General features: G+C 34.1%; 54 protein-coding genes (1 of these 54 only partly in view). 36 read left to right on the top strand and 18 right to left on the bottom strand.

The window, feature by feature from the left end; all coding sequences use genetic code 11:
- The 7 genes from VB776_RS15315 to VB776_RS15285 form a co-directional block, all read left to right on the top strand.
- Nucleotide 1, top strand: partial view of an Rpn family recombination-promoting nuclease/putative transposase gene (locus VB776_RS15315; RefSeq protein WP_323697620.1) — a 1-nt sliver only. Its footprint begins 893 nt before the window's first position; just 1 of its 894 coding nucleotides falls inside the window; its start codon lies off the left edge, out of view; the stop codon is cut by the window's left edge — 1 of its three bases falls inside, at nucleotide 1.
- Nucleotides 2-264: 263 nt separating this feature from the next.
- The gene (locus VB776_RS15310) at nucleotides 265-1,242 is read left to right on the top strand and encodes a FecR family protein (RefSeq protein WP_323697618.1); all 978 of its coding nucleotides are present in this window, start codon (nucleotides 265-267) and stop codon (nucleotides 1,240-1,242) included.
- 108 nt (nucleotides 1,243-1,350) lie between these two features.
- A complete protein-coding gene (locus VB776_RS15305; RefSeq protein ID WP_323697617.1) occupies nucleotides 1,351-4,389 on the top strand; it encodes a TonB-dependent receptor in 3,039 nt (1,012 codons plus the stop codon).
- A 57-nt stretch (nucleotides 4,390-4,446) separates the two neighbouring features.
- Nucleotides 4,447-5,358 (top strand): AEC family transporter, encoded by a 912-nt coding sequence (locus tag VB776_RS15300; protein WP_323697616.1) that lies wholly within the window; start codon nucleotides 4,447-4,449, stop codon nucleotides 5,356-5,358.
- Nucleotides 5,359-5,432: 74 nt separating this feature from the next.
- Nucleotides 5,433-6,695 carry a cation:dicarboxylate symporter family transporter gene (locus VB776_RS15295; protein WP_323697615.1) on the top strand — a complete coding sequence of 421 codons (1,263 nt, stop codon included), beginning with the start codon at nucleotides 5,433-5,435 and terminating at the stop codon, nucleotides 6,693-6,695.
- 216 nt (nucleotides 6,696-6,911) lie between these two features.
- The gene (locus VB776_RS15290) at nucleotides 6,912-7,778 is read left to right on the top strand and encodes an aldose 1-epimerase family protein (RefSeq protein WP_323697614.1); all 867 of its coding nucleotides are present in this window, start codon (nucleotides 6,912-6,914) and stop codon (nucleotides 7,776-7,778) included.
- A gap of 163 nt (nucleotides 7,779-7,941) precedes the next feature.
- Entirely contained in the window at nucleotides 7,942-10,215 is a 2,274-nt protein-coding gene (locus VB776_RS15285; protein WP_323697612.1) for an NADP-dependent malic enzyme, read from the top strand.
- A 1,198-nt stretch (nucleotides 10,216-11,413) separates the two neighbouring features.
- On the opposite strand, the gene VB776_RS15280 is transcribed toward VB776_RS15285, so the two are convergent.
- Nucleotides 11,414-12,160, bottom strand: a complete 747-nt coding sequence (locus VB776_RS15280) for a hypothetical protein (protein WP_323697611.1) — start codon at nucleotides 12,158-12,160, stop codon at nucleotides 11,414-11,416.
- Between the two features lie 352 nt (nucleotides 12,161-12,512).
- Here VB776_RS15280 and VB776_RS15275 point away from each other — a divergent pair, with 352 nt between their 5' ends.
- The 7 genes from VB776_RS15275 to VB776_RS15250 all read left to right on the top strand — a co-directional run bounded on the left by VB776_RS15275 (nucleotide 12,513) and on the right by VB776_RS15250 (nucleotide 16,680).
- Nucleotides 12,513-13,883: a hypothetical protein gene (locus VB776_RS15275; RefSeq protein ID WP_323697610.1), complete on the top strand. Its 1,371-nt coding sequence runs from the start codon at nucleotides 12,513-12,515 to the stop codon at nucleotides 13,881-13,883.
- Nucleotides 13,884-13,894: 11 nt separating this feature from the next.
- Nucleotides 13,895-14,275, top strand: a complete 381-nt coding sequence (locus tag VB776_RS15270; RefSeq protein WP_323697609.1) for a hypothetical protein — start codon at nucleotides 13,895-13,897, stop codon at nucleotides 14,273-14,275.
- 1 nt (nucleotide 14,276) lies between these two features.
- Nucleotides 14,277-14,639 carry a hypothetical protein gene (locus tag VB776_RS15265; RefSeq protein WP_323697608.1) on the top strand — a complete coding sequence of 121 codons (363 nt, stop codon included), beginning with the start codon at nucleotides 14,277-14,279 and terminating at the stop codon, nucleotides 14,637-14,639.
- 250 nt (nucleotides 14,640-14,889) lie between these two features.
- Nucleotides 14,890-15,375: an SMI1/KNR4 family protein gene (locus VB776_RS15260; protein ID WP_323697606.1), complete on the top strand. Its 486-nt coding sequence runs from the start codon at nucleotides 14,890-14,892 to the stop codon at nucleotides 15,373-15,375.
- A gap of 150 nt (nucleotides 15,376-15,525) precedes the next feature.
- Entirely contained in the window at nucleotides 15,526-16,032 is a 507-nt protein-coding gene (locus VB776_RS15255; protein WP_323697605.1) for a hypothetical protein, read from the top strand.
- A complete protein-coding gene (locus VB776_RS24585; RefSeq protein WP_407653835.1) occupies nucleotides 15,999-16,268 on the top strand; it encodes a winged helix-turn-helix transcriptional regulator in 270 nt (89 codons plus the stop codon). The genes VB776_RS15255 and VB776_RS24585 overlap by 34 nt, the downstream gene beginning before the upstream one ends.
- Before the next feature lie 139 nt (nucleotides 16,269-16,407).
- Nucleotides 16,408-16,680, top strand: a complete 273-nt coding sequence (locus tag VB776_RS15250) for a hypothetical protein (RefSeq protein ID WP_323697604.1) — start codon at nucleotides 16,408-16,410, stop codon at nucleotides 16,678-16,680.
- A gap of 65 nt (nucleotides 16,681-16,745) precedes the next feature.
- Here VB776_RS15250 and VB776_RS15245 read toward each other — a convergent pair whose 3' ends face one another.
- Nucleotides 16,746-17,756: a helix-turn-helix transcriptional regulator gene (locus VB776_RS15245; RefSeq protein ID WP_323697603.1), complete on the bottom strand. Its 1,011-nt coding sequence runs from the start codon at nucleotides 17,754-17,756 to the stop codon at nucleotides 16,746-16,748.
- Nucleotides 17,757-18,108: 352 nt separating this feature from the next.
- Here VB776_RS15245 and VB776_RS15240 point away from each other — a divergent pair, with 352 nt between their 5' ends.
- Nucleotides 18,109-19,647, top strand: coding sequence for an RtcB family protein (locus VB776_RS15240; protein WP_323697601.1), 1,539 nt, complete (start codon nucleotides 18,109-18,111; stop codon nucleotides 19,645-19,647).
- A 283-nt stretch (nucleotides 19,648-19,930) separates the two neighbouring features.
- The gene (locus tag VB776_RS15235; protein ID WP_323697600.1) at nucleotides 19,931-20,482 is read left to right on the top strand and encodes a glycosyl-4,4'-diaponeurosporenoate acyltransferase CrtO family protein; all 552 of its coding nucleotides are present in this window, start codon (nucleotides 19,931-19,933) and stop codon (nucleotides 20,480-20,482) included.
- A gap of 7 nt (nucleotides 20,483-20,489) precedes the next feature.
- Here the strand turns inward: VB776_RS15235 and VB776_RS15230 are convergent, their stop codons facing one another.
- Nucleotides 20,490-20,750, bottom strand: coding sequence for a hypothetical protein (locus VB776_RS15230; protein WP_323697599.1), 261 nt, complete (start codon nucleotides 20,748-20,750; stop codon nucleotides 20,490-20,492).
- Between the two features lie 752 nt (nucleotides 20,751-21,502).
- On the opposite strand from VB776_RS15230, the gene VB776_RS15225 reads away from it, so the two are divergent.
- The 10 genes from VB776_RS15225 (at nucleotide 21,503) to VB776_RS15180 (ending at nucleotide 31,089) form a co-directional block, all read left to right on the top strand.
- The gene (locus tag VB776_RS15225) at nucleotides 21,503-22,192 is read left to right on the top strand and encodes an aspartate/glutamate racemase family protein (RefSeq protein WP_323697598.1); all 690 of its coding nucleotides are present in this window, start codon (nucleotides 21,503-21,505) and stop codon (nucleotides 22,190-22,192) included.
- A 344-nt stretch (nucleotides 22,193-22,536) separates the two neighbouring features.
- Nucleotides 22,537-23,346: a hypothetical protein gene (locus tag VB776_RS15220; RefSeq protein WP_323697597.1), complete on the top strand. Its 810-nt coding sequence runs from the start codon at nucleotides 22,537-22,539 to the stop codon at nucleotides 23,344-23,346.
- A gap of 225 nt (nucleotides 23,347-23,571) precedes the next feature.
- Entirely contained in the window at nucleotides 23,572-24,111 is a 540-nt protein-coding gene (locus tag VB776_RS15215) for a hypothetical protein (RefSeq protein WP_323697596.1), read from the top strand.
- Between the two features lie 193 nt (nucleotides 24,112-24,304).
- Entirely contained in the window at nucleotides 24,305-24,742 is a 438-nt protein-coding gene (locus VB776_RS15210; protein WP_323697595.1) for a VOC family protein, read from the top strand.
- A 275-nt stretch (nucleotides 24,743-25,017) separates the two neighbouring features.
- The gene (locus VB776_RS15205; protein ID WP_323697594.1) at nucleotides 25,018-25,659 is read left to right on the top strand and encodes a 7-carboxy-7-deazaguanine synthase QueE; all 642 of its coding nucleotides are present in this window, start codon (nucleotides 25,018-25,020) and stop codon (nucleotides 25,657-25,659) included.
- Between the two features lie 271 nt (nucleotides 25,660-25,930).
- On the top strand, nucleotides 25,931-27,829 hold the full coding sequence (locus VB776_RS15200; protein WP_323697593.1) for an OmpA family protein: 1,899 nt from the start codon (nucleotides 25,931-25,933) through the stop codon (nucleotides 27,827-27,829).
- Nucleotide 27,830: 1 nt separating this feature from the next.
- Complete coding sequence (locus tag VB776_RS15195) at nucleotides 27,831-28,346, top strand: hypothetical protein (protein WP_323697592.1); 516 nt, start codon at nucleotides 27,831-27,833, stop codon at nucleotides 28,344-28,346.
- A 90-nt stretch (nucleotides 28,347-28,436) separates the two neighbouring features.
- Nucleotides 28,437-29,348 carry a sugar phosphate isomerase/epimerase family protein gene (locus VB776_RS15190; RefSeq protein ID WP_323697591.1) on the top strand — a complete coding sequence of 304 codons (912 nt, stop codon included), beginning with the start codon at nucleotides 28,437-28,439 and terminating at the stop codon, nucleotides 29,346-29,348.
- Nucleotides 29,349-29,872: 524 nt separating this feature from the next.
- On the top strand, nucleotides 29,873-30,736 hold the full coding sequence (locus tag VB776_RS15185; protein WP_323697590.1) for a beta-1,6-N-acetylglucosaminyltransferase: 864 nt from the start codon (nucleotides 29,873-29,875) through the stop codon (nucleotides 30,734-30,736).
- Nucleotides 30,721-31,089: a sugar 3,4-ketoisomerase gene (locus tag VB776_RS15180; protein ID WP_323697588.1), complete on the top strand. Its 369-nt coding sequence runs from the start codon at nucleotides 30,721-30,723 to the stop codon at nucleotides 31,087-31,089. Before VB776_RS15185 ends, VB776_RS15180 begins: the two co-directional genes overlap by 16 nt.
- A 58-nt stretch (nucleotides 31,090-31,147) precedes the next feature.
- Here VB776_RS15180 and VB776_RS15175 read toward each other — a convergent pair whose 3' ends face one another.
- Nucleotides 31,148-32,656 (bottom strand): hypothetical protein, encoded by a 1,509-nt coding sequence (locus VB776_RS15175; protein ID WP_323697587.1) that lies wholly within the window; start codon nucleotides 32,654-32,656, stop codon nucleotides 31,148-31,150.
- 8 nt (nucleotides 32,657-32,664) lie between these two features.
- Nucleotides 32,665-33,204 carry an RNA polymerase sigma factor gene (locus VB776_RS15170; RefSeq protein WP_323697586.1) on the bottom strand — a complete coding sequence of 180 codons (540 nt, stop codon included), beginning with the start codon at nucleotides 33,202-33,204 and terminating at the stop codon, nucleotides 32,665-32,667.
- Nucleotides 33,205-33,536: 332 nt separating this feature from the next.
- Between VB776_RS15170 and VB776_RS15165 the strand changes: the two genes are divergently transcribed.
- Nucleotides 33,537-34,517: an oxygenase MpaB family protein gene (locus VB776_RS15165; protein WP_323697585.1), complete on the top strand. Its 981-nt coding sequence runs from the start codon at nucleotides 33,537-33,539 to the stop codon at nucleotides 34,515-34,517.
- 60 nt (nucleotides 34,518-34,577) lie between these two features.
- On the opposite strand, the gene VB776_RS15160 is transcribed toward VB776_RS15165, so the two are convergent.
- Nucleotides 34,578-34,988, bottom strand: a complete 411-nt coding sequence (locus VB776_RS15160) for an SRPBCC domain-containing protein (RefSeq protein WP_323697583.1) — start codon at nucleotides 34,986-34,988, stop codon at nucleotides 34,578-34,580.
- A gap of 249 nt (nucleotides 34,989-35,237) precedes the next feature.
- Here VB776_RS15160 and VB776_RS15155 point away from each other — a divergent pair, with 249 nt between their 5' ends.
- From VB776_RS15155 to VB776_RS15145, 3 genes are all read left to right on the top strand, one after another.
- Nucleotides 35,238-36,944: a GMC family oxidoreductase gene (locus tag VB776_RS15155; protein WP_323697582.1), complete on the top strand. Its 1,707-nt coding sequence runs from the start codon at nucleotides 35,238-35,240 to the stop codon at nucleotides 36,942-36,944.
- A 17-nt stretch (nucleotides 36,945-36,961) separates the two neighbouring features.
- Entirely contained in the window at nucleotides 36,962-37,426 is a 465-nt protein-coding gene (locus tag VB776_RS15150) for a VOC family protein (RefSeq protein ID WP_323697581.1), read from the top strand.
- Between the two features lie 646 nt (nucleotides 37,427-38,072).
- Nucleotides 38,073-38,780, top strand: coding sequence for a DUF6261 family protein (locus VB776_RS15145; protein WP_323697579.1), 708 nt, complete (start codon nucleotides 38,073-38,075; stop codon nucleotides 38,778-38,780).
- Nucleotides 38,781-39,056: 276 nt separating this feature from the next.
- Here the strand turns inward: VB776_RS15145 and VB776_RS15140 are convergent, their stop codons facing one another.
- Nucleotides 39,057-39,788 carry an LOG family protein gene (locus VB776_RS15140; protein WP_323697578.1) on the bottom strand — a complete coding sequence of 244 codons (732 nt, stop codon included), beginning with the start codon at nucleotides 39,786-39,788 and terminating at the stop codon, nucleotides 39,057-39,059.
- A gap of 109 nt (nucleotides 39,789-39,897) precedes the next feature.
- Here VB776_RS15140 and rpiB point away from each other — a divergent pair, with 109 nt between their 5' ends.
- Nucleotides 39,898-40,338 carry a ribose 5-phosphate isomerase B gene (gene rpiB, locus VB776_RS15135; protein WP_323697577.1) on the top strand — a complete coding sequence of 147 codons (441 nt, stop codon included), beginning with the start codon at nucleotides 39,898-39,900 and terminating at the stop codon, nucleotides 40,336-40,338.
- Nucleotides 40,339-40,609: 271 nt separating this feature from the next.
- Here rpiB and VB776_RS15130 read toward each other — a convergent pair whose 3' ends face one another.
- Nucleotides 40,610-42,016: a hypothetical protein gene (locus VB776_RS15130; RefSeq protein WP_323697576.1), complete on the bottom strand. Its 1,407-nt coding sequence runs from the start codon at nucleotides 42,014-42,016 to the stop codon at nucleotides 40,610-40,612.
- 146 nt (nucleotides 42,017-42,162) lie between these two features.
- Here VB776_RS15130 and rbfA point away from each other — a divergent pair, with 146 nt between their 5' ends.
- Entirely contained in the window at nucleotides 42,163-42,546 is a 384-nt protein-coding gene (gene rbfA, locus VB776_RS15125; RefSeq protein ID WP_323697575.1) for a 30S ribosome-binding factor RbfA, read from the top strand.
- 171 nt (nucleotides 42,547-42,717) lie between these two features.
- Entirely contained in the window at nucleotides 42,718-43,938 is a 1,221-nt protein-coding gene (locus tag VB776_RS15120; RefSeq protein WP_323697574.1) for an ABC transporter permease, read from the top strand.
- Nucleotides 43,939-44,011: 73 nt separating this feature from the next.
- Here the strand turns inward: VB776_RS15120 and VB776_RS15115 are convergent, their stop codons facing one another.
- From VB776_RS15115 to VB776_RS15100, 4 genes are all read right to left on the bottom strand, one after another.
- On the bottom strand, nucleotides 44,012-45,244 hold the full coding sequence (locus tag VB776_RS15115) for a dicarboxylate/amino acid:cation symporter (protein ID WP_323697572.1): 1,233 nt from the start codon (nucleotides 45,242-45,244) through the stop codon (nucleotides 44,012-44,014).
- 123 nt (nucleotides 45,245-45,367) lie between these two features.
- Nucleotides 45,368-45,802 carry an SRPBCC family protein gene (locus VB776_RS15110; protein WP_323697571.1) on the bottom strand — a complete coding sequence of 145 codons (435 nt, stop codon included), beginning with the start codon at nucleotides 45,800-45,802 and terminating at the stop codon, nucleotides 45,368-45,370.
- A gap of 62 nt (nucleotides 45,803-45,864) precedes the next feature.
- Nucleotides 45,865-46,200 (bottom strand): hypothetical protein, encoded by a 336-nt coding sequence (locus VB776_RS15105; protein WP_323697570.1) that lies wholly within the window; start codon nucleotides 46,198-46,200, stop codon nucleotides 45,865-45,867.
- Nucleotides 46,201-46,313: 113 nt separating this feature from the next.
- Nucleotides 46,314-46,670, bottom strand: coding sequence for a tRNA-binding protein (locus VB776_RS15100; protein WP_323697569.1), 357 nt, complete (start codon nucleotides 46,668-46,670; stop codon nucleotides 46,314-46,316).
- A 203-nt stretch (nucleotides 46,671-46,873) separates the two neighbouring features.
- On the opposite strand from VB776_RS15100, the gene VB776_RS15095 reads away from it, so the two are divergent.
- Nucleotides 46,874-47,101 (top strand): hypothetical protein, encoded by a 228-nt coding sequence (locus VB776_RS15095; RefSeq protein WP_323697568.1) that lies wholly within the window; start codon nucleotides 46,874-46,876, stop codon nucleotides 47,099-47,101.
- Between the two features lie 142 nt (nucleotides 47,102-47,243).
- Here the strand turns inward: VB776_RS15095 and gloA2 are convergent, their stop codons facing one another.
- The 3 genes from gloA2 to VB776_RS15080 form a co-directional block, all read right to left on the bottom strand.
- Entirely contained in the window at nucleotides 47,244-47,633 is a 390-nt protein-coding gene (gene gloA2, locus VB776_RS15090) for an SMU1112c/YaeR family gloxylase I-like metalloprotein (RefSeq protein ID WP_323697567.1), read from the bottom strand.
- A gap of 183 nt (nucleotides 47,634-47,816) precedes the next feature.
- On the bottom strand, nucleotides 47,817-48,317 hold the full coding sequence (locus tag VB776_RS15085; protein WP_323697565.1) for a DinB family protein: 501 nt from the start codon (nucleotides 48,315-48,317) through the stop codon (nucleotides 47,817-47,819).
- 88 nt (nucleotides 48,318-48,405) lie between these two features.
- Complete coding sequence (locus VB776_RS15080) at nucleotides 48,406-49,095, bottom strand: helix-turn-helix transcriptional regulator (protein ID WP_323697564.1); 690 nt, start codon at nucleotides 49,093-49,095, stop codon at nucleotides 48,406-48,408.
- A gap of 390 nt (nucleotides 49,096-49,485) precedes the next feature.
- Between VB776_RS15080 and VB776_RS15075 the strand changes: the two genes are divergently transcribed.
- Nucleotides 49,486-51,147 (top strand): helix-turn-helix domain-containing protein, encoded by a 1,662-nt coding sequence (locus VB776_RS15075; protein ID WP_323697563.1) that lies wholly within the window; start codon nucleotides 49,486-49,488, stop codon nucleotides 51,145-51,147.
- A gap of 140 nt (nucleotides 51,148-51,287) precedes the next feature.
- Complete coding sequence (locus VB776_RS15070; RefSeq protein WP_323697562.1) at nucleotides 51,288-51,644, top strand: LytR/AlgR family response regulator transcription factor; 357 nt, start codon at nucleotides 51,288-51,290, stop codon at nucleotides 51,642-51,644.
- Between the two features lie 178 nt (nucleotides 51,645-51,822).
- Here the strand turns inward: VB776_RS15070 and VB776_RS15065 are convergent, their stop codons facing one another.
- The 3 genes from VB776_RS15065 to VB776_RS15055 all read right to left on the bottom strand — a co-directional run bounded on the left by VB776_RS15065 (nucleotide 51,823) and on the right by VB776_RS15055 (nucleotide 57,325).
- Nucleotides 51,823-52,398, bottom strand: coding sequence for a hypothetical protein (locus VB776_RS15065; protein ID WP_323697561.1), 576 nt, complete (start codon nucleotides 52,396-52,398; stop codon nucleotides 51,823-51,825).
- Between the two features lie 35 nt (nucleotides 52,399-52,433).
- Entirely contained in the window at nucleotides 52,434-54,071 is a 1,638-nt protein-coding gene (locus VB776_RS15060) for a SusD/RagB family nutrient-binding outer membrane lipoprotein (RefSeq protein ID WP_323697560.1), read from the bottom strand.
- A 65-nt stretch (nucleotides 54,072-54,136) separates the two neighbouring features.
- Nucleotides 54,137-57,325, bottom strand: a complete 3,189-nt coding sequence (locus tag VB776_RS15055; protein ID WP_323697558.1) for a SusC/RagA family TonB-linked outer membrane protein — start codon at nucleotides 57,323-57,325, stop codon at nucleotides 54,137-54,139.
- Nucleotides 57,326-57,671: the final 346 nt, after the last annotated feature.

Below are 57,671 nucleotides of genomic sequence, written 5' to 3'. Positions count from 1 at the left end.
AACAATATTACCATTTCATTTTTTTGATTTTTATCTATTCAATAAGTAGAATAGATTTTCAAAAAATAGGAATCCCCTCAAAGTAAGACAATCCAATTCTTCAGTAAAATATACCTAAACAAGCTCAAAAGGCTTGTTTTTTTGTTTTTCTATCACAGATACATTCCATTTTATCTGTGATAGAAAAAATATTTTTAAAAATAATTTTATCAGCGTAGGGGAAAAATACGGTTCGTTTCACTTAGTATTTGAAAGCGAAAGAAAATGAGAATAAATAAAGAAATAATTGAACGTTATCTGAACAATGAGGCTTCGGAAGGAGAGATATTCTTTGTTGAAAGATGGTATGCTTCATTCGAAAATAATCCAGATGGACTAAGTGAATTAACCCAACTGGAACGTATTGAACTTGAAAATAAAATTAAAAAATCTATCCGTGATGAAATCAAGCGTCAGGAAAGATATACTCCTCCACGTTGGGTTTGGGCAATGGCAAGTATGGCTGCCATGTTAGTAATTGTTGCTGGACTTTCATTCTATTTCCTTCCGAACAATAATGAGAATATAAGTAAAATCAAATCTGATATTCCGATTTCAGATTGGGCAAAGTATGAAAACTCATCTGCTAAAATTTTAAAAGTAGTATTGCCAGACGGAAGCGTAGTTTTACTCCAACCTAAAACCCAATTGAGTTACAATCAGTCTGACAGAATTTATAGACAAGTAAACTTAAAAGGCGAAGCTTTTTTTGATGTAAAAAGAGATGAAAGCCGACCTTTTTTGATTTACTCTGGTAAAATGACTACTACCGTTTTAGGAACAAGTTTCAATGTAAAGGCATATCCAGCGATGGAAACATTTGAAGTATCGGTCGTTACGGGTAAAGTATCGGTAAAAAATGAAACTGAAAAAGAAGTAATTCTACTACCTAAACAACAAGTTGTATTGGAAACAAAAACCGATGAAATGCAAGTAAATGCTTTGCCACTCGACAAAACATTTTATTGGGAATTATCATCTCTACAATTTGACGATAATAATATGGAAGATGTTATTCAAAGAATTGAACAAAAATTTAATGTAAGTATCGATTTATCTCCTAAACTCCGAAACTGCCGTTTGAGCGGTAATTTTGAAAATGTACACCTCTCTACAATCCTTGAAATAATTTGTAGATCCATCGAAGCCGAGTATGTAATTGATGGGCAAAATATTTCGCTGAAAGGAAACGGATGTCCTTAATCTAACAAAAACATTTCTGTAAAACTCCTACTGCTCTCAAGTCAATTTGAGAGAGATGGAAAAATATGTCTCAAATAAATTAAAAACAATACTAAATTTAATTAACCGATGAAAAAACTTCTAGCTACAAAGCATTTAATGCTTACGATTATGAAAATTACAATTAGTCAATGTCTTTTATTTGCTATTTTTTCGGTGATTGCTTTGGGTTCTCCAAGCAAAGCACAACAGATTCTCAACAGAGAAGTATCTTTAAAACTCAATAATGTGAGCTTGAAGGTGATTTTGTTAGAAATAGAGAAACAGTCAGGAGTGCGTTTTGTGTATAGTAATAATTCCATTCATCTCGATAAAGAAGTAAGTCTTGAAGTAAATCGTGAGGCTCTCAATACAGTATTGCCTAAACTTCTTTTTCCCAATCAAATTCGTTATGAAGTAGTAGAGGAACAAATTATTTTGAAAAAAAACAAAGAGCAAGCAGTCGCTTTTCCCAGTGAAAAAGAAGGTGTTATTGAAGAAGAAAAAGCATCTGGGAAAGTCAGTAGTGAAAAAGGAGAGGCCTTAATTGGAGTAAGTATTTTGGTAAAAGGAACTTCAAGAGGAACTGTCAGCGATGCTGAAGGTAAATTTAGTATTGTAGCCAAAGACGGCGAAGTACTTGTGTTTTCTTTTATTGGATTCAAAAAGCAAGAGGTAACTGTAACATTGAAAGACGTAATACAAGTTGTTTTAAAAGAAGATAATGAACAATTGGGTGAAGTTGTAGTCATTGGTTCACGTTCTACGGTGGCTCGTACCAATGTAGAAAGACCGGTTCCTGTCGATGTAATCAGTGCGAAAGAATTGCAATCGACAGGGCAAACAGAACTATCACAACAAGTACAATTTATGTCGCCTTCATTCAATTCCGCAAAAAATGGTATCAATGGCGTTGCCAATTATGCCGACCCAGCTTCATTGAAAGGACTATCGCCCGACCAAATGTTGGTACTTATCGACGGTAAAAGACACCATCAGTTTGCGGCACTCAACAACAACGTGACAGTTGGAAAAGGAACAGTCGTGACAGATTTAAACGCAGTACCTTCTTTGGCTTTGGAAAGAATGGAAATTTTACGAGACGGTGCAGCCGCACAATACGGTTCTGATGCTATTGCGGGTATTGCCAATTTGGTTTTGAAAAAATCAGTAAATAATGGTTCTGCTCAAATTCAGTACGGCGTTACTGGCAAAGGTGATGGTGGAGGCTACACTGCGGCAGTTAATTACGGATTTTCATTAGGAAAAAAGGCTTCATTGAATATTACAGGAAGCTATCAAGATGTAAAAGGTACCGACCGTTCAGACCCTTATAATCCTCAGCCTGTAGCTGGTGGTACATATACTGGGATTTATACAAATGTTAAAGCAACAGATGTAGCTGCTTTAAAATCAAGAGGATATTGGGGCGATGGTACTTATGGCTCGTTCCGTCCAACGGCTTACGGAAGTAATGCTATGAAATCAGGACAAGTATTTTATAACCTAGATGTTCCACTAAAAATTGACTGGACTTTATATTCATTTGGTGGATTTTCTCAAAAAGATGTGTTTGCACGTGCTTTTCTTCGCACAGCTTTGCCGACTAGTGCTACCTCAAATGTAGATTTATACCCAGATGGTTATGTGCCAGAATTACCCGGTACTTCTGTCGATTACTCTTCTTTTGTGGGAATTAAACGTAAAACTTTTACGGGTTGGAATTGGGATTTTAGTACTGGTTATGGTAGAAACTACCTTGACCAGTCTGCCAAAAATTCATCCAATGCTTCAATGGGTGCATCTTCTCCAAAAGATTTTTATATTGGTAGAATCTCCTTTGGACAAAGTTTAACAGAAATAAATGCTTCAAAAACTATACTCGGCTTGTGGAATACAAAATCTGTAAACTTTGCTTTCGGAACACAATATCGTGTAGATAATTTTGCTTTAAGTGCTGGTGACGAAGCATCGTATTTGATTGGACCTTTGGCGGCTTCAAAAAATAAAACGCCTGGTTCGCAAGGAAGAGTTGGTATTGATAAAGCCGATGTGAAAAGTGTTAATCGTTCCAACATTGGTATTTATGCAGATGTAGAAAGCGATATTACCAATAGATTATTGATAGCAGCAGCTTTACGCTACGAAAACTACAGTGATTTTGGTAGTAATATTTCAGGTAAGTTGGCTTCAAGAATAAAAATCACTGAAGATTTTTCTATCAGAGGATCAATCAATAAAGGTTTTAGAGCACCTTTACTTCAACAAATTGCCAATGCCGCAACAACCTCAACAGTACAAAATGGGATTATTAGAAGTACCAAACAATTGCCATCTGATGAACCGAGATTGAAACAAATCGGTATAGAAGACCCAAAACCAGAAACCTCTTGGAATTATAATTTAGGGATTACGGCAAAAGTAGGCAATAATCTTTTACTAACGGTTGATGCCTATCAGATTGATATTACTGACAGAATTATCATCACTGAAAACTTGAATGTTAATAACATAACCGCTTTAAAAAACTTATTCCCTAATTTTCAAGAGATTACCTTTTTTACAAATGCTATTAATACTGGTACAAAAGGGATAGATGTAGTGGCATCATATAAAAATTCAATTAGTCCTAAAAGTAAATTTACAGCCAGCGTTGCGTTGACAGTAAATAAAACAGAAATTACTAAGATAAAAGCAACACCTGCTGCTTTACAACAAGATACTAAAACGCCAGTAGTTTTGATTGATACTGTAAGTAGAGCCCTGATTGAAACCAGTCAGCCACATACTAAAGTTTTGGTATCTTTAGGTTATCAAGTAGGTAAGTTAAGTGTCAATTTCAGAAGTTCATACTTTGGTGAAGTAACTGCTTGGGAAAAACCATCGGGACAAAATCATCGTAGTCAAACATTTGGAGGAAAAAATCTATTTGATGTTTCGGTAGTCTATAACATCAATAAATCGTTGAGTATTACTTTAGGCGGAAATAATATTACAAATGTATATCCCGACAAAGTACTGAGTAATTATGCTTCATATTCAAACGGACAAGTGCCTTATACTAGAAATGCCAATCAGTTTGGCTTCAATGGCGCATATTATTATGGTAGTCTAACGATTAGACTTTAAAAAAGTACCGATTTTTCATAATTTACTTACTGAGTACAACTAATAAATCTTTAAAATTTGACCAATTTATTATTATTGCTTATTTGCCTAGCCATTGGTGTATTCCTCAGAAAACTGAAAGGTTTTTCTGAGGATGCCCCAACAGTTTTAAACACCATTATTATTTATGTATGCTTGCCTGCCATCACACTGTTAAATACTACCGAAATACATTTTAGCCGTAATTTATTATTGCCGATTTTAATGCCTTACATCATTTATGTAGGTTCTTTTATATTTTTCAATTTGATAGCACCATTGATAAACATTGATGCAAATACCAAAGGAGCTTTGATTTTAACAGCAGGAATCAGTAGTGTTTCATTTGTGGGTTTCCCAATTTTTGAAGTACTTTTTGGCAAAGAAGGTTTACAAACTGGCATTTTGATGAGTCAAGCAGGTTCGTTCGTAGTTTGTGGAACGCTGGGGATTTTCACGGCATCTTATTACTCTTCGGCTGATTTTTCAATGAAAAATGTAGTGTTGAATATTTTTAAATTTCCTCCTTTTTTGACTTTTTGTGTAGCATTAATCTTAAATATTTCAAATTGGCATTTCCCTTTATGGAGTCAACAGATTTTAGATAAAATCGGGAGTCCTTTTAGTTTTCTAGCTTTACTTTCTATTGGTTTACAAATTAACTTTAGTAAGAGTCCGTTAGATTTTAAAGCACTTTGCTATGGTTTGTTTTATAAATTATTAATAGCACCGCTTTTAATTTTTATCATTTATATACTCATATTAGGCGAATATTCAGCTTTAGGTAAACTTTGTGTAATCGGGGCAACATTGGGTTCGATGAATACCGCCACAATTGTTGCCATTACTTACAAGCTAAATCCGAACTTAGCGACCCAAATGGTCAGTATAAGTATTCCCTTATCTTTATTGAATGTTGCTATTTGGTATGGACTAATGCTATATTTTTAATATCATTAACAAATTTTCTCAATGCTTGATTAAGTGTTTTACTTAGAAATCATTGCTAAACAATTCATAATTTCATGAAAAAACTATTTAGAAATTTAACTTTCTGGGTACTTACAGCCATTACTGCGGGCGTATTGTTAGGTCACTTCGCACCAGAGATTGCTTTGCAACCTATTTTAGAAAAATCCATAAAATTCAGTTTGTACCTTTCTGAATTTGAGATAAAAACCAGTTTTAGCGAATTCCTGAGCAGTATTTTTATCAGTATTGTAAAAATATTTATTTGTCCAATCATTTTTATTACGATTATGTTGGGCATTATTTCGATGGGCGATTTGAAAAAGGTGGGTAAAGTCGGTGCTAAATCATTGTTGTACTTCGAAGTCGTTACTACGCTCGCACTTTTTATCGGAATCATCATGGCAAATATCATTCGTCCAGGCGATGGTGTAGTTACTTCTGAAATAAAAGGTGGTGATATTTCTAAATATACAAAATCTGCGGAGGCATTTAGTTGGTTGAAATTTTTAATGGATAATGCTACGCTTCAAGTACTTATCTTGGCAATTATTTTAGGAGTAGTATTGAGTAATTATTCCAAACGAAACGAAATTGTAGCTTTCCTTCAACCTGTTTCCAAAAAAATATTTTGGGCTTTGCATAAAGTAATGCTTTTTGCTCCTGTGGGTGCTTTTGGAGGAATGGCTTTTACGATTGCCAAATACGGTGTTCACACACTTTTACCTTTGGGGAAATTGATGGTAACGGTGTATTGCACGATGGCAATTTTTATTTTTGTCGTGCTATATTTTATTTTGAGAATGTATAAAATCAATCTCTGGAAATTTTTAAAGTATATTCGTGAAGAACTTTTGATTGTACTTGGCACTTCATCGTCTGAGGCAGCTTTGCCTTCTTTGATGGAAAAACTTGAGAAAATGGGTTGTTCAAAATCGGTTGTTGGATTGGTTGTTCCTGCGGGATATTCTTTTAATTTAGACGGCACTACCATTTATTTATCAATGGCGGTGCTTTTTTTAGCACAAGTATTCAATGTTCATTTAGATTTGCAACAAATTCTGACAGTCATCGGAATTTTAATGGTTACTTCAAAAGGTGCGGCTGGTGTAACGGGAAGTGGTTTTATCGTACTAGCTTCTACTTTGACGGCGATAAAAGTAATACCAGTTGAGGGTTTGGCTTTGTTGTTGGGTGTTGATAGATTTATGTCGGAAGCAAGAGCCATTACCAATTTTATCGGAAATGGCGTGGCAACAATCTGGTTGGCGAACAATGAAGGAGAGTTCGACCGTGAACAAATGGAAAGAGTGCTTTGAGTGTTGAGTTTAGAATTTTGAGTGTTGAGTTTTCTAAGTGAGGAGTTGGGAGTTTTGAATGTGGAGTTTTTATAAAAACGTAGCGGCAATCCCTTGCGGTTGCCGATTCAGAGAATAATAAAATTACAGAACGGCAACCGCAAGGGATTGCTACTACGAAATATTTATTTTTAAGAAAATGAAATTATTAACTGACACAAAATATATTTTAAAATTATGCAAACTATTGAAAATCAATTTTTAAGAGTAAGTATTAATCCGCTTGGGGCAGAGTTGGTTAGTCTTTTTAACAAAGAAAATAATGCAGAATATATGTGGAATGCCGACCCTGCTTTTTGGGGTAAAAGTTCACCTGTACTCTTTCCAATTATTGGAGCTTTGAAGAATAATCAGTATTGCTATCAAGGAAAAACTTATACGCTTCCTCGACATGGCTTTGCTCGTGAAAGAGTATTTTCAGTAGAAACTCAAAGCGAATTAAGTATTACTCTTCTTCAAAAAGAAGATGAGGCGACTTTAAAAGTATTTCCTTTTGCTTTCGAGTTTCGTTTGATTTACACTTTAAATGAAAAAACACTTTCTGTTTCATATTCTGTAAAAAATACTGGAAACAATGAAATGTACTTTTCAGTAGGTGGACATCCCGCTTTTGCAGTGCCACTTTCAGATGATACTGTTTATGAAGATTATTATTTGGAATTCAATCAAACCGAAGATTTTCCCCGTTGGGAATTGGCGGATGGCGGTTTAATCAAGAACGAAGCCACAACATTCTTAGAAAATACCAATCGCTTGCCTTTGACCAAAGAATTATTTTATCAAGATGCTCTTGTTTTTAAACATCAAAAATCAACAGCTATCGTTTTAAAAAGTGATAAAGTATCCTCACAATTGACTTTTACTTTTGAAAATTTCCCTTTTTTAGGTATCTGGGCAGCCCCTAATGCTAATTTTGTTTGTCTTGAACCATGGTGTGGCATTGCCGATAGCGAAAATCATACACAAGAGTTAACAGAAAAAGAAGGTATTGAAGTTTTAGCTTCAGACCAAATATTCTTGCGTACTTGGTCTGTATCGCTTTAATAATATTTTATGTTGAAATATTTCGACGATGGTTTTTCGATTCGGAGAACCATCTTTGTTTTTTGGTCAGTGCCTAATCCTTCACGATTTCCTTAGCTTATCAAATACTCGTAGCGTATTTTTGCTCACAGTTTTGAAAATAAACATTATTGTACCAATCATTATGAGTCAATCTTCGATTAGAAAACAAGATGCTTTAGATTATCATTCTAAAGGTCGTCCGGGCAAAATTGCCGTAATTCCCACCAAAGAAACAGAAACGCAAAGAGACCTTTCTCTCGCATATTCTCCGGGCGTAGCAGAACCATGTTTAGCCATTGCTGCCAACCGTGAAGACGTTTATAAATATACGGCAAAAGGTAATTTAGTAGCCGTAATTTCAAATGGAACGGCTGTTTTAGGGCTTGGGAATATTGGTGCGGAGGCTTCAAAACCTGTAATGGAAGGAAAAGGCGTTTTGTTTAAAATATTCGCTGACATTGATGTTTTTGATATTGAATTAAATACCGAAGACCCCGAAGAAATTATTCGTACTGTCAAGATTTTAGAACCAACTTTTGGAGGTGTAAACCTTGAAGATATTAAATCGCCAGAGTGTTTTGAAATTGAGGAAAGATTAAGAAAAGACCTTAATATTCCCATCATGCACGATGATCAACATGGAACTGCCATCATTTCGGCAGCGGCTTTGTTGAATGCTTTGGAAATTGTAGGAAAACGCATCGAAGAATGTAAATTCACGATTTCAGGTGCGGGTGCTGCGGCTCTTTCTTGTGCGAAATTATACTTAGGTTTAGGAGCGAAAGTAGAGAATATATTGATGTTCGATAAAGACGGTTTAGTTTCAAAACAACGTACAGACCTCAATAAATATGTTCAGCCATTTGCTACTGAACGCACAGATATTCATAACCTAAGCGAAGCAATGGTTGGAGCAGATGTATTTCTTGGTTTATCGGTTGGTAATATTGTTTCTCAACAAATGATAAAATCAATGGCAAAAGATGCTATTGTTTTTGCGATGGCAAATCCAACGCCTGAGATTTCTTATGAAGATGCCGTTGCAGCTCGTGAAGATATTATCATGGCGACTGGTCGCTCGGATTATCCCAACCAAGTAAATAATGTATTGGGTTTTCCGTATATTTTCAGAGGAGCATTGGATGTGCGTGCTACTGAAATTGACGAAACCATGAAATTGGCTGCCGCTAAAGCTTTAGCAAACTTAGCCAAAAAACCAGTGCCAGACATTGTAAACTTGGCTTATAACGAAAAGAATCTTTCTTTCGGAAGAAACTATATTATTCCTAAACCAGTTGACCCACGTTTAATTACTACCGTAGCTCCAGCAGTGGCACGTGCGGCAATGGAAGCAGGTTTGGCACAAAAACCTATTACCGATTGGGACGCTTATGAATTAGAACTAAGCAAACGTTTGGGCTTGGATAATCAATTGATGAAGTATATTTTCAACAAAGCAAAACGCTCACCTAAGCGTGTGGTATTTGCTGATGCTGAAAATCTGAAAGTATTAAAATCTGTTCAGCAGTCGAAAGATGAAGGTATTTGTGTGCCGATATTGTTGGGAGATAAAGATAAAATCAGAAGAATTATTCGAGAGAATAATCTGGATTTGCACGAAGTTCAAATCATTGATACACGTGCTCCAGAAACAATTGAGCGATTGAAAGAATATGGTGACATTTTCTTCAACAAAAGAAAACGTAAAGGTTATAACCAGTATGAAGCCCACAAACAAATGCAAGTACGCAGTTACTTCGCTTCGATGATGGTTGAAACGGGCGATGCTGACTGTGTGATTTCTGGTCTTACTCGTAATTATCCAGATGCAATTCGTCCAGCTTTGCAGATTATTGGTCGTGAAGATGGTGTGAAGAAAGTAGCGGGTATGTACATACTTCTTACTAAAAAAGGTCCAGTGTTTTTCTCAGATACAACGGTGAATTTCAACCCAAGCGTTGAAGACATTGTTGAAATCACAGAACTAACCGCCAAAGCCGTTGAACGTTTCAACTTGAAACCAAGAATTGCTTTGTTGACCTACTCAAACTTTGGCACTGCCAACGGAGAAGATGCCGTAAAAATGCGTGAAGCGACGGCTATTTTACAGAAAAAGCATCCAGAAATGATTGTAGAAGGGGAGATGCAAGCACACTTAGCCTTTGATAATGAATTGATTAAAGAAAATTATCCATTCTCTAAATTAGCTGAAGAAGGAGCAAATACTTTAATTTTCCCTAACCTTTCTGCTGCCAATATTGCCTATAACTTATTGAAAGAAACGAGTGATATTGAGTACATCGGTCCAATCCTTTTAGGATTACGCAAACCTGTACACGTATTACAATTAGGTTCATCAGTACGTGAAATCGTAAACATGGTAGCCATTGCGGTGGTAGAAGCACAGGGGAAATAAGTATTTATTCTCAGGGAAAATAATCATTAATATTCAATAGGGTCGGGATTAATCCCGACCCTATTGAATTAAAAGCCAACTCTGATTTCAACTCATGGCATGACTTAGAGTCATGCCATGAGTAAACAACAAAAGGATATATCTAAATTTATGAATGGCTATTTCCCTCGATTAATTAGCTTGTTAATTGAATAATAAAGCGTTAAAATGGAGAAGGCTAGAAACAAAAATATTGAAATGAAAACCACTATATCTCCATAATAATAAATAGCATTATATTGTGTTAGTAGCAATAAAAAGGAGATAACAATAATTGTAATTATAACAATATCATCTGCTTTATTGTTAAATTTTGAATATGTAGAGTATATTAAATAAACTATTGAAGTAATTGAAAAGATACTAAATAGTATTTGCAAAAGACCACCTGTAAAACTTAATAGAATTATCAAAAAAACAGGAAATGATATTTTATCTCCAGGAATTATTAATAGTAGCGCAAAAATGATTGTCGGAATTTTATAGTATCCTTTCATAGGTAATTAGTTTAGTGTTATTTCCTTGTGCAAGAGTCAATAATTTTGATAATCGTTATGATTCCAAATATAAAAAATTGCCTTTGAATTTATTCATTCTCAGACAAAAAGCCCATTAATTTTCTATCCATACGCTTATATTTTGGTTAAGACATAGCTTTTAGTTTGATAATAGGTATTCATCTGCTTATCTCTTAGCTACTTTAAATTCATGTCTTTGTATTAAAGGGGGTTATGATAAAAAACAACTGATGGCATGACTTCAAGTCATGCCATCAGTAAAAATCTCTCGTACGGATTCCAAAATCCCTTAGTCAGGAAGCAAAATCCCTCAGTCAGGAAGCAAAATCCCTCAGTCAGGAAGCAAAACCCCTCAGTTGGGAAGCAAAATCTCTTTGTTAGGAAGCAAAATCTCTCCGTCGTGAAGTAAAATCTCTCCGTCGTGAAGTAAAATCTCTCCGTCGTGAAGCAAAATCTCTCTGTTAGGAAGCAAAATCTCTCTGTTAGGAAGCAAAATCTCTCTGTTAGGAAGCAAAATCTCTCCGTCGGGAAGCAAAATCCCTCAGTCAGGAAGTAAAATCTCTCAATCAAGAAGCGAAATCCCTCAGTCAAGTTACTTCATCTCTCGAATTACCTCCAACATCCTAAGGATTTGAAGCTCCCTATTTTTTCTTGAAATCCTTAATACTTACCCCAGTTACTTGTTTATATTCAGGACTACTTGCTCCGAAGACTGCTTTTACATATTTCTTAATATCCAAACTGATATTATATAAACCCGTTTCTTCCCCATACAAAATCCTATCTCTCTTTAGCCTTGCATTGCTAAGAGCCGTGTAAACAATCGCAACCTGTTCATTGGCACTATCTTGTTGGCTAATTAAATTTTTTAGCGTACTTACCTTTAAATCCACTTCATTAGGCACATAACTTGGCTCACTTTCTAAGACAGTAACCAAGGCTTTTAAATGCTCAACTTGTTGGTTAAAAGATGTTTGTGAAGATGAAATGGTTTTAGGTGCTTCGGCATTCAAACCATCAATCGTACTATCTGTTTCTTTTACAGCACTGGCTTTTTTTCCTTGTAATTTTCGATTAAAGCCTTTTACATCCTTCTTCGTAGCATCGGGAGCATCGGTCATTTCAAAAGCATTAATCAATCGAGTCGATAAGGTTCTATTATCCTTAAACAATAAAGCTCTTTCATTGATAACGATATTGTAGGCAGTAGTTTGCCTAATAATTTCGTCGATTGCCTCCTTCGCTTGCTGGTAGGTGTTTTCTAAAGCAGGAATTTGGATAGAAACTTTGCTAGGCTGGTATTGGGTGCCGAAACCTTTGCAGAAATTAACGAGGTTAAAGAAGTTTTTCACGTTTACAGCGTGACCTGTTTCTGATGTTGTAGCCATTTTTTTGAATTTTGGAAAAGTGAGAAATCAATAATAAGGTAGCTTGGAGCAATCAGCTTTGAGTTCCATAATAGCATTCATCTGCCTATCTCTCAGCTAATTAAAATTAGTAATTTTTTTAAATTGAATCGACAAGGACAAGCGTATTTTTATTATACGGTAAATTTTTTAAAAAGAAGCAGGAGAAAGTAAGAGATTAATTAGGCTTTAATATTCTATTTGATAAAATGTGGAGGAGTTTGTGAAGAAAAAATAAAATTGTACTTTAGGAAAATGGAAATTTGGTTATAACAATACAAAAAGTACGACAAAACTTTCGCATATTAGCGAATACTTAACCTTAAAACAGATAATGACAATAATTCGACCAAGATTAAATGACTTCCACAGACTTCCTTTCTTACAGGAAGAAGTGGATTTTGCCATACCATTTTTGGACGAAGACATACCTCTCTATGTTGACCCCTTCTTGCTTTGGAAAATTAATTCTCAACAAGACAATTCACTACATATGAGTATTGTCAATCTATTTAATCAACTCGGGAACTATTACGTAAAAGGAAAAGAAGATGAAAGTAGAAATATTCTGATTGAGCTTTCAGAATGTAGCGAAGTAGGATTAGGTAATTCCAAAACTAGGAAAGGGAAAAAAATTGGAGTAAAAACCGCAGGTGAAATTTTAAATCTTTTTAAGGCTATACCTCAATTACATAATCAAGGTTTCCAACATTTTGAAGAAATTCAATTGTTGGTTGACAATGTTTCAAAAGACAGAATTAGTGATATTAGTTGCTCATTAATAAAGTCGTTCTTAATCGATTATACCATAGACCAATGCCTGAAGTTGAAGATTCCATTAGAGAAGTGCTCAATCCCAATCTATGACTATAAATCCTTTAAGTTTAAAACAGAAGAAACATATCTACCTTTAAATCCAGATAACAATCAACCGATAATTTTAACTCCAAAAAGGTGGCTTAAATATGTCCCTTGGATAAACTACGATGATTTTTTTCATAATTATTACATCAAGGATGTTGACAAACATTATGATGGAAAGCTCAATCGTGTTGAAGTTTTAAACTTTAACAGATACAATTACAATGTAGTACAGTCATACATCACCCTTAAAGAGAAAGAAAACAAAGAGTTGACAAATGACCCATTGTTCACTCAAATACCCGTCCTTTCTTCAAAAAGAAAAATTTTATCTGTTCTAAAACTACCAACAGGTAAAACTGATAACGCAGATAGAGATTATGAAGACCTTATGGTTCAAACAATGTCCTCTTTGCTTTATCCACATCTTGACTTTGCTAAAGAACAAAGCAGAACAGATTCAGGCACACAAATAAGGGATTTAATATTTTATAATAATCGTTCTTTTGACTTTTTAAGTGACATCTATGATGCTTATGACTCAAGACAATTGGTTATTGAATTAAAGAATGTAAAAACTTTAGAACGAGAACATATAAATCAGTTGAATCGGTATTTGACTGATAGTTTTGGGAGATTTGGAATAATCTTTACAAGAAATAAGATTCCTAAGAACATTTACCAAAACACTATTGATTTATGGTCAGGTCAAAGAAGATGTATTTTGGTCTTAGACGATAATGATTTGAAACTAATGGGAGAAGTTTACGAAAGCAAACAACGTTTACCCATTGAAGTTATTAAACGAAAATACATAGAGTTTACAAGAAGTTGTCCATCATAAAATTTAGAAATATGACAAAACAAGAAGTTGATAATTTTGAAAAACTACAAGCCCAACTAGAAGGATTGCATAACGAAATAAGTGCGTTATCTAAGAAGTCTCAAAATGATGCACTTAATAAATTCAAACTCAAATTTGTAAATAAAATCATTTCTGATTCAAACATCCTACTTGGCGATGATTATAAGCCTTTTTCAGATTTTGAAATTTTTGATGAAAATGATTTACCGACAAACAGTGATGTTGCAATGATGTTAACACAATATTTAAGTTGTTTTGAAAAGTTAAGAGCAGACAATGTTAAACTGGATTTTGGGTCTTGGTATTGGGTAATTAATGGCAAAGAATCTAGTATTAGAACAATAATGCCTAAAAAAATAAAAGAGAAATAATATGTTTAAGAAAAAAAATGCGATAGGAAAAAGACCGACTAAAAATCAGGCAGAAGAGTTTGATATGTTGTTCCCAATTTTGGATTCTGTTTTCAATGAAATTAAAGAATTATCTAAAAAGAAGCAGGATGGTGCTTTGAACGAGTTAAAAGTAAAAATGACAAATCGAGTTTTAAACAAGGTTAAATCCACATTAAAGGATGACCCAGCTGTAGAATTCTTAGATTCACTTGATGAAGAAGTATTCCCAACGAACAGTGATGCTGTTTTGATTATTTCTCAATTTAAAGCAGCTATGCAACAATATAAAGACAAACATTTTGGTTGGACTGGAGTGGACTACGCTTGGACAACAGAAGATTAGAAAGGCAACAAACCCTAACTTGGCGTAGGGTTTTTCACTACCTATTTTGAACTTTCCCTCGCCTCGCTGTTCTAAGCGAACCACAAAAAACGATTTCCCGCTGTTGTTGGTGTTTGTTCACCAACAACACGTGCGAAAGCAACGCACCAATTATCAAAATCATATTATAAAGTTAGTTTGGGAATAATTCAGAAAGTACTACAAAACTTTTGCTTATTGGCGAGTTGTTCGTCATTTAAAAGACTATACCATGAAAATCGATTTTACAGAATTTTGGGATTCGAATTATTATAATAATCCAGATTTGACAGATGAGATAATAATTCAAGCAGAACGTCAGTTGGGAGTAAAACTTCCTGAAATATTTATCAAACTACTGAAAGTGCAAAATGGAGGATATACAAAGGGTTTTGCTTTTCCAATGAGAACTAAAACTACTTGGGCTGACAATCATATTCCATTAAGTGAGTTATTTGGAATAGTATTAGATGAAAAATCAGATTCAGCTCATAACATCATGCAGTCTTCCTATATGATAGAAGAATGGGGATTGCCCGACAAACAAGTTTTACTAACAGGAGACGGTCATTGGTGGATTACACTTGATTATAGATTAAGTGATAAACCAACAATTAGATGGATTGATTGTGAATGTGACGAAGATATTCATGTTGCCAATTCTTTTGAAGAATTTTATAATCGATTAGTAAGTGAAGATGAATTTGCTGAACAATAATAAAATGAGTTATTGATAGAAAGGCAAAAAATAAGCAACGCACCAATTATCTAAACCATATCCTAAAGTTAGTTTGGGAATAATTCAGAAAGTACTACAAAGCTTTTGCTTATTAACGAGTTGTGCGTCAGATTAACAAAACGAAACAAAATGGCAGTTTATCAATATTATTTAGGGGTTATTCCAAAACAAGGAGTTGACGATTCAATTAATAAAATAGATGTTAGTACAGAAACTGGATATTTTGAATCTGATGCTGAAACGTATTGGAAAGATGTCGATATTAATGTGGACGATATTGTTTCAAAAATAGATCTAATTATTAAAAGAGCAAACTGGGGTAATGATAAAACAAGTATTAATTGGAAAACCTACACTGACGAAGTTGACAATGATGCCTCAATTTTTTTGGATGAAAAATCATTAACAATCAAAGAGTTTTCCTTTCGTGCAGATTTAAGAGAACAAAATTTAATGTTTTTGAAAAATATGATAGAATTAGGAAAAGAAAATGAATGGTTATTCTTCGACATAAAAGGAAAACTTATGAAACCAGACTTTGAAGAAATAAAAATAAGTATTCGGAATTCTAATGCCTATAGCTTTTTGAATGACCCGATTAAATTTTTAGAAAATATTGCCAACAAACACAAATAAAGCCAAAAGCACAACAAGAGCTTTTCGTTGTAATTGTTTTCACAGGGTCGCCAAGATGGGGTCGCCAAGACGGGGTCGCCAAGACCAACAACATTGTAAAAAGAACAGTACACGATAGCATTCCAGTTGTGATTGAATATGAGTTCACTCAATCAGGTAGAAATATCAAAAGTGTTCTGGATTCAATGGTGGAATGGGGTTTGGAACACAGAAAAATTACTTTCAATGGTGCATAGTCGATTTGTAGAACAGATAAAAGTCTAATACATAAGGCATTACCATAAAAATTAGCTGTTTGCTTGATATGTTCGACCATCCTTTGTGAAGGTGTAGAAATTAGTGATAAATTTGCTTATCAACCTTAAATAAAAGAATATGAACAGAATCTTAGTGTTAATTACTCTTTCTGATAGCGGAATTGATACCATAAAATCAACTCCTGATTTACCTAAAAAAGAAATGGAATTTGTTAATCAATGGAAACAAGAAAATATTTTAGAGAGCTTTTTTATTTCAGTTTCCAAAAAAGAGGCAGTTTTAATTTTCCAAAATGTTGATGAGTCAAAGACAAAGGAACTAATCGAGTCTTTGCCTTACTTCCCATACATGAGTAAGATTGAATACCATAATATGAACAAACAGTTTTAAATAAAACTTACTGATGGCTTGAATGAACTTATGCCATCAGTCATAAACATTCAATGAATTTGTTTCTACCGATACTGCTCATTTGCCAAAGCCAATCTTTTCTGGATAATTTTTCTTAAAGCTGGTGGTTCTAATACTTCTAAACCTTCGCCAAAACCGAGTAATTCCTTCTCAAGCTCAAAGTTTAATTGCACTTTAATTTCAATGATAATTCCTGTATTACTTCTTTCTACCACTTGTTGCGAATGATGCAAAGGTTTGGTTTCTATGTAGGGAGCGTGCAAATTACTGACTTTGATTCTTACTTTACTTGCCCGCATATTATGGCTTACTGTTGCACCTATCACATGATAATAATACAATTCTGGACTATACTTTAGATTTTCGATGTAGGGAGCGTCTGCATCAATTTTCAAATCTAAGATTCTGTCTAATGCCAAAGTGGTAATTATATCATGTTTATGTCGTACTCCTACGGCAAACCATCGGTTTTTAAATTCTTTGAGCCACCAAACATGAAAGTAAAATTGATTGGCTTTTCGGGCTTTGAACGACTGATAATTCAGAAATATCGCTTTTTTCTGAAGGATAGATTGGTAAATATCATCCAAGTATTCAAGTCCTTTCAGGTTTTCGTTTTTTTCGAAATCAATTACAGAATTACGTTTTTCTTTATTACTGTAAATATGTTCTTCTAATTTATTGATTACTTCACTGAGCTGATTGAAGTGAGAAAAACCTTTGAACTGCTTCAACATATCAAGTGCTTCGTTCATTCTGGAAACGTCTGCACTGGTCAAAGGCGTTTTGGTAATACTAAAATTGGGGTCTTCATAAGTATAATATTTTTTGTCGATTACAACAATCGGCGCTTCATAACCCAATTTTTCACTTCTCATCATTTGTATATCAGCCTGAATACTTCTTTTACTGATGCCTTTGTGGATTCCTTCATATTCATAAAGAGCTTCCGAAACACTTTCTATCAAGTCTTCCAAAGTCCATTTTCGATGGCGGTTCTGTAAACAAGTATCAATGGTTTTGTAGCGAATCAAGGCATTTCTATTGGCAGGCATATCGAATTAGTTATGAATTATGAGTTTTGAATTATGCTGTACGAAAGATTTAATTAATTCAGATTTGTAATTTCTGATTTCGGGAAATAGGATAAAGTATTTTTAAAAAACGTTTTTTAAAAATCTGAAACCCTAAATCAATAAGTTGACAATTCTTATTAAAGGATGAGTTTTGAATTGTGATTTTTAAAATATTTCACTAAAAATAGAAAATAATTTTTACTACGCAAAAAGACTGCGTTGTGGGTTTGCAACTTTGGGGAGTAAATTAAAGAGAAGTAAATTATTTGTTTAATGATATAAACTCGTTTGTAAACTTTTAAAATCACTTATTAAAAAGTAATTAAAACCAATGAACATTTTACAAGAAGAAACCATCGTCCAAGAAGAATTAAAAGCTTTGGGCGTGGAAACGGAGGAGGCTTTAGCCAAATTTTCAAGAGTAGCCAATGGTCTGATTGGTCATGGGGTTTATCCCAAAAATCAGGTGATTTTGATGTTTGCCCAAATGATAGATTCCCCTAAAAAGTACGCTTTTTCTAAAAATAAATTAACAAATCTTGCCCTTTACACCAAACATCTAAAGGAAATAGGTCAAGAAATCGTATTGTCGGACTATGGAAAAGCTTTGGTAGAAGCCGAAAATGCCAAACCTGTTTTTGAAATTAAAAAAGTTGGTCGCCAAGCAAATGTTGACGTAGATTTAAGAGAAGAAGCTTTGAATTATAAAATTTATGGAGCGAATCAAATTGAACAAGGAGCATTAAACCAAATGCAAACTGCCATGAAATTACCCATTTCGGTAGCAGGAGCCTTGATGCCCGATGCTCATCAAGGCTATGGTTTGCCTATTGGTGGCGTATTGGCGACAACCGCCAACACCATTATTCCTTATGCAGTTGGGGTTGATATTGCTTGCCGAATGTGTATGAGTATCTTCGATTTGCCAGCCAATATGATTCAAAAAGAAGATAAATTGTTGAAAAAAGTACTTACCGAAAATACTTTTTTCGGAATGGGAGCGGAGTCTGGGAAGAAATTTGATGATTCATTATTCGACCGTTCGGAATGGGGAGCAATAAAAATTACTCGTGATTTGAAAGACAAAGCTTACCGTCAATTGGGTACTTCTGGTACAGGAAATCATTTTGTTGAATGGGGTATTTTAGAAATTTTGGCAGAGGACGATTTAATGAATCTGCCTAAAGGTTCATACTTAACCTTGCTTTCGCATTCTGGTTCAAGGGGTTTGGGAGGCAATATTGCGAATCATTATTCAAAAATTGCCATGAATAAAACTCGTTTGCCAAAAGAAGCCAAACATTTGGCTTGGTTGGATATGAATACCGACGAAGGACAAGAGTACTGGTTGGCAATGAATTTAGCAGGTGATTATGCCTCGGCGAATCATCATGAAATTCATAATAAAATTGCCAGAGCGATGAATCAAAATCCATTGAAACGCATTGAAAACCACCATAATTTTGCTTGGAAAGAACAATTGGCAGATGGTACAGAAATCATGGTGCATAGAAAAGGTGCAACACCAGCAGGAGCAAACGATTTAGGCATTATTCCTGCTTCGATGACCCAGCCGGGTTTTGTGATTCGTGGAAAAGGAATTGATGAAGGCATTAATTCTGCTTCGCACGGTGCAGGAAGAAAAATGTCGAGAACCAAAGCTTTGGGAATGATTAGCAAAAGTGATTTAAAAGAAGCACTTGAAAAGGCAGGAGTACAGTTGATTGGAGCAGATTTAGACGAAGCCCCACAAGCCTACAAAGACATCAATAAAATAATGGCTGCTCAGGAAGAATTGATAAAAGTGTTAGCGAAATTTTCGCCTAAAATCGTAAGAATGGCAGATGGACGAGAAAAAGCTGAAGATTAATAAAACGCTTGATAGGATGTACTTATCAAGCGTTTTTATTATATTTTCGAGATTTTGTTTTATCAAATTGGATTAGTAAGCTGAAAAACTGATTTTAAAAGATTTTGACAATCCGACTATTGCAGAATTAACAGGTTTGCCATTAGATAAAATTGAAAAAGTACGGAAAACCTGATAAAAAATAATTGTGCCTAATCCAACGAAATAATGTAAGTCTTAGATTTTCAGTTACTTGCGTTTGTCCATTAAGGTTATCTAAGCAAAACCTCATGACCCTAAACAAATGAAAAAGAATTTATTATTAATCGCAATAGTTGTTATCACTCTTGGCTCAATTTATACACTGGTTCATTTCTACAAAATGGAAAGTTTTGTATTCGCTTGGATTCTTAACTTTTTATTGATGGCGTTGGTATCAACATTTATCGAAACCCTAAAAAGCCCACTTACATCGTCTTACTATGAGGAAAAAGCATGGGAACATAGAGGGAAAATATATGAGTATCTTGGCGTTAATTTTTTTAGAAAATTATTGGTCATCGTTGGTTGGGAAAAAGTAATAAGAAAAGCTAACCCAATAGAAAAAAATACCAGTGCCTTGACTAATTTATACTACCAGACAAAGAAATCTGAATTAGGACATACTATTATTTTGCTTATTGTCTTTGTCTTTAATGTTTGCGTTGCCTTCAAATTTGGAGTTCTTCAATCGTTGTCCTTACTAATATTAAATATCCTACTAAATCTGTATCCAATTTTCCTCCAACGATACAATCGACCACGAATAAAAAGAGCTTTACATTTAAGTAAATTAAAACAAACGCTACAACAATAACCAAGCATTAGTTGTAAGTGAACCAGAAAGTACAGCTACCATTTGATGGTAAATTAACAGCGTGCGAAGCCAGTGCATTTAAGCCATAACCATAGCCACCCGTAATTTTTTGTAGTTGCGTATTGTAACTACTAAAGCCAATCTGCATATTTTTGAGAGAAGGATTTTTGATAGTAAAGCTTACACGAGAAGGTTCTGTTTGAGCTTGTCCGATGAAAGTGATTAACAGCGAACAAATAAAAAGAAGTAATTTGATTTGCATTTTCATTTTTTGAATGTTTAAGAGGTTTTCGCCTCGTTGAATTGATGGCTCAAAGTTTGCCCCTCAAAAAACAGAAAACGCCTTAAAACATGATTTAGCACGTCTTGAATGATGATTTGATATTTACTTAAATTCATCTGTTGAATTAAAATAGTCAGAACATTGTAAAAAGAATTGAGATTTCACTAAATGCAAATGCTATATATAAAGATTTAGAAGGCTTATCACTAAATACAAATGGCATACATCAAGATTAAAATGCCTTATCACTAAATGTAAGTGGCATATATAAAGATTAAAATGGCTTGTTACTAAATGCAAGTGGTATATATAAAGATTAAAATGGCTTATCACTAAATGCAAGAGACATATATAAAGATTAAAATGGCATGTTACTAAATGTAAATGTCAATTATCAAGATTAAAGTGCCTTATCACTAAATGCAAGAGGCATATATAAAGATTTAGAAGGCTTATCACTAAATGTAAGTGACATAACGCCAAAATAAATAAGAATAACGCTTAATAAAGTATTTGTGGTTTAGACTGTGATTTTTATATTTCGTATTTTGTATTGTTGAGAAACAGATTTTTTAGGGTTTTAAGATTTAATTCGTTGAAAATGAGTTGTTTGATAATTCCAAAAAATAAATAATAGCTTTATTTATAACAATTACTTATTTTTAGAAAAAGGCATAAACAATCGTATGTTTACGAGTTATGGCTCATTTTGTAGAAACGTATCAAAAATAAATAATATGCAAATACTTGGACTTATTGGCGGATTCAGTTGGGTTTCGACCGTTGAATATTATAAATTCATCAATCAAGGCGTAAATGAGAAATTGGGTGGACTTGAATTTCCTCAATGTGTCATTTATTCGTTTAATTATGCTGACATCAAAAAATATAATAATACAGACAATTGGGAAATGACTTTCCAATTAGTGCTAGAAGCTTGCAATAATTTAAAAATAAGTGGTATAACTGGAATAGTTTTGTGTGCAAATACGATGCACCGAATTGCAGACAGACTTGAAAAAGAAACAGGGCTTCCAGTGATTCATATTGCCACGGCAACAGCCAACGAAATAGAAAGAAAAGGACTTAAAAAAGTAGGTTTATTGGGAACAAAATTTACAATGGAACTTGACTTTTTTAAATCAAAACTGTTTGAACAAGGAATTGAAGTTATAATTCCAAATGAAAATGACAGAGAATTTCTACATAATACAATCTATGACGAATTAGGAAAAGGAATTTTTAAAGAAAAAACTAAAGAACACTATTTAAGAATTATATCAGACTTAATAAGTAGCGGTGCAGAAGGAATTGTACTTGGTTGTACAGAATTACCTTTACTTATTCAAGAATCAGATGTTTTAGTCCCAATTTTTGATACTACTTTACTGCATTCAAATGCTGCTGTTGAATTTGCTTTGACGTAAAAAACATTATCACTCTGCCTATTCCTCAGCTAATTAAAATCAATGATTTTTAAAATAGAACCGACAACGATAAAGGTATTTTTATTAAGCGGTAAATTTTTTCAAAAGAATTAGGAGAAAATTGGGGGGTAATTAGGCTTTATTATTCTATTTGAGAAAATGTGGAGGAGTTTGTGAAGAAAAAATAAAGTGGTACTTTAGGAAAATGGAAATTAGGTTTGACAATGCAGAAGTACGACATCAATAGTACAACCAAAAAATAAGGACAACACAAAAAAATACAAAAAGCACTACAAAACTTTCGCATATTAGCGAGTTAGTGGTCAGGCTAAAACGACATTCGAATGGACTTAAACTCTCTACCAAAACACAATCTTCAAAAAGAATATTTAGAACATCCTGTTTTCGGACAGTTGACGGAACTTGTTACTTTTTATGAAGCACTTTCAGACACGACAATGGGGTTTATTAGCCTAGGTACCAAAGCAATTGTTAATCTTGATACGTATGTTTTCACATCTATTAGTGGGACCTTAGAGTCGATAAAAAATACTTTGCATAGCGGCAGACTGAATGATTCTTACGCACTTTTGAGAAAGTATTACGACTCAACAATCATTAACATCTATACAAACCTTTACTTGAACGATCATTTTTCAATTGACAATTTTATTGTTGAACATATTGACAATTGGCGTAGTGGTAAAGAAAGGATTCCAGAATATCGAGTGATTTCAAAATATATTAAAGATTCGGATAAACTCAAACCAATAACTGACTTATTGCAAAAAGATAAGCTATACAAAGAAATCAGAGAAAGATGTAACGACCATACCCATTATAATTTCTATCATAACCTGTTACTTAATGACAATCAAACTCGACTTGAAGGCAGAGTAAAAGCTATCAATCACTTTCAAAATGACTTTATTGCAATTTTTGTTCAGCATTTCGCTTATCTGTTCTATCTAAATGACCACTATATGATGTCGTCTGACTACGTAGATTATCTTGATATGGGCATGACGCCGGAAGAAGATTCTCAATATTGGGTTGCCTCATTTATACAAGAAGCTTTTGACAAGTATGTCAAATGTTACAGACCTGATGTTGCAGGCGAGTTAAAAGCGAAAACGTCAATGAAGCTACAATAAACAAGATTCCCTCGCTGTTCTAAGTCTTTTTTGACTTAGAACGATAAATAAAATGCAGTCTCAGACTCCGCCGTTGTTGGTGTTTGTTCAGCAACAATACTTGCGTAAGCAACGCACCAATTATCAAAATCATATTATAAAGGCTAATTCTGAATATTACAAAAAGCACTACAAATCTTTCGCTTATTAGCGAGTTATATACAACTTTAAAAGACACCAATACAAATGGAAGTACCGAAAAAAATGACATCAAATATTATTGAGACAGACACAGGAATTACAATCTCGACTCCAAAAAGAAAAAGTTGGGCATTAATAATTTTCTTATCATTAATTACTCTTCAATTTACAAATGCACTAATTCAATCCTTGTTTTTTGCATATGAACTATCTGTACTAGAAAGAATTTCGATTTTTATACTTTCATTAATTGTAGTCTATTTTACTTTGAAAGGACTTCTATGGCAATTAAAAGGAGTGAAGGAAATATACATTAGTAGTGACGAGTTAAAATTAAGCAAGCTATCGCCACTTTGGACAAAGACAAAAACATACAATCTTTCAGAGGTTAAAAACATTGATATTAAAGACGAAACTGTTTCGGAAGGACCAACAGCAATGCTCCAACTTCTTAGGATTACTGACAAAATAAAAATCACTTTTTCTTATGGCTATGAGACTATCACAGCAACAAGCGGAATAGACCAAATGGAAGCAATAGAATTGAAAGACATAATAAAGAACAAAATAGGACTACTACATTGATGGAAACAAAAACTGCCTCAAATTACTCGTACCTTTCTGCCGTTGTTGGTGTTTGTTCACCAACAACACTTGTGTAAGCAACGCACCTAATATCAAAACTTGGCACAAAGAACCTCTCTTTTGTCGCTTTCCGACCTTGTTTATTGAGTGTTAAAGCTTAGGTTTGTATATAAAGAACTTAACTTATAAAACTATGGCACTCATCAATCCTCACATTAACTTTAACGGAAATGCTGAAGAAGCATTTAACTTTTACAAATCTGTATTTGGCGGAGAATTCGCAACGATTGTGCGTTTCAAAGACCTTGCTAGCTCTGAATTTTCAGTCCCAGACCATGAAGCCAACAAAATAATGCACATTGCTTTGCCAATTGGCAACAACGTTCTGATGGCTAATGATGTTCCCGAAATTATGGGACGCACAAACGAAAACGAACACAGAAGTAAAATTTCAATCAGTGCAGAAAACAAAGAAGAAGCCGATAAATTATTTCACGGACTTTCGGAAGGCGGACAAATTGAAATGCCTATTGCCGACAGTCCTTGGGGTTCATACTTTGGAATGTTTAGAGACAAATACGGAATTGAATGGATGGTAGATTTTGATCCAAATTATAAAGGACAGATTTAAGCGTAGCGTCACTTGTACCTAAAATGAATTCTGTTTTTAAGCGAATAAAGTATTACGAATGACTGCTTTTCTACTAGTTCAGAAAGAAATTAGAAGTGTTGATAAATAGTTTGTTACTCATGGCATGACTCAGAGTCATGCCATGAGTTTAAATACATCTACAATTAATCCTCAGCACCATCAAATCCAAGCCTTTTACAGCTTTCAAAGCCCAACAACAATTTACTGCGGGAAATGTGCTAATTTTGTCTTTGTATTTTACTTATATTACACTCATGACAAAAGAGCAAAACGATATAGCAATTCCTCCTTCCAATCAGTCACTTCCTACGATGGAAGCCTTTTATACGCTTCAAGGCGAAGGTTTTCACCAAGGCAGAGCCGCTTATTTTATCCGCTTGGGCGGTTGTGATGTCGGCTGTCACTGGTGCGATGTGAAAGAATCTTGGGACATAAACGCACATCCAAAATTAAGTATTAGTCAAATTGTGGCGGAAGCTTCTGCTCATGAAGGACGCTTGGCGGTAATTACAGGCGGCGAGCCTTTGATGCACAATTTAGATGAACTTACTGAAGCTTTGCATCAAGCAGGTTTTGAAACCAATATAGAAACATCTGGCGTTTGTGAACAAGTAACGGGAGCTTGGGATTGGATTTGTTTTTCACCTAAAAAATTCAAATCGCCCAATCCTGAAATTTATCCTAAAGCACATGAATTGAAAGTAATTATTTTCAATCAATCAGATTTTGAATGGGCTGAAAGTTTTGCCTCAGTGGTTTCGCCCGATTGTATGTTATATCTTCAACCTGAATGGAGTAGAATGGAACAAATGCTTCCGCTAATCATAGAGTACATCAAGAACAATCCGAAATGGAGAATTTCGTTACAAGTACATAAGTTTATGGATATTCCTTAATGGTGGAATTGGTTATGCAAAATTTATGAGTTTATATTTTAATTGTAGTGGCAACCCTTGCGGTTGCCCGCACAACAATGGAAGGGCAACCGCAAGGGTTGCCGCTACTGATTGTTTTTATAAAAATATGATACCTTTCGTTTGAACTAAAATGTTTGTTATTAACAAACATTTTGGGGATTCGTTAATTTCTTAAAAGAGCATCAACATTAACTAAATCCTTTGCCGTTTTTGTAAAATAAATTCTTTTGTTCTAATAAATTTTCCAGACATGAGATTCCTTTTTTTGCTCTTCTTTTTTACTACTTTATCCTTCTCTATTAAGTCTCAAAATGTACTTTCTTCCACTAACAAAAAAGCACTTGAGGCTTACCAAAATGCCTTAAAGGCTTTGCAAGAAAGAGATTTAGAAACGGCTTATAATGAATTTGAAGAAGCCATTGAAAGAGACAAATTATTTGCTGAACCTTATTTCCATTTAGGAAAATTATATGAACAAAGCCGCCAATTTGGCAATGCCATTCTCAACTACGAAAAGGCAGTAAATGCTCAAGAAAAAAGTTCGGTTACAGAAATAGCTTCGCAACAAGTAGGACAATTGTACCTTAAAAAAGGTGATTACCAAAAGGCTTTAGTCTATTTAGAAAAAGGTCAGCCAGCGGTTACTTTCTCTAACCAAAAAAGATATTTGGCTCGTTTAGAAAGCTGTAAGTTTGCTCTCAAGTCTTTAGAAAATCCGCTGAAGATTACGCCAATTGAACTCCCTAAAACGGTCAATCGTTTTGATTCTCAATACTTCCCCGTACTTTCTGCCGACCGTGAAACGCTTATTTTTACGGGTCAACAGGATAAAGATGAAAACCTTTATCAATCTGTATTTAAAGACAGTACTTGGTCTGTTCCTGTTTCTATTTCTGATAAAATCAATACGCTTGAAAATGAAGGAACAGCTTCTATTTCTGCTGATGGTAGAACTTTAGTTTTTACTTCTTGCGGAGGTAGAAGAGGCTTCGGAAGTTGTGATTTATTCATTACTTATAAAGAAGGAAATGATTGGTCGTCACCACAAAATTTAGGGTCAAATATCAATTCTGGCGAATGGGAATCACAGCCTTCACTTTCTGCGGATGGGCGAACGCTGTATTTTGTTTCGGATAGAAAAGGAAGTATTGGCAAAAGAGATATTTGGTTGAGTACTTTGGATTCAATGAATGTCTGGACGAAAGCACAAAATCTTGGCAATGTCATCAACACCAGCGAAGACGAGCTTTCGCCTTTTATTCATGCCAACGGGAAAACGCTTTTTTTCTCTTCCGAAGGACACATTGGAATGGGCGGATTGGATTTGTTTTTTGCTGAAAATCAACAAGGAAAATGGAGTACTCCAGAAAATTTAGGCTTTCCATTGAATACACATGAAGATCAAGTTGCTTTATATATTACTTCGGATAGTAAAAAAGCTTATTATTCTTTGGAAAGAAGTCAAGATGATAAAATTCGTAGAGCAAAAATTGTAGAAATTACTTTGCCCGAAAGTTTACAGAGTAAATTTAAACCTACTTTTTTCTTAAAAGGAATTGTTACTGACGCACAAACCAAGCAAAAAATATCAGCTAATATTGAGTTAGTTTCTTTGAAAGATAAAGAAAAAATAGGCTTGTTCACTGCTGATAATCAAACAGGGAGCTATACTTTCGTACTTACGGCTGGCAATGAATACGCCATTTTTGTGAATAAAAAAGGTTACTTTTTCAAGAGTATCAATGTAGATTTATCACAACAAATCGGGACTGATAAAATACTTAATATTTCACTTGAACCTATTCAAAAGAATGCTAAAGAAATATTAAATAATATCTTTTTTGATACGGGTAAATGGGAATTACAACCAGCATCGATGATTGAATTGGATAAATTAACACTTTTGCTGAATGAGAATAAAGGTTTACCGATTGAAGTTTCTGGACATACAGACGATGTTGGAAAGGATGCAGAGAATTTAATTTTATCTCAGAAAAGAGCCAAATCTGTCAGAGACTATTTAGTGCAGAAAGGCATCAATCCTGCCATGGTAAAATCAGAAGGATATGGAAAAACCAAACCACTTTTGCCAAATACTTCTGCAGAGAATAGAAAACTAAACCGAAGAATAGAGATAAAGTTTTTGTAAGATGAATATCAAAGAAGCCATTCCAGAACGATTTTCAAAAGAAAAATTTGCTATAATCATTGATTGGATTGATGGAAATTCAGCAAGATTTGATGAATTAATGACTGTTTTCTTTGAAGGAAATAGCAGGAAAAACCAGCATGCTGCAAATATTATGTCGCATTGTATTGATCATTGGAGTTTTTTGGTACTTCCCTACATTGAAAAAATGCTGTTGAATCTCAAGCAAGATAATTTACACGATGCCATTAAACGTAATACAATACGAGTGTTACAAACTGTTGAAATCCCAGAAGAATTACATGGAATTGCGGCAGATATTTGTTTTCAATACTTGAGTAACCATGAAGAAGCGGTTGCAATCAAAGCATTTTCAATGACGGTTTTGTTCAATATCAGCAAGCATTATCCTGAACTTAAAACTGAGTTGAAATTTATATTAGAAGAACAATTACCATATCAATCTCCAGGATTTAAGAGTCGAGCATTAAAGATTTTGAGAGAGCTTAGAGTGTGAAAATATATTTTTAATCTCAGAATTTCAGTAGTTTAAACTTGCTTTATACTTTTGACATACAGTATTACATATCCTAAAATAACTAAGAAAATGTCTGAAATTTCTCGTCGTGATTTCCTTTATCAAGCAGGTTTATTAGCTTCTGCTTCTTTGTTTTCTTTTGAAAGTCTGGCTAAAGTACCTAATCTTCAATTAGCATATTCTGCCATTACTTGGGGAGGAAAAGATCTTGATGCCATGAAAGATATTACTTCTTTGGGCTTCAAAGGGGTTCAGCTAAGAGCCAACGCTTATGATACTTATAAAACAAAAGTGCAAGAATTGAAAGACGTAATCGCTTCTAATGGTTTGTCTTTAGCAATGTTTTCTAGTGGAAATGTTGAGATTGATCCCGCTAAAGAAGCAAGTACTATTGATTATCACGTAGCCCATGCAAGTTTTGTAAAAGCATTGGGTGGAAACGCTATTCAATTAACTAATTCTGTGCGTCCGAAAGATAGATTGCCAACAACCGAGGAATTAAAACGTTTGGCTTTCGTCATGAATGAAATTGGAAAACAAACGGCTGATTTAGGAGTACAAGCTGTTTATCATAATCACATGCACCAATTAGGAGAAACCCCCGAAGAAGTAGATGTAATTGTACAGGCGATGAATCCGAAATACATGAAACTATTATTGGATGTTGCTCATTATCATCAAGGAGGAGGTATTCCTGCAAAGGCAGTTTTACAATATAAAGACATCATCGGTGCATTACATATTAAAGATGTAAAATGTCCTTTGGCAGATAAGCTTAATGACCCCAAAGCCTATAAATTTGTAGAATTAGGACAAGGAAATGTGGATTTGAAAGCTGTATTTGATAATCTCGAAAAGATTAAGTACAAAAAATGGGCAATCGTAGAACTAGATGGCGTACCAGAAAAAACACGTACACCTTTACAATCAGCAGAAATCAGTAAAACATTTTTAAAAGATACAATCGGTTTTAAGATTTGATTGTATTTGAATAACTTCATTAGCTTAGACAAATTGCTAGGTTTGTCTAAGCTAAAATAGACAAAATTGTTATTCCTCATTATTAATTTTCTTTGCTATTTCTTATTATCCTTCCTCAAAAGTCACCCCCCAAAAAAAATAAAACTTTGAATGTGCTAAATCTTTGATGGCATAGCTTTGGTATATTTATCCAAGTTCAAAGAAACAATAAATCTTTCTAAAAGAAAGTTGGAACTACCTTTTCTCCATTCATCTAGGCATTTATTGGTTGTTCCAACAAATGAATCTCCAAAATAAGATTAACAAATCATACTGATGCTTTTCGATGGTGTTTTAAAAACTAACTGAACAATAAACAGGGATGCTTCTTGGTTAATAAATGGACAGATAAAACGCTTGTTTCAGCGTTTATAAATATTTTACAAGTGAGGAAATACTTTGTTATTTTAATGTAAAAACATTGGTAAACGGGGTATAATTATTTATTTTTATAATCTAATTGCAAATATTATCCTAGACGAAATATGAAATTAGCTCACTTAATATTAACTTATACTGACCCAAAGCAGACTGAAAGAATGATTATGAATCTGTGGCATCCAGACTCAGATTTCTATATTCATGTTGATGAAAAAATAGATATAAAGCCACACCTATATTTAAATGATATTCAAAATGTGTACCTAATCAAAAATCGTGTTGAAGTAAGATGGGCTGGATATAATACTGTTAAAGCCACTTTTAGTTGTATAAAAGAAATTGAAGCAACAGGAAAAAAGTATGATTATATCAACTTTATGAGTGGACAAGATTATCCAATTAAGCCTTTAGAATATATTTTAGCGTTTTTGAAAGCTAATCAAGGAAAACAATTTATCGAAGCCATAAATATTGAAAAGGATGTAAAAGAAGATATTCCAAAACTAAATCGTTTTCATTTAGTAAACTTTACATTCATAGGAAAATATAAGCTTGAATGGCTGATTAATGTTTTTCTTGCTCCAAGAAAAATACCAAAAGAACTTACTATTTATGGCAAGGCAATGTTTTGGACGTTAACGCAAGATGCGGCTAATTATGTAGTAAAAACAGTTGAAGGGAATAGAAATTTTTTAAATTTCTTTCTATATACTTGGGGCTGTGACGAGTTTGTTTTTCAAACTATTTTAATGAACTCTTGTTATCGAGATGCAATAACAAACAATCATGCAAGATATTTAGATTGGTCGGCTGGGGGAGCACATCCCAAAACGCTTGGTGTTGAAGATTTTGATAGTTTAATGAAATCTGAACATCTTTTTGCTAGAAAATTTAAAACTAGCCACGATGTTGAAATTCTTAATTTAATAGATAAACACATACATAATAATAAATGGCTGAACTCTTAACATTAAAAACTTTTCACGATAACAGAGGTTCATTAACGGTTCTAGATCGTATCATTCCATTCGAAGTAAAAAGGTTGTTTTATATATACGGTGTTGATGAATCATCAAGAGGTGGACATAGGCATCATGAAACCCGACAAGCTGCCATTTGTATTCAAGGTTCTTGTGAAATTGTAAACCATAATGGAGAAAAACAAGAGCTTTTTTTATTGGATACTCCTGATAAATGTCTAATTCTTGAACCGAGAGATTGGCATATCATGCAAAATTTCAAACCCAATACCATTTTATTAGTATTAGCTTCAACTGCATTCGACCCATCCGATTATATTTTTGAACCCTATAAAGCCTAAAAATATTGGAAAGATTCTCTGGGTATTTTTTGAGTATCCAGAGAATCTTTCTAAAAATTTACAAACTAAGATTAATCCCAACATTAATCCCATTGTTTCTTAAATAGGTATTTACTTCTTGGTTTTTTACCCATGAATTGAATGAATTTTGTGTTGTTCCTTCAAGATGCAAACCTAATTTGGGCGTAAATTTCCAACCTAAGCCCAAACCAACTCTCGCTCCAAAAATAAAGTTTGAGCCATTTTCAAGATGTTTGCTGTCGTAGCTAATCTCCTTTTCATTATTATTGATTGTTCCACCCGTCCAAAAAATGCTTGAGATAACATCCTTTGCTATGTATCGATAGCTTATTTGTCTTTGAAAGGTAAAATCGGCAATACCATATATTTTCAAATTGAGGTGTTTATTCTTCTTGCTTTGTAAGTTTAAAATATCATTTTGAGAAGTAATTCCTAAAGTAAAGGTTGTCATGCGGTGGTCTTGCGTCATTAACATACTTCTTACGCTGTAAATTGTATCTGGAGTTAGTTTTACTACTTCTGCAAATCTTTCAGCAGGAATATTTACTGTACCTAAAGGTAGAATTGCACTGTAATATTGTTCGCCATTTTTAGTATTCAAATATACTGATGGAGCAGCCCAGTAGCTACTCCATATAGGGATATTATAATAAGGTTTTCCCAAATTGTATATATGATAAGCAGCACTGATTCCCAATCTTGATTTTGCTGTAAGATTCCAAGCAACATTGGCTTTTAGAAAAGTAGAAGAACTTTTTTCAGGATAAATTACATTATAAACCAACGAGTTTTCAGACTTAAACTTCCAAGTATTAGATGAAACGCCATAGTCGAATGAGACGATTGGATGTTTTAAACTTAATTTAGAGCCTGTTTTTCTCGGCGATTCTTCTGGTAAATCTTCTTCAAATACTTCTAATGGACGAATCTTTTCTTTAAGTAATTGTTGATTTTTATTTGATAAATCATTGAACACAGTATGCTTGGAAAGTATTTTAGATAGATTTACTTCTAGTATTTTATTTTCTGTTAAAAGTACAGCACCATGATTACCTTCATCGGTAATGATTACATTTTCAACGATTGGCTTGCTGTTTTGTGTAGCTTGTTTGTCAATAGAAGCTTGGCTTGAAACATTGCTTTTCCTCTTAGTATTTATTTTACTCATATTTGAGTTTTCAGTTATATCAAGGATATTACTTGTTGTTTGACCTACTGTTTGATGATTTTTTAACTCATTCACATTGGAGGGCTGACGAGATACAACATCTGTGACTAAATCGCTACTCATTACTTCTGAACTCATCTTTTTACTAACGATTTCATCAGTTGTATTACCTTTCAGTAACCAATATCCTAAACCCATAATTATTAAAAGTACTAAAGATGAAACTGCATATTTTGCCAATGGGTTAATGCCTTTGCTTTCTTTGCCAATTGTCTCAGCAGCAATACTTTCCCAAAGATTTTCTGGAGGAGGAAAGGATTGGTTTTCAAGCGACTTTTTGAAAAAGTTATCTAATTTATGTTCTTGGTTATTTTCCATTGTCTTTTTTATTTCGTTACTCCCGATAATTTTTTCTGTAAAATTCTTCTGGCATCTGCCAAATTTGATTTAGAAGTACCTTCTCCAATACCTAATTGTTCGGCAATTTCTCTGTGTTTTAGTCCTTCAAAAACATAAAGGTTGAACACTAATCTGTAAGAAGGCGGTAATTCTTGAATCAGTTGTAAAATTTCTTGATTGGATAAATAGCCTAAAATATCATCTTCACTTTCTATGTCATAAACTTCCTCTGAGTCTTCAAAAGCAATGTTTTTCCATTTGGTTTTACTTCTGAAATATTCTAAAGCAGTATTTACCACTATTCGTTTTGCCCAACCTTCAAAAGAGCCTTCGTTTCTAAAGTTTTTCAGTTGATGATAAATTTTAATAAAACTTTCTTGTAAAATATCTTTTGCTTCATCTTTATCAGCCGCATAACGCAAGCATACCCCAAACATTTTTGGCGAAATGATTTGGTAAATCTTCTCGAAAATAAGATGATTCCCTTTTTGAAATTCTTCAATATAGGATGAAAGTTTATCTGGCATAATTTAAAGCAATAGCTAACAAATTCAGTTTCTAAAGATAAGATGGAATTTAAGATGAAATGGTGGGTTGAGAGGGGAGAAATTTTATTAGGACTTTAGGAGTTAGGACTTTAAGACTGTAGGACTTAAAGATGTGATGATTTTGGGCTTAAAGATTTTTGGTTATGTTGAACAACTTGCTTGATTTGGAGGTTCACTATATAGTTTTTTCTAGCAATGAATGATTATTCTTTGTGAATAAAGGAGAATATAATGAAATCATATTCTCTTTCAATTCCAATTCCTAAAGTCTTGAAGTCCTCCAGTCCTAAAATCCTAAAGTCCCCAGAAAAATGAAACCCATCAAACCAACACGCTCGTTTTCTAATGAATTAATGGACAAGCTTCGCCAAACTGGTGATGAAGTAGCCGATAATATCATTCTACAAGTATTTCAGCAAACTGAAATGGTGGGATTACGAGATTTTTTTAAATGGCTTAATACCAATGAAGAGGAGTACTCTTTGAGTTTTGTGAATGATTTTGTGAATCAAAAACCTGTTTTGCCCGATTTTGCTGATTATAGAATGATGCAAAAAGGAATGAATTTCTTCCAAGAAAATCAAGAGCGTATTGGTATTATGTTGGCTTGTTTGGCTTTGCCTTACTGTTATGCTGGTGCAGACGGAGCGAGAGTATTGGCAAAATCACAAAGAATTCAGAACGATACTTTAAAACGACTAGAAGAAACAGGCGAGTTTATTTTTACAGTGATGCAAGAAAAAAACTGGAAGAATGGAATCGCTTTCCGTAAAATATTGAAAGTAAGATTAATGCATGCAGCCATTCGTTTTTTCTCTGAATATCACGGTTCTTGGGATGATACTTGGGGAAAACCAGTAAACCAAGAAGACATGGCGGGAACGAACGGGGCATTTTCATACATCGTAATTCGTGGACTGAGGAAATCGGGGAAAGCACCTGAAAGTACTGAAGCAGAGGCTTATTTACATCTTTGGAATGTAATCAGTAATATCATGGGCGTTGAAAAAGAATTAATCCCCAATAATCTCAGAGAAGCGTTTACACTGGATAAAGTAATTGCTAAACGTCAATTCAGACCATCGGAAGAAGGTAAATTATTGACGAAAGCATTACTCCAAACTTTAGAAAGTTTTGTTTCCAATCCTTTGTTGAAATCTTTTCCAGCTGCACAAATGCGTTTTTTATTGGGAGACGAAGTAGCAGATTTACTAGGTATTCCAGCCGTTCCTTTTGAAAGTAAATTGATTCCTTTTATTCCGTATCAATTATTGTTTAAACCTGCTGAATAATACTTTTATCAATAGGGCTGGACTTAAGTCCAGCCCTATTGATTTATAGAGAAAATGGATTTAACTTCCCTCCACATATCTTTTAAAATTATCTATTACTGCCTGTGTAAAGGCTTTTTGTTCAGGAATGGGCGTTTCTCCTTCAGGTTCGAAAGTTTCGATGAGAATGGTTTCGTCGCCATTTGCTTTGAAAATATTGATTACTTTTCTGTTATCGAATAATGTAGATGCTATGTATTCGTTAATAATTATTTTATCGTAAGTACCCGTAAAATCAAAAGCTTCGCTACCGTCTTTCGCTTTCATTTTATAGATAAACTTTCCGTTATCTTTTAAATCTATTTCAACACTGGTCGTTTCCCAATCTTCCGACGGATTGTTCCACTGAATAATGTCAGTTGGAGTAGTCCAACACTTCCAAACTTTTTCTATTGGAGCTTTGATAATTGTTTGTACCGTGAGTGTTTCCATAGTTAATACTTCCGTTTTAATTGTTGGTTTAAATACGATTGAATGTTGATTTCAAGATAAGAAAATAAAACAACATCTATTGATAGATGAGTATTAGATTTTCTTGATAAATAATTTTAAAGTAAAAATTCATGATGTTGTTCTTTCAATACCTGATTACTTTCTTTTTTCCTACCCCACAGGTTTGCATGGGTTTACAAAGATATTTTTTACTTTTATCCCAAATACTATTATTCAACTTTCCTAAAAATGAATATCAACAATAACCATTTTGAACAAAACACTTTTGATGCCATTGTAGTGGGTTCGGGTATTAGCGGAGGCTGGGCTGCTAAAGAGCTTTCGCAGAAAGGACTAAAAGTACTCGTGCTAGAGCGTGGGCGTAATATTGAACACGTAAAAGACTATAAAACTGCCTTGACAGACCCTTGGAATTTTGAACATGGCGGTAAAGTTCCTCTTGATATTATCGCCAAACATCCTATTCAAAACCGTACTGGTTTTACCATTACAGAATCTACTCACGAACATTTTGTAAACGATTTAGAAAATCCTTATCTCGAAACCAAGCGTTTTGATTGGATTCGTGGATACCATGTGGGTGGACGTTCGTTGATGTGGGGAAGGGTTTCTTTGCGTTGGAGTGATATAGATTTTGAAGCTAACCTGAAAGAAGGCATTGGAATCGACTGGCCAATTAGATACAAAGACATTGCCCCTTGGTATAGTTATGCTGAAAAGTTTGCTGGCATTTGCGGTTCTCGTGACGGACTTCCACATTTACCCGATGGCGAGTTCCAACCACCGATAGAATTTACTTGTGCCGAAGAACATTTCTCGAAAACAATTCGTCAGAAATTCCCCAATCGTTATTTAATTCATGGGCGTGGGGCGCATCTTACACAACCTACTGCCGAACAGACTGCTCTTGGGCGAGCTTCCTGTCAGTCACGAGATATGTGTATGCGTGGTTGTCCCTTTGGTGCTTACTTTAGTTCGCAGGCTGCTACTTTACCCGCTGCCCAAAAGACTGGAAATCTTACTGTTCGTCCTCATTCTATCGTCAATTCGATTATTTATGATGAACAGAAAAAGAAAGCCAAAGGCGTAAGAGTAATTGATGAACGCACAGGTGAATGGCATGAGTTTTTCGCTAAAATCGTTTTCTTGAATGCTTCTGCTTTGGGTTCTACTTTTATTTTGTTGAACTCTACTTCCAATCGTTTCCCGAATGGGATGGATGATAGCGGTCAGTTAGGACATAATTTGATGGATCATCATTTCAGAATTGGCGCTTATGGCGAAACCGAATTGTTTAAAGATAAGTACTACAAAGGGCGAAATCCAGTAGGTGGTTATGTGCCACGTTTCCGTAATATTGGTACTGATAAACGTGATTATCTGCGAGGTTTTGGTTACGAAGGCGGTGCAAGACGATACCGACAGTCGGGAGAAGAGGAGGAATTTGGTGCTTCGCTCAAAAATAAACAAACACAAATCGGTAATTGGAGTATGGATTTGGGCGGTTTTGGTGAATGCTTGCCTTATTACGAAAACAAAGTAGAACTCTCTAAAGAAATTACCGATAAATGGGGGCAACCTGTTTTAAGAATGGATGCTGAGTTTAAGGAGAATGAATTGAAAATGCGGGTGGATATGAAAAACGATGCCGCTGAAATGCTAGAAGCAGCGGGTTTTAAAAATGTGAACGCTTATGACGAGATGAGCTATCCGGGTTTGGGAATTCATGAAATGGGAACAGCCCGCATGGGTCATGACCCTAAAACTTCGGTACTCAATAAGTGGAATCAGGTTTGGGCTTGCAAAAATGTGTTTGTGACCGATGGTGCTTTTATGACTTCGGCATCTTGCGTAAATCCATCGCTTACTTATATGGCAATGACCGCTCGTGCGGCCGATTATGCGGTGAAAGAATTAAAAAAAGGAAATTTATAAACAACCAAATTCAATCCATGAAAACTATTCGCTTGATGATTGCCCTTTTGATGTGTACTGGCTTTGCTTCTCAAACTTTTGCCCAAGATACACCTAAAAAAGGGATTGAAATTCTTTCTTACAACCACGTTGGTTTAGCCGTAAAAGATTTGAAAGTAAGTGCTAAATTCTACCGTGAAATCATCGGTTTATCGCCCGTAGATGTGCCAGATAATTTGTTGGCGATTAGAAGATGGTTCAAGATTGCACCGGGACAAGAATTACATTTACTATTGGGCAGAGAACAACCAGTAGCAAACAATGATAAGAACGGAGCGCATTTCTCTTTATCAATCCCGACAAATTCTGCGGATGGAATCGAAGAGTTTTTGAAGGCAAACAATGTGGCGTATCACAGACAAAAGCGTTTTGATGGTGCGTACCAGATTTATGTAACAGACCCAGACGGTTATGTGATAGAACTGAATGAACCGAAGAAATAAAAGTTTTTGAAGTACCGTCTTTCTCATTAACAGGCGATTTAAATCGCCCGCTAATGAGAAAGAAAGGGGAGAAATATTTTATGATATGATTTTTCTTTGCTTTTAGGTGATACAGGTCAGCAACTGATGTTGCTGACCTGTTTTTGTTTTATTCTATTTAGAAATACTTGTATCTATATTATTTCTGTTGAAAAATAATCAGATACACGTGTATCTATGCTGTTTCTGATGGAAAATGGTCAGATACATGTGTATCTATGCTATTTCTGATGGAAAATGGTCAGATACACGTGTATCTATGTTATTTCTGATGGAAAACGATTAGATACACGTGTATCTATGCTATTTCTGATGGAAAACGATTAGATACACGTGTATCTATGTTATTTCTGATGAAAAATGATTAGATACACGTGTATCTATGCTATTTCTGATGAAAAATGATTAGATACACGTGTATCTATGTTATTTCTGATGGAAAATGGTTAGATACACTTGTATCTATGCTATTTCTAATGGAAAATGGTTAGATACACTGTTAATTACACTGTTTCAGCTAGTTATAGGATAAAAATTTGTTATTTTGTAAACTATTTAAAGCTAAACTCCGTTTTCTTGAAAAATATCACTATAAATAGTTTGAAGCATGATACATACCTCAAAAATCTACCACTATTCCAACGCCTCGACCATTGGTTTTCTGGAAAATGTCATCTCCATTTGTAAAACGTTGAATCAACCAACTACAGAAGTGAGCCAAAAAATGGTGGAACTCTCCTCCGAGATAGAACAACTCTACTTGATTTTCTCAACAGGTAAAAAGAACCCGCATACTGAAGGTTTAAAAGAGCTGGATACTCGTAGAAATCAGCTTACACAAGGCATCAGAGAAATTGCTACAAGCTATTTAAAGCACTTTGATGCTGACTATCGGGAGGCAGGCAAAAGTATCTTGAGAACCTTTGCTAAGTACGGCAAGCAAATAGAGAAAAGGAAATATTACGACCAAACCGAGATAACGAATAGCCTAATAAGGGATTTTGAAAATGATGAAAGTCTGAGTCAAGCAATCACTAAACTACATTTATCAGACTGGCTTCAAGCCTTGAAAACAGATAATTTGGCATTCAATAGTTTGTACAAGATAATGGTAATATCGAAAGTAAACTTACCTGAAAAGAATTTCAAGGAAAGTAAAACGATAGCCATAGCACGATTCAAAAGCCTTCTTAATCTATTAAAATCCCTAGAAATAGTGTATCCTACAGCCGATTATGGCAATATCATCAAAGAAATTGAAGGATTGACTAAAAAATACAATGTATCAAGACCGAAAAGAGGAGGGAAGGAGTAAAGGAAACATGAGTCATCCCGAATTTTAAAATCACAAAAAAGCGGTTAAAATTAGCTCTTTGACCGCTTTTTTGTGATTGATTAGCAACGAATTCCTACTGTTTGAGCGAAGCGAGTTTAGGAATTCTTGATTTTCTTTTGTTACTTTTCTTTCATCAAGGAAAGAAAAGTAAGGACTAGACAATAATAAATAGAAAACCTTTCAAATTGTCCTTAAACTCACTTTAAAAAAATCGGGATGACTCATGTTGAAAGGAAAATATGTATAATGTTAATCCTAAAAATTAGGTTTCAACAAATACTTGGCATAAAAATCATCAATTACTTTCACGGCATCCGTCGGATTATCTACCAAAGAAACTAATTCCAAGTCATCAGGATTGATAGTTCCTTCTGGTACCATGGTTTCTTTAATCCAATCGAATAAACCACCCCAGTATTTTTTACCAACCAATACCACAGGGAAACGCCCAATTTTCTGAGTTTGCATCAACGTAAGTGATTCAAACATCTCATCAAGTGTCCCAAAACCACCCGGCATAATGATGAAGCCTTGAGAATATTTCACAAACATTACTTTACGCACAAAGAAATATTCAAAGTCGATACTTTTATCACGGTCGATATAATCATTCGGTTTTTGTTCGAAAGGTAATTCAATGTTCAATCCTACCGATTTTCCACCTTGCAATTTCGCACCTTTGTTTCCCGCTTCCATAATGCCCGGGCCACCACCAGTAATAACGCCATAGCCGTGGCGTACCAATTTAGAAGCAATTTCCTCAGCCATTAAATAATAAGGATTGTCGGGTTTTGTTCTTGCCGAGCCAAAAATCGAAACACAAGGACCAATCTTAGCCAATTTATCTACACCCTCTACAAATTCAGACATGATTTTGAAGGTTCTCCAAGATTCCTCTGAATGAATTTCCGCCCAAGTATGGTCAACGAAAGCTTTTTTTATTTTCTCATCATGCGTCATTAATTTCCCGCTCTCTCTATCTGTCATAGCTTTTTAAATTTTAATCGTTAAAAAATATTGATACTTTGTACCTTTGTTAATGAATAGGTTGAAATAACGAAAAAAAATCGTTTGATTTTACAAATACATAATTTTTATGGAATTTATTAAGAAAATCGCCATCGGTGGCGACCACGCTGGGTTTGATTACAAAGCCGAATTAATAACATATTTAACCACAAAAGGTTACGAAGTAAATGATTTTGGTCCTTACAGCAATGCCTCTTGCGACTATGCAGATTTTGCACATCCACTTTCTTCAGCCGTTGAAAACAAGGAATATCCATTTGGTATTTTATTATGCGGAAGTGCTAATGGAGTAGCTATTACAGCTAACAAACATCAAGGAATTCGTGCTGGTTTAGCTTGGAATGCAGAAGTATCATCCTTGATACGCCAACATAACGATGCTAACGTATTATGTATCCCAGCTCGTTTTGTAACTTTAGAAGAAGCGATTGAAATCACAAACGTATTTCTTACTACCGAATTTGAAGGAGGAAGACATCAGTTAAGAGTAAATAAAATTCCTTGCTAGTGTTTTTAAGTGGTATAGTAATGATGTAAAATATCCCGAATTTTAAAATCATAAAAAAGCGGTTGAAATTAGTTTTTCAACCGCTTTTTTTATGATTGATGGACACCGAATTCCTACTGTTTGAGCGGAGCGAGTTTAGGAATTCTTGATTTTCTTTTGTTACTTTTCTTTCATCAAGGAAAGAAAAGTAAGGACGAGAATAAATCCAAAAAACGTTGAAATCTCTTAAACCTGACTTTTTTCAAGAGAAAATTCTGGAAGACACATGTTTTTATATCCTATCATTCAATTCATAAACACCATTTCCAATAGCATGATACTTCCTAGCCAAAGCAGGAATTCGTTTGAATAATTTTGGAGCAAGATTTACTTTGTCGATAATAAATTCAGGATAATCTTTCTCTACATTTCTAAGAATATTGATCACATTATCGTAATTGTCAAGATTTTCTAATTCATATTTAGCCAAACTCCAGTTGATGTATGGCGTAGCAACATAATTGTTTTTATATTCTTCCATGCCATCGCCGAGTACTAATATTTTTTTATTGGTCAATTTAATGTCTGGCTCTTCTTTTAATTTCAAGCTTTTTAATTGAACTAAAGTTTCCACACCTTTGAAGTAAACAGCTTGATAATGAATCAATAAAACTGCTGAGAATAAACCTAGGCAGGTCAACTCCGCCAACCAAGCTCTTTTAGTATTGTTGAAGAAACTTACTGTGAAGAAAGCAATAGCAGGAACAAAAATGATGAATTGCATCGGGGCTAAAAAAGGCATTAAACCGATAGAAACCACACCTGCAATTGCCCAAATCATCATTACTTGTTGGCAACGAATTTGATAATTATTAAAACCTACGGCATTGACCAATCTTAAAAAACCTAAAACTCCAAAAGTAATTGGTAATAATAAAGTAGCGAGCAAACTTCGGAAGTCATTCAAATCATACTGACGAAGTTGGAAAACCGAAGAAATGAAATTTCTTGAAAAAGCTTCGTAAGTACCACTTAAATAGAAAAACAAAGCCGTAAGCGATAAAGGAAAAATAAAGCCGAATATTGATAAAGAGTGCTGACGTAACGTTGTACCACTAAAGAATAATAGCGAAGCCGTAGCCCATAAAATAAATACACCCGCTGGCGGATAAAACAAAGTTGCGATACCAATTAAAAAGCCAATCTCAAAAACTTCATCGGTAGCTTCTAGTCGGTTCATTTGTTTTACCAATGTTCCAAGGGAAAGCAATACAAAGGTTGTTGCCATCAAAACAGGCGACAATGTACAGCAGTCGAAAGAAATATTCATGAATAATAAATAGAATAGCCCTGGCAAGTAGTTTCTTTTGGCTAAAATATCTCTATTATTAATCATTACATTAAAGTAAACCGCCTGAAAATAAGTAACGAGAAGTGCTACGATTTGATAAACAGACTGCGACCGACCGAAAAGACCGTCGAGACCAGCATAAACTAAAGTAGAAAGTGGAGCAGTATTATCCCAAATTTCAGCATACATTACAAAGCCTTTATTGATTTGTTCGCCAACCAACATCCATTGCAATTCTGGAATTAGTTGAGGCAACCCAACCAAATACACAGGCATTCGGATAAGGATAAGTAAAATCAATAAACTAAAGATTTGATAGACAGCGTTTACTTTAAAGAAACTGAGCATATTGTATGAAGGTATTCAAGTTTTTCACGAATTTACGGTGAATCCAAGAATTATTCCGAAATTTGTGAGATTATTGAAAGAAGAGCATAGATATTATGTGGTAGCGCAAATTACGATAATCAGAATTTGCAGAAATTAAAATTAAAATGGAATCGAAGAGACAACAACAATTCGCTAAATTAATTCAACAAGATTTGAGCGATATTTTTCAAAAAGATATGCGTACAACTTTCGGAAAGGCTTTTGTAACGATAACTGACGTTAAAATGACCCCCGATTTGGCAATTGCTAGAGTATATCTAAGTTTTATGTTAGCCAATGATAAAGCAGGTTTATTACAAGACATCCGTGAAAAATCTAAACATATCAGAGGTATTTTAGGGAATAGAATTCGTAACCAAGCTAGGATTATTCCTAATCTTGAGTTTTTTATTGATGATACCGCAGAGTACGCCGCTCAAATGGACGCACTAATTTCTGGATTAGACATCCCACCTTTGAAAGAAGGAGAAGAAATAGAGTTGGATTAGTTGTGATTTAGCGAATGAGTGATTTTAAAGTATTAGTTTTTTGTTATTCTAAAGCTGATACTTTATTATGTTATTAAAAACTTTATCACTCTTCACCAATCGAAGCGTCGCAATGGTCACAGCAAAATCAAAAAATCACTCATTCACTCAATCACAATTGGTAACTGACCTATGAATTTTCCTTTCTTTATTGCTAAACGATACTTTTTTGCTAGAAAGAAAACGTCCTTTATTTCACTAATTTCGATGATTTCGATGTTAGGCGTTGGTGTTGGAACGATGGCTTTGGTGGTGGTATTGTCGGTTTTTAATGGATTAGAGGATTTCCAAAGAGGTTTATACAAAAGCTTCGATGCTGATTTAAAGGTTAGTCCGAAGAAAGGGAAATACTTCAACTGTCCGCCTGTATTGTTACAAAAAATCGCTAAAGTACAAAGCGTAGAAAGTATCACACAAGTAATTGAAGAGAATGTTTTGTTACGTTATCGTGATGCCCAAATGGTTGTGAACCTAAAAGGTGTTGATGAAAGTTTCTTGAAACAAGAGCGTTTGAAGAAAATGATGATTGACGGACATGCAATATTGGATGATAATGGTATAGCTTATTCAATAGTTGGTTCTGGTATTGCTGTAAAATTAGGAATTGATATTGATGCTTTTTTTACGCCATTAGAAGTTTGGTATCCCAGAAATAAGCAAAGTAAAACCTTAGACTTTTACGCAACCGACGCATTTAATAAACAGAATCTAGTACCCGCAGGAATCTTTGCGATTGAACAGCAATACGATGATAATTATATTTACGCACCACTTTCATTTGCTCAGAACTTATTCGAGTTGAACAATCAACGGACAGCGATTGAAATAAAAGTTGCTAATGAGGAAGAAACAGCAAATGTTCAAGATAAGGTACAAGAAATTTTAGGAACAGATTATATCGTTCAGAATCAGGATGAGCAGCATGCTAGTTTGTTGAGAGCAATTAAAATTGAAAAGCTTTTTGTGTTTTTAACACTTACTTTTATCATTGGTATTGCCAGTTTTAATATATTTTTCTCGCTTTCAATGTTAGCCATCGAGAAAAAAGAAGATGTTAAAACACTTTATGCAATGGGTGCAGATTCCCGAATGATTCAAAAGATATTTTTATCAGAAGGTGCGATTGTTGCTTTTACAGGAGCAATTGTCGGATTAGTTTTAGGCTTTACTTTATGCTGGTTACAGCAAAGTTATGGTTTTGTTTCTATGGGAATTGTTGGAGCATTGATTGATGCTTATCCAGTTAAAATGCAATTCTCAGACTTCTTTTTCACTACTATTGTAGTGGTTGTGATTACTTTATTAGCATCATATTTTCCAGCCAAACGTGCTGCCAATGTTGAAATTGTTTAATGATAATTTATAAAAAATCCCCACAAGTATATCGAAATTACTTGTGGGGATTTTTTATGGATAAAATTTTAGTTTATGCTTCACTAAGCGTTTCGCCTTCCCATTTACTGACAACCACTGTAGCAACGGCGTTGCCAACAACCGATGTCGCCGAACGACCCATATCCAAGAAAGGATCTACGCCTAAGAGTAAAACCAAACCCTCCTGTGGAAGTCCAAAGAGAGTCATTGTTCCCATAATTACTACCAAACTAGCACGTGGCACGCCAGCAATACCTTTACTTGCTAACAATAACGTTAAAAGCATTGTAATTTGTTGGTCTAAATTTAAAGGCATTCCATAAGCTTGTGCAATAAAACCCGTTGCGAAAGTCATGTACATCATCGAGCCATCTAAGTTAAAACTATAACCCAAAGGCAAAACAAAACCAATAATTCTTTCACTGATACCTAAACTTTTCAAAGATTCAATTTGCTTTGGCATTGATGCTTCTGAACTTGCTGTGCTGAATGAAAGTAAAATCGCATCTTTCATCGTTGCCATTAAACGCCAATAAGGAATTTTCAATAAATAGCAAATCAACCAAAGTACCACAAAAATAAAGAAGAGTAAAGCAGCAAAGAAGCAAACAATTAAGTAAGCATAAGATACTAAAACGCCTAAACCATTTTGTGCAATAACGTTGGTCATGGATGCAAAAACGGCAAAAGGAGCTAATAACATGATGTAACCTACGATTTTGAAGATGGCTTCGCCAATCCAATCAATGCCTTTTGATATTTTTTTGCCATGTTCGCCCATTGTTGCCAATGCGATTCCAAAAACGATTGAAACCATAATGATTCCCAAAGTTTTATTTTCTGCAAAAACTTGAAAAATATTATCTGGGAAAATTTCAAAAAGGAAATCTCTGAAGGTTTTTAGAGGTTTTGCTGTTACGCCAGTTTCAATACCAGAAGCTGGTAATTTCCAAGTGCCAAATTCTCCGGGACGAGTAACATTTACGAAAACCAAACCAACTAGTAAAGAAAGAATAGTAGCGAAGTAGAAATAAGCTAATGTTTTTAATCCGATTCTGCCTACCAAACGGAAATCTCCTAATTTTGCAACGCCCACTGATAAAGTACAAAAAATAAGCGGGCCAACAATTAAGTGAATGCTTCTTAAAAAAATATCTCCTAATAGTTTAATGTTCTTACTGGCATCAGCAATTTGCTCAACACTAAGTTGAGTGTGCATGATTTGTCCTACAATTATTCCGATAATAAAACCGATGATAATTTTAGTGGTAATGTTTAGCTTCATTTAAGATTAAGTTTGTTTGGGTCGAAATGATGAGATTTTACTCGTTGATTTCAATGAAATGTATTTTGTTAAAACGAATTAACGCAAAAAATCCACTCTTTGCAAATTAGAGTGGATTTTGCTTTATTGAAAATATCGTTTATAAATGGGTTTTCTGTATAAAAATTGAAGATAAAGTAAGGGATACATCAGGTAATCCGTCAAAATAAAAGGAGTGTTGAAAGTAATATCATCAATAATCACCGTACCCGATTCTTCACTTATCATTGTATGTTGATGATGCCAATATTTTAGAAAAAAAGGGAGTTTCGTTCCTTTATCAATAAAGTAAATCTTGGAATCTGTTGTTCTTTGTTCAATGATTGAAGAAATCCAATCTTGTTTAAAAAGAAAAAAGTTTAATTCTAAATGAACAATGTCTCCTTCGAGACAACCATCAAATTGTTGTACAACAACTGGAGGAAAAGGAGGAGAGAGTGCTTTGAATAAAGATAAATCAAAACCTTTCCAAACATTAAGAAGGCTTTGGTTTACCTTTGTTTTGATGAGTATTTTCATGGAATTTTAGCTTAAGTAGCTATGCTATTCCAAGCTGTTTTGATGTTATGCGATTAATATTTCTACCAAGCTTTAGAAGTAAATAAACTAACGATAGCGGCAACAATAGCTTTTACAACACTTACAAAAGCACTAGTAATAAATTCTACAGTTGACTTTACTCCATTCGCAATCCATTGGATTAATGATTTAGTAAAGTGATTATCAGCAGGTTTTTCAGGTTCTTTTTTTAATACTTGGTTTGCTTGAATAACTTCAAAATGTTGACTATTGTTTCGTAATGTATCTTGTTTATTACGATGTTTGGTGTGCATTACTGTAGAATATTCAATCAATCCAAAACCAGAAGCTTCGGAAAAAACCATTAAGGTAAATATGAAGATAAATATGGTTTTCATTTGATTTAAGATGTTGAGGTTCAATAATACTGCAATTTACTAAAGGTTTTAAAAATGTTATCAAATTTTATGAAGTTTAATGCTTTTAAATATCCAAAAATTCTGAAATAGTTTTAGGCAAGCCTAGTTCCGTTAGGTACTTTTCTTTCAACAGAAGCCAAAACTACTTCACCATCTGGCAAAACAATTCCTGTTACTAATACTTCTGAAAAAAAATTAGCGATTTGTCTTGGCGGGAAATTCGTTACACAAATTACTTGGCGACCAATCAAATCCTCTTTACTATAAAGCTTTGTAAGTTGGGCTGATGAGTTTTTAATACCCAGTTCATCACCAAAGTCAATAGTTAATTGATATGCTGGCTTTTTGGCTTTTGGGAAATCTTTAGCCTCTAAAATTGTACCGACTTGAAGTTTCACTTTTTCAAAATCCTCCCAAGAAATAGCCTCGTTAATGGTATTATTTATCATGGATTAATTGATTAGGTAAATTTCCTTTTTCGTAAAACAGGTATTTTTACGCTAAAATCTTCAGAGAAAACTTCCTTATTTTGTTGAAGAAATACACCTGATAGATTTTAAAAATATATGCTACGCCTAGATTCTGTTAGTTTTTTATTATTCATTAAGTACATTTTATACGTTTTTTTTACTTCTATAAATCTTTAAAAGCTATGAATGAAAATGTATCTTTTCAATTGAAAAACGAATCAGGAGACGAGTTTAAACCAGATGAAGTATCATTTGTATTGTACTCTCAAGTTCTTAATATTCTCTACGTAAAATTAAAAAATAATTTTAGTGAAGCTGTACAAATTGGAGTACCCAAAAGAAAAAAAAGCATACTCCAAGAATGGCTAGATTACCATAATATTTACTATCCGCCTGAGGATTTTTTATGAAATTACAATACCTATTTTAAGTATCAATAACGACTAACCCTTGCAGATTTTTAGTTCAATTACACGAATTGCCTCTAATCCTTAAAGTGATGTGGTGCTATTTAAAGAAAATAGTACCACTTTTTCAAAGATTTAAAACTCATTATTTCTCATAAAACTCAATGGGCAGTCCATCTGGGTCACTTATAAAAAAGAATTGTTTATCAGTGAATTCATCAATTCTAATACTCTCGCAGTCAATCTTGAATCCTGTTAAATAATTATGTGTTTCTTGGACATTATTTACTTCAAAAGCTAAATGTCTTAAGCCACAAGATTCTGGGCGAGAAGCACGAGCGGGAGGGTTTGGAAACGAGAATAATTCTATTTGATAGGTTCCGTTTACCGATAAATCTAATTTGTATGAATTTCTTTCGGTTCTGAACACTTCGTTTTCTATTTTGAAACCAAGTATTTCTGTATAGAACTTTTTAGAGATTGTATAATCAGCACAAATAATAGCAATGTGATGGATTTTGTTGATAGCTAACATATTCTTATGTTTTTATTTCAACAAAGATATTGATTGAGCTAGCATTCATCAAATAATAATTATCTAATAATTACCTTACTTGCAGTGGCGGCTGCCCCAATCGCTCATGTTAAAATGAGAACTTTTGGTGAAAAAAAAACCTCATCTCTTTTTGAGATGAGGTTTGAGTAGGGTCTTTAGTAATTAAAATAAGCCCATTTCATCCGCACTTGGTCCATAACAGCCAGGAATCGGAATATCAAGTAAGCGAAGAAAAACTCCTAGTTGAGCTCTATGGTGAACAATTTGACAATAAGCATGGCGAATAGTTTCACTTTTTGGAGTAGTACTATATATAGTGTCTCCGTTTCTTAATGTCCAATTTTCATTTAGCTGTTCTTCACTGGCAGCTAATAAATGAGCTTTTGCATCTTCAATATTTTTTTCAAAAACCTCTAAAAGTTCAGTTGTTGAATTAATTTTCAAGGGTTCATAAGGTGTGGTTGCAAAATCTAATTCACTGGTAGTTAAAGCAAGACCAACCCATGAAGGCAACTCGATAATGTGCTTTGCTAAGGTTAGAACAGTCATACTTTTAGGATGAGGTTGCCAGTTGAATTTATCATCTGGTACTATTGATAACATTTTACGAGTACTAACCGCTTCTTGGTCTAACTCTTTTAAGAACATTGCAATCATCGTCATGTTGTTTGTTTTTTGGTTGATGATGCAAATAAAACAGTCACTACTGACAACCCTATGTCAGTGATTTTTCAAGAATTTTAAATATAATTTAATAATTTACTGGAAGTAGTTTCATATAATCAGCCAAAGGAATATGGTCGTTTTTTTGAAAAGGAATTTGAGTGTTTTTAACATCTAAAATTCTGGATACTCTGAAATCACGATAAGTATTTCGCTTATAACACCAAGCAATTAAATGCCAATTAAAGGCATAAAAAACTAAACCGATAGGTTCTGCTCGGCGATGACTAATTTCGTCTTTGTTATTTTTATAATCAAAATCAATGATTGTTTTAGCAGAGATAGATTGTTGTAAATCAGATAAGTACTCATAATTCTGTTCAATACAAGGTGAAATTTGATATTTAATATTATCTGAAAGTAAATCAATTTTATCTTTTTGAGCATTCGGCAATACAGATTTTACTTTATTTAAAGCATTAGAGTAATTTTTTTGGATAGACTTATCAGTAAAACGATAAACGATAGATTCCATTAAAAGCAAGGCATTAGCTTCATCACTCGTCAAGGAAATAGGGGGAAGAAAGAAACCTTGGACGATAAAATATCCTTTGTTTGGTTCAAAACCTAATGGAATTCCCGACTCATTTAAAGCTTTTAAATCTCTGTAAACAGTACGAACACTGATTTGAAATTTCTCAGCAATTTTTTCAGCTGAAGTATATTTTTTTGATTGTAAAAAAGTGAAAATACCGAAGAGTCTATCAATACGATTCATGGAAAATTAGTTTAGATTAAGCAGATGAATTCAAATTTAGAATAAATAATTTGTTGTCTAACAATTATTTATTCTAAAAAAATGTGTTGTATAAGGCTGATTTTATCAGTGCCTTTCCTCAAGAATGAATTGTTATCTACATGTAAATTAAAAAATAACATAAAAATAAATTCTTGCTTAAGTAGGCTTTTTTTTTCGATTAAATAATTGTTTAAGCGTTCATCTTTAGTATCTTTGTTGAAATAACACACTAAAATATAAATCATACTGTAAAGGCACATTCGTGTTTAAATACAAGGCTTTTAACTAACCTAGATTAGGTTTAAAGTATTGGAATTTAAGTATATGTGAAACTTATACTATGTAATTTGAATCCGAACTAAGTAATAAATGTTAATCTCTCAATTTCTTAAAAGAATTGTTTTGTTAATTGTATGCTTTTATTTTACTGGGTTAAGTGCATCAGCCAAAGGCATAGATTTATCGAAAAATTCTTTTCCCTTAGATATTTCTTCTTTAGTAGAATATTATGAAACGAATGACGGCACGCTCACTCTTCATGATATTCAACACAGACCATTTATTACTCATACCCAAAAAGCAATTCATTTTGGTTTTTCTGATATTACAAGTTGGTTTAAAATTACTTTATATTCTTCAAAAACTGGAAATTGGTCTTTTGAATGTGAAAATCCATTAATTGAGTATTTTGATGTTTTCATCCCAAATGGAAATAAATTTGATATTAAAAAAGGAGGGTGCTTTGTGGCGAAAGAAAATAGGAATTATCATTATGGCTCAAATCATCCAATTATTCTTTTTCCTTTATTAGCAAACGAACCCAAAACATTTTATATAAAAATTACTAGCCAAAGAGGTTTTTATACAAAATTTCTAGTGATGCCAGAAAAGGCTCAAGTAATTAAAAGCCGTTCTGATGACCGTAGAAATTGGTTTTTCGATGGAATTCAACTTTTTGGGAATCTATTGATTGGAATCATTGCTTTTTTCTTATTCAAAACCAATACCTACAGAGTTTTTGCCTTTTATTCATTTTGCATTTCTATTACTGTATTAGGATACCATGAGTCACTTGGAGATTTATTCACCAGTAATCCAATGCTATCATCACTTATCAATACTTTTCCTTATCGACTTTTAGTTGTTCCTGAAATCATTTTAACATTTTATGTTTTGCCTATCACTACGCAATTTCCAAGATGGATAAAATGGTATTTATACCTCATTATACTTGCCACTTTCATCTTGCTTTTTGGAATATGTGTTGATTATAATTGGAAATGGGTAAAAATGAATGTTTGGAATTCTGTGCTTGCAGAACTTACAATTCTTTTACTTTTTGCTTATGCATACTATAAAAAAATCAAACTTGAAGGATACTTTGTCTGCTCTTTTTTATTCAGTTTTTTGGGTTTTTTATTTCTACAATTAAGGTTGCTTCAAGCCATTGATTTCGGCTGGATTCATCATATTATTTTCTTTGCTGAAATGTCAAAAATTGTATTTTTCATATTTTTAGTCTTTCATTTTTTTAAACGTATCCAGCCTGAGAAAATAGAAGCTGAAATGCCAATATTGATAAATACACTTCCTGATTTTTCTGTCGAAGGATTAGGCGAAAAAAGTGATGTTGATAAAGAACCAAGTAAAAAAACTAAGTTAGATAAGGTTCTCAAAATGACAAATGGAGAGCTTGTTTTAAATCCAACTAATGATGTTTTTTTACAAAGAATAGATGAAATAATTGAAAATAAGCTTTCTGATAGCACTTTCAATATTGTTGATTTGGCAGACGCATTGAATTTGAGTACAGTTCAGTTGAGAAGAAAGCTAAAGACACAGACCAATCAAACAACGGTTGAATACATCAGAAATTACCGATTAAAGAAAGCTGCAGAGTTATTAAAAAATCGTAGCGGAAATATTTCTGATGTTGCCTTTCAAGTAGGTTTTGAGAGTCTTTCATATTTTACAAAGGTTTTTCAAGAATTTTATGGAAAATCTCCTTCAGATTGGTTGAAAACGCATTAATAGTACTTTACCTAGTATTGGTTGTTCAAAATAGTACTTTTTTGCTAAAATGTACTAAATGAGCTAATTTTTGTCGATTTCGAGCTAATAACCTAATAACTAAAAATTGCATTTTTGTAATAGTAATACTTGCCAAGATTATGAAAAAATTATACCTAACAAAAAGTAGTCAAATCGCTCTAAACGAAATTTTATATTTAAAGAGTGATGAAAATTATACGACTGTCCATACCACAAATCAAGAACGTTTGCTTGTGGCTCGTACTTTAAGAGTGATGCAAGAAAGGATAAATGATGAATTCACATTCATACGTATCAGCAACAATCATGTAGTGAATATTGCATTTATGAATGGTTGGAGAAAGGAGGATAAAAAATTAGTGATAATTCTGGAAGATGGGCAAGAATTAATAGTATCAAGAAGAAGAATAAGTGAATTCAGAGAAGCCATTAGAAAAACCCCTAAGGCAATTTTATTGAAGAAGACAGCAAGATAAAGTTAAATACATAAAGACATCCTAAATTAATGTCATCGTCTCTCAAAAACCTAACACACCCAAAGTAGAATCTAGTTTTATGGATTCTTTGCCTGCTAATAAAGTTTTACTTTAGTGGCAGGTTTTTTTATTAAAGGCATCACCCAAAACAAATGTTTCGGGTGATGCCTTTTTAATACTACTGCAAAACGTTTACTCTGTAAAAGAATGGCGAGCTATAGAAAGCTCCACCAGTAATGTTTGCTCCAGTATTAGCAGCATTGTAGGTCTTACCATTAGTAAGTTTCATAGTGCCAGTAATTTCAAAGCGGTCTCCTGCCGTAATATCTCCTATAGCAAGTTTAGATGCTGTTAAAGCTTCTGTTCCTGTTACTGTAATTGTTGCTCTAGGATAGCCTGTAATTGCATCTTTAGTAAATGCTGAAGCAAGGATTGTTTTAAGCGGGAGTATTGACGTAGTTTTTGTGCCATTTGAAGCTGTAGCATCCACAAATTTTACAAACAATTCATAAGATGCAAAGTCTGCTCCTTTGTTTGGCGTTACAGCCTCAGCAACAATCTCCATTTTTGTACCACCCATGTCTGTAATTTTATAGTTGAAGGTAGATGCTGCAACAGGGTATGGACTTACTGTGCGAATATATCCACCAGTTTCAAGTGCATCTAAATCAATTGGTTCAACTATTTCGGTTTTACAAGCTATTATTACTAGCCCGCAAATCATTAAAATTGAATATTTTAAAATGTTTTTCATGATATTTTAATTTTAAGGAAATTCAAAAGCTAATATTATTTGAATAATGTTGCAGGATTATTATCCCAGAATACCGGAGAAGTCATATTTGCCTTTTGCTTTACATTTGCATTTCTTCCTACAAAAGAAGTAGGATAATAGAAAGACCTGATAAATGCACCTGGATTTGCGTCTAAAGCTGGTTGTAAATTTTTAGGCATTCCAGTTCTTCTGTACAAATTGTAAGACTCAATACCATTACCATATAAAGCAAAATAATATTCATTCGCTACGATGTTAAGTCTGTCAGCATCTGAGGTAGCAGAAGAATAAGCACTTAATACTGCTGTTACATAATTATTTACCTCATTCGCCCACACAATATTATTTGCGGCTTCAAATGTTGCGATTTTTCCTCCTTCAGCAGAAGCTAACATAAAAGTACGTACATCAGTCATTGATTTACGGATAGCAGATTCAAGAAGTGTTTTGGCATCGCCAGTAGTACCCAATGTAATGGCAGATTCAGCCAACATAAAGTCTGTAAATGAAGACATAAAAATTGGGTGAATCCCAGCACCAGCGGCACCAGCAACTAATGCCACAGGTTTGCCATTATCATTATCATATTGCCCTCCAGCAGGGTATAATCCCCAAGCAGTTCTTCTTAAGCCATCTGGTGGAATACCTTCGTTGCTCAAATGGTCACGTCCCCAATAACCAACGGTGGTTGGTAAGCAGTAGTAGTCTGTTGCTGCATAGTGGTTTGGTTTTTGGTTTGTAATACAACGAATTTCATTTACATCTTTAGAGTTCACGATAACCTGACGATAGAAGTAAGAACGAATTCTTGGGTCTTTTTTATCGTACATAGTTCCCATGTAGGCATTAGACTGATAATCTCCACCACCTGTTGAAGAGTATTGACCAGCATATCTTGGGTGTCTATTATCTGGGTTTACTTGGTTAATACCGAATTTGAAAGTGAAATTTTGTGAGGTAGCTGATATTAATTTTCCGCCAGCAATTAGACTATTGATTGCCGTTCTTGAACCTGCGGCATCAATCAATCTTTTATTCAATAAAATCTTCAATTTCAAGGTATTTGCAGCACGAATCCAGTTATCAACATTACCTGAATAATATAAGTCTGTTGTTAAACCAGCTTTAGATTTAGCTCCGAAGTTCTCAATAGCTTTATCAACATCAGCCAAAGCAGCAGTGTAAATTGAAGCACCACCATCAGTTTTAGGGTTGAAATTACTCGCATCCAAAGCCTCTGAATATGGGACATCACCAAAAGCATCAACTAAGTTTACCATTACTGAAGCTCTAAGAAAACGAGCCATACCAGCATGAACAAAGAATTCCCCTTTTTCAGCTAAAGGAATGAGCGTTTTGATGTCGTTCAAAATACCAGCATAAGCAGTAGTCCAAGTTCCATCAAGACCACCCGGAGTAACAGCATTATCATAAATGGCAGCTCCTGCATTCAACATTCTTGTTAATCGCATTCCTGGGTCACTTAGTTGGTTAAAATGACCTGAGTAACTAATCTGGATTTGACTCGCTAAATAGTTTATATCGGTATTTCCAGTTGTTACTGCGTTTGGATTGTCAAGTAAGTCGAGTTTACACGAGCTTACCAGTATGGCTGACAAAACAAACAAATATTTTATGAATTTATTTATCATCTTTTTGTGAATTATAATGAAAAAATATCATTAATTAAGATTCTCTAAACAATGTCTATTGTTGTTTAGAACGTCAATTTCAATGTTCCTCCAAGTCTTCTAGAGCTTGGGCCAGTCAAGAATTCAAAACCTAAACCATTACCTACACCCAAACCTAAATTGTCTGTATCAAGATTCAGTCCTTTTGGAATGTGTAAAGCTTTGTACCATAGGTTATTACCCGATAAACCTATACTTGCACCTTTGATGCCAAGTTTACCCAAAAACTTTTTAGGGAGGCTATAAGATAATGATACTTCTTGCAAACGTATCGTTGAACCATCGTAGATTCTACCTTCATCACCAAAGAAATAAACGTTGTTGAAGTTAATATCAGAACCTGTTACTTGGATGTCGTTCGCAGAACCATCTGCTTTAACACCAGGGAAGATAAAAGTTTGAGCTCTGTCATAACCTGTTTCACTACCTGATTCAATTGTTAAACCACGACCTAATAATGCACCCGCAGAAGATGAGTACATTGCTCCGCCATGACGATAAGAAACCATTACGCTCAAGCTCAATCCTTTGTAATTGAAACCATTAATCATACTAGAAACAAAGGCAGGGTTAGGATCACCAAGTATTACTGGAGAAGTAGTAGCCTGTAAGTTTCCAGAACCATCAATTAATAATTGACCAGCTGCATTTCTACGGAAACCAATACCTTTAATTACGTTAAATGGCTGCCCAACGATAGCATAATTACCCAATGATGAACCAAAACCTGTTACTTGTACTTCTTGTATCGTTCCACCTAAATCTAATACTTCTGGTGTATTGCGTGAGTACGTTAAAGTTACGTCCCATGAGAATGGACCTTTTACAACAGGTGTTCCTGTTAAACTGAATTCAATCCCTTGGTTTCTGATTTTACCAACGTTAATTGTAGTACTTGTATAACCTGTTGAAGCATCCAAAGGAGCACTCGTAATCAAGTTTCTAGTATCTCTACGATATACAGTAAGATCGAAGCCAATTTTGTTGTTGAATAATTTACCTTCTAAACCTAATTCTGTTTCAGTATGTAATTCAGGCTTTAGATTTGGGTTACCTAAACTATTATCCACTGAGTGCGTTTGAATCGGAGAAGACGTTAACCAACCTCTAGCATTTTGATTTAAGATATTTCTTGTTTGATAAGGGTTAGGGAAACCAGCAGATGTACCCACGCCAACTCTAAGTTTCAAGAAATTAATGGCATTACTACTAAAGTCTTTGAAAGCACTTGTAGGAACAAATGAAAGACTGGCAGATGGATAAAAAATTCTACGGTTTTCAGCCTCTACTGTAGATGTCCAGTCGTTTCTTCCTGCAACATTTAAGAACAAATAATTGTCATAATCTGCAGTAACTTCACCGAAAATACCATAACGAGTTTGTTCTACTGTACCGTTTGAAGCTACGTTATCAATAAAGTTAGAGTGACGGAATAAATTACGAGCTAATTGGTTCTGGCTAGTAATGTTATAAAACTCGAACTGGTCATTTCTCATGTTTCCACCAAGTTTACCCGAAAGGCTTAATCTATCAGATAATGTTTTGGTATAAGAAAGAATCATTGAGTTATCCCAAATTGTATTCTTGAAGTTTAATGTATTGTAAAAACCATTCACAAAAGATACACCACCTTTGTTTAGTAAAAACTCTTGCGTTTCATCATAAGTATCTAAACCGATTTTATAAATCAAAGCAAGTTCTTTAGTAATGTCTAAATTGAATGAAGTTGCAGAAAAGAATCTGTTTACAACACCAGTGGTTTTGTAGTTATTTAATATCCATCTTGGGTTAGGAATATCGTTACCACTTCTGAAATATACAGAACTACCATCTACAGGGTTTTCGTAAGGCCAGCCCATTAAATCTACTTGGCGTGGAGTAAACATTACGTTTGCCAACACTGAAGGGAAGTCATTCGCATTATTACCTTGTCCAGCACTTAATGGAGGAGACGTTTGATCAGTATTAGAGAAATTAAATGAAGTATTAGCCGTCAATTTTTTTGATAATTGAGCGTTTAACCCGAGACCTAAATTCAATCGTTTCAAACCATTGTTTGGAATGTAGCCCTGTTCGTTGTTGTAACCCGCCGATACGTTATAACTAACTTTCTCTCCACCTCCTGAAATGTTCATAGAAGTATTAGCAATAACACCTGTACGGAAAAAATCACTAACGTTGTTAGGGAAGAATTGCATGGTATAAGGAGTAACGGATGCTACATACGAAGCCATTGCATCTCTAGCAGCAGCGTTAGTTAAAAATGCGTAAGGGTGAGTTGTTAGTGCTGTGTTAGTATTCTGTGAAGCATAGTTTTTCGCTTCTTCCAATGAAGGTCCCCAGTTACTAAAGAAGTACCCTAAGTTTTGTTGAAAACCACCCACATAAGAATTTTGGTATCTAGGTAAGTGAGCAGTATTGGTAAAAACAGATTGTGTGATAGAGTATTCTGTTTTTCTAGCTTTTTTAGTGCCATTTTTAGTAGTAATCAAAATTACACCATTTCTACCTTGGTCACCATAAGTAACTGTAGCAGCCAAACCTTTCAATACTGTTACGTTTTCGATATTGTTTGGGTCAATATCAAGAAAACGGCTTGAAGACGACTGTCCACCACCTGTAAAACCACCACGAGTGTTGGTATTAGAGTTAAAAGGTACGCCATCAACTACAAATAAAGGCTGTACAGAACCCGTAATTGAAGAATAACCACGAATCGTGATGTTTGTACCAGTACCAGTAACTCCTGAAGTTGAAGTGATGTTCACACCGGGAATTTTACCTTGAAGTACACGACCGATGTCTGATTGAGGTTTGTCTTCAATAACCTTTTTGTCTAACGAAGTAACAGAATAACCAAGTGCTCGTTTTTCTCTGACAATCCCTTGTGCTGTTACTACTACCTCAGATAATTGTTGATTGTCACTAGTAAGCTGTACATTAATAACAGCTTGACTACCTACTGCGACTTCCTTAGGGGCGAAGCCAACAAATGTGAATCGGATTGTGCCACCTGAACTTACTGGGAGAGAGTAATTTCCATTAGCATCAGTGGTTGTTCCTTTGGTACTACCTTTCAATTGAACAGACACTCCTGGAAGACCTGAGCCATCCTCGGCTGCGGTCACTTTCCCTGTTACTTTTCTGTCTTGTGCATAAATACCTACGCAACAAGTCATCATAACGAGGAAAATCGTTAGTAATTTTTTGTTCATTTAATAATTTAGTTTTGGTTTAATTTAGTTTAATGATATTGTGTTATTTCTAATAGTACCTAATTTAAAAAATTGTACTTTACCAACCAAGCAAATATTAAAATTATTTATAATATCTGTAATAAATTGCTTGTGTTTTTAATAAAGAGCAATTGAGAGTCATTTTATGAAGATACATTTATTGTATTTATTCGACTAATGTGAATATTATTATGATATACATCCTTTTTCTGTAGATGAATGAGAGCGAGAAGGATTGTAAAAAGTACTTAGTTTAAGTATTGGAAAAATACTTAAATGAAAATTATGATTTGATTGTGAATACTTAATTTGTACTTTTTTAATA

It is taken from the genome of Arcicella gelida (assembly GCF_034931025.1).
GTDB lineage: Bacteria > Bacteroidota > Bacteroidia > Cytophagales > Spirosomataceae > Arcicella > Arcicella gelida.
This window is presented reverse-complemented; position numbering and strand designations above follow the sequence as displayed.

Excerpts from the sequence above, each read along its gene's own strand:
- VB776_RS15165 (WP_323697585.1), top strand. The coding sequence starts at position 33,537 with ATGAAACCCATCAAACCAACACGCTCGTTTTCTAATGAATTAATGGAC.
- VB776_RS15140 (WP_323697578.1), bottom strand. The coding sequence starts at position 39,788 with ATGACAGATAGAGAGAGCGGGAAATTAATGACGCATGATGAGAAAATA.
- VB776_RS15080 (WP_323697564.1), bottom strand. The coding sequence starts at position 49,095 with ATGAATCGTATTGATAGACTCTTCGGTATTTTCACTTTTTTACAATCA.
- VB776_RS15100 (WP_323697569.1), bottom strand. The coding sequence starts at position 46,670 with ATGATAAATAATACCATTAACGAGGCTATTTCTTGGGAGGATTTTGAA.
- rbfA (WP_323697575.1), top strand. The coding sequence starts at position 42,163 with ATGGAATCGAAGAGACAACAACAATTCGCTAAATTAATTCAACAAGAT.
- VB776_RS15280 (WP_323697611.1), bottom strand. The coding sequence starts at position 12,160 with ATGGCTACAACATCAGAAACAGGTCACGCTGTAAACGTGAAAAACTTC.
- VB776_RS15245 (WP_323697603.1), bottom strand. The coding sequence starts at position 17,756 with ATGCCTGCCAATAGAAATGCCTTGATTCGCTACAAAACCATTGATACT.
- VB776_RS15225 (WP_323697598.1), top strand. The coding sequence starts at position 21,503 with ATGCAAATACTTGGACTTATTGGCGGATTCAGTTGGGTTTCGACCGTT.
- VB776_RS15195 (WP_323697592.1), top strand. The coding sequence starts at position 27,831 with ATGAATATCAAAGAAGCCATTCCAGAACGATTTTCAAAAGAAAAATTT.
- VB776_RS15305 (WP_323697617.1), top strand. The coding sequence starts at position 1,351 with ATGAAAAAACTTCTAGCTACAAAGCATTTAATGCTTACGATTATGAAA.
- VB776_RS15175 (WP_323697587.1), bottom strand. The coding sequence starts at position 32,656 with ATGGAAAATAACCAAGAACATAAATTAGATAACTTTTTCAAAAAGTCG.
- VB776_RS15275 (WP_323697610.1), top strand. The coding sequence starts at position 12,513 with ATGACAATAATTCGACCAAGATTAAATGACTTCCACAGACTTCCTTTC.
- VB776_RS15110 (WP_323697571.1), bottom strand. The coding sequence starts at position 45,802 with ATGAAAATACTCATCAAAACAAAGGTAAACCAAAGCCTTCTTAATGTT.
- VB776_RS15185 (WP_323697590.1), top strand. The coding sequence starts at position 29,873 with ATGAAATTAGCTCACTTAATATTAACTTATACTGACCCAAAGCAGACT.
- VB776_RS15120 (WP_323697574.1), top strand. The coding sequence starts at position 42,718 with ATGAATTTTCCTTTCTTTATTGCTAAACGATACTTTTTTGCTAGAAAG.
- VB776_RS15200 (WP_323697593.1), top strand. The coding sequence starts at position 25,931 with ATGAGATTCCTTTTTTTGCTCTTCTTTTTTACTACTTTATCCTTCTCT.
- VB776_RS15270 (WP_323697609.1), top strand. The coding sequence starts at position 13,895 with ATGACAAAACAAGAAGTTGATAATTTTGAAAAACTACAAGCCCAACTA.
- VB776_RS15235 (WP_323697600.1), top strand. The coding sequence starts at position 19,931 with ATGAAAAAGAATTTATTATTAATCGCAATAGTTGTTATCACTCTTGGC.
- VB776_RS15095 (WP_323697568.1), top strand. The coding sequence starts at position 46,874 with ATGAATGAAAATGTATCTTTTCAATTGAAAAACGAATCAGGAGACGAG.
- VB776_RS15155 (WP_323697582.1), top strand. The coding sequence starts at position 35,238 with ATGAATATCAACAATAACCATTTTGAACAAAACACTTTTGATGCCATT.
- VB776_RS15170 (WP_323697586.1), bottom strand. The coding sequence starts at position 33,204 with ATGCCAGATAAACTTTCATCCTATATTGAAGAATTTCAAAAAGGGAAT.
- VB776_RS15285 (WP_323697612.1), top strand. The coding sequence starts at position 7,942 with ATGAGTCAATCTTCGATTAGAAAACAAGATGCTTTAGATTATCATTCT.
- VB776_RS15145 (WP_323697579.1), top strand. The coding sequence starts at position 38,073 with ATGATACATACCTCAAAAATCTACCACTATTCCAACGCCTCGACCATT.
- VB776_RS15085 (WP_323697565.1), bottom strand. The coding sequence starts at position 48,317 with ATGACGATGATTGCAATGTTCTTAAAAGAGTTAGACCAAGAAGCGGTT.
- VB776_RS15290 (WP_323697614.1), top strand. The coding sequence starts at position 6,912 with ATGCAAACTATTGAAAATCAATTTTTAAGAGTAAGTATTAATCCGCTT.
- VB776_RS15295 (WP_323697615.1), top strand. The coding sequence starts at position 5,433 with ATGAAAAAACTATTTAGAAATTTAACTTTCTGGGTACTTACAGCCATT.
- VB776_RS15070 (WP_323697562.1), top strand. The coding sequence starts at position 51,288 with ATGAAAAAATTATACCTAACAAAAAGTAGTCAAATCGCTCTAAACGAA.
- VB776_RS15105 (WP_323697570.1), bottom strand. The coding sequence starts at position 46,200 with ATGAAAACCATATTTATCTTCATATTTACCTTAATGGTTTTTTCCGAA.
- VB776_RS15055 (WP_323697558.1), bottom strand. The coding sequence starts at position 57,325 with ATGAACAAAAAATTACTAACGATTTTCCTCGTTATGATGACTTGTTGC.
- VB776_RS15075 (WP_323697563.1), top strand. The coding sequence starts at position 49,486 with ATGTTAATCTCTCAATTTCTTAAAAGAATTGTTTTGTTAATTGTATGC.
- VB776_RS15265 (WP_323697608.1), top strand. The coding sequence starts at position 14,277 with ATGTTTAAGAAAAAAAATGCGATAGGAAAAAGACCGACTAAAAATCAG.
- rpiB (WP_323697577.1), top strand. The coding sequence starts at position 39,898 with ATGGAATTTATTAAGAAAATCGCCATCGGTGGCGACCACGCTGGGTTT.
- VB776_RS15255 (WP_323697605.1), top strand. The coding sequence starts at position 15,526 with ATGGCAGTTTATCAATATTATTTAGGGGTTATTCCAAAACAAGGAGTT.
- VB776_RS15060 (WP_323697560.1), bottom strand. The coding sequence starts at position 54,071 with ATGATAAATAAATTCATAAAATATTTGTTTGTTTTGTCAGCCATACTG.
- VB776_RS15260 (WP_323697606.1), top strand. The coding sequence starts at position 14,890 with ATGAAAATCGATTTTACAGAATTTTGGGATTCGAATTATTATAATAAT.
- VB776_RS15250 (WP_323697604.1), top strand. The coding sequence starts at position 16,408 with ATGAACAGAATCTTAGTGTTAATTACTCTTTCTGATAGCGGAATTGAT.
- VB776_RS15160 (WP_323697583.1), bottom strand. The coding sequence starts at position 34,988 with ATGGAAACACTCACGGTACAAACAATTATCAAAGCTCCAATAGAAAAA.
- VB776_RS15190 (WP_323697591.1), top strand. The coding sequence starts at position 28,437 with ATGTCTGAAATTTCTCGTCGTGATTTCCTTTATCAAGCAGGTTTATTA.
- VB776_RS15230 (WP_323697599.1), bottom strand. The coding sequence starts at position 20,750 with ATGAAAATGCAAATCAAATTACTTCTTTTTATTTGTTCGCTGTTAATC.
- VB776_RS15220 (WP_323697597.1), top strand. The coding sequence starts at position 22,537 with ATGGACTTAAACTCTCTACCAAAACACAATCTTCAAAAAGAATATTTA.
- VB776_RS15180 (WP_323697588.1), top strand. The coding sequence starts at position 30,721 with ATGGCTGAACTCTTAACATTAAAAACTTTTCACGATAACAGAGGTTCA.
- gloA2 (WP_323697567.1), bottom strand. The coding sequence starts at position 47,633 with ATGTTAGCTATCAACAAAATCCATCACATTGCTATTATTTGTGCTGAT.
- VB776_RS15150 (WP_323697581.1), top strand. The coding sequence starts at position 36,962 with ATGAAAACTATTCGCTTGATGATTGCCCTTTTGATGTGTACTGGCTTT.
- VB776_RS15215 (WP_323697596.1), top strand. The coding sequence starts at position 23,572 with ATGGAAGTACCGAAAAAAATGACATCAAATATTATTGAGACAGACACA.
- VB776_RS15310 (WP_323697618.1), top strand. The coding sequence starts at position 265 with ATGAGAATAAATAAAGAAATAATTGAACGTTATCTGAACAATGAGGCT.
- VB776_RS15115 (WP_323697572.1), bottom strand. The coding sequence starts at position 45,244 with ATGAAGCTAAACATTACCACTAAAATTATCATCGGTTTTATTATCGGA.
- VB776_RS15240 (WP_323697601.1), top strand. The coding sequence starts at position 18,109 with ATGAACATTTTACAAGAAGAAACCATCGTCCAAGAAGAATTAAAAGCT.
- VB776_RS15210 (WP_323697595.1), top strand. The coding sequence starts at position 24,305 with ATGGCACTCATCAATCCTCACATTAACTTTAACGGAAATGCTGAAGAA.
- VB776_RS15130 (WP_323697576.1), bottom strand. The coding sequence starts at position 42,016 with ATGCTCAGTTTCTTTAAAGTAAACGCTGTCTATCAAATCTTTAGTTTA.
- VB776_RS15205 (WP_323697594.1), top strand. The coding sequence starts at position 25,018 with ATGACAAAAGAGCAAAACGATATAGCAATTCCTCCTTCCAATCAGTCA.
- VB776_RS15065 (WP_323697561.1), bottom strand. The coding sequence starts at position 52,398 with ATGAAAAACATTTTAAAATATTCAATTTTAATGATTTGCGGGCTAGTA.